This is a genomic window from Dorea acetigenes, from assembly GCF_025567385.1.
Classification (GTDB): Bacteria; Bacillota; Clostridia; order Lachnospirales; family Lachnospiraceae; genus Claveliimonas; species Claveliimonas acetigenes.
Window position 1 is genome coordinate 1 of record NZ_JAOQJU010000001.1, and the last position, 57,671, is coordinate 57,671.

The window sequence follows — 57,671 nt, forward strand, 5'->3', positions numbered from 1 at the left end:
AAGACCCCTTGAAGACGACGAGGTAGATAGGGCAGAGGTGGAAGCATGGCAACATGTGGAGCTGACTGTTACTAATCGGTCGAGGGCATAACCAAAGCAAGGTGGATAGGAAAAAGATGGATTGAAAAGTATTTCTTATATGCAGTTTTGAAGGTACATAAAATTACTTAAACAGACACTTTTTAGCAGGAAGTGTCTTTTTTTGTTTATATGAATTGAATATAATAATGAATATTTTGCGAGACTCCTTGTATTTTTTTCGATTTCTATTTATAATGCAGATGAATCAAGTAAAGAAAGGATTAACTATGAAAAGAAAATTTAACAGAAAATTTTGTGGCATCCTTGCTCTTACGGTCACTCTAGTGGCAATACCGGTGTCGGCCACCGATGTTCAGAGCCTGGAGAATAAGACAAATGATTTACAAGAAGAACTGGAAGGTGTTAATCAAGAACTTCTGGAGATTAGTAACCAGATAGAAGATACGGAAGCCCAGATTGAAAATGTAAATAATGAAATGCTTCGTCTTGAGGATTCTCTTTCGATTTCAAAAGAAAACGAAGAGCGTCAGTATGAGGCCATGAAAGCACGTATTAAGTATATGTATGAAAATGACGGCTTTTCTATGTTGGAATTTTTGTGCTCGGCAGAAAGTATGTCAGATTTTCTGAACAAGGCAGATTTTGTTCAGAATATTAGTAGTTATGACAGAGAGAAATTTGAGCTGTTGAAAGCAATGCGGGAAGGAATCGATGAGCAAGAAGCAAGTTTAGAAGAAGAGCAGGCCTCTTTGGAAGAGCTTGAAAGTCAATTGAAAGCACAGCAAGAATCATTAGAGAAAAAAGCGGAGGAGACTTCGACGGATTTGAAAGCCTTTAATGCGCAGCTTCAGGCTCTGCGAGAGGAAGAACAGCGCAAAGCGGAAGAAGAAGCAGCAGCGGCAGCGGCTGCGGCGGCTGCTGCTGAAGCCGCAAGTCAGAGTGCTTCAGCCTCTTCGTCTTTTGGAAGTTCTAATGAGAATTCGTCTGGAAGCAAGGATACGGGCAGCAGTAATTCTTCGTCAGGTAATTCGGGTTATGTCTATGCTTCTGGCGGAGCGTTGACACCGGAGAAGGGCGTTGTTTATTATGATGGACATCGAGAAACTTACTATTCTCAGCGAGTGTTGCCGGGGGGCGGTCTCAATATTCCGGGACGTCATGTGGCGGAGGATGGAACAATCAGAGATATTGACGGCTATATTTGTGTGGCAAGCAGTGATTATCCCAGAGGAACTATTGTTAATACATCACTGGGATTAGGAAAGGTCTATGACAGTGGGTGTGCAAGCGGTACGATTGATATCTATACAGATTGGTAAAATGAATGATGAAAGGATTTATTTTTTCTTATAAAAGGTGTATGATAAGAGATAGAAAAAATAGATAATGAGAGGAAAGAAAGATGCAGACAGCAGAATGGAAAGATGATTATAAGGAATTTGAGTTTGTAACTAGACAGTTTTATGCAGGAGAGGTTCCGATGCCGAAGTATAAAGGATTTTCGGGTGGATTTGGAAGTTATGCGCAGAGGGGCGGACAAGCAAGTATGCTGAGACTGCGTTTGCCTGGCGGACGAATTACGAAGGAAAAGCTTGGTTTCATTGTGAATAGTATTGAAAAATACCAGATCAACAAATTACATTTTACAACATGTCAGACGGTGCAGCTTCACAATTTGAATGCGGATGCGGTGTGCGAGCTTGCCGTGGAAGCGTTGGATTATGGAATTGTTACGAGGGGCGGAGGTGGAGATTTCCCGAGAAATGTGATGGTATCACCTCTTGCCGGTGTAGAAGAAGGTGAGTATTTTGATGTTTCGCCATATGCACAGGCTGCTGCAGATTATCTTATGGGATTGATTAAAACGGTAAAACTTCCGAGAAAACTGAAAGTATGTTTTTCTAATTCGCCGGCAAATTTGACGCATGCTACTTTCAGAGATCTTGGATTTGCTGCAAGGGAAGATGGCAGATTTGATGTCTACAGCGCCGGAGGCCTTGGAAACAATCCAAAGCTGGGGATTTTGACTGCACAGGCTGTGGAAGGCAGAAAGATCCTTTATTATATTCAGGCGATGGTAAATTTGTTTACCACATATGGAAATTATGAAAATCGTGCAAAAGCAAGAACCAGATATATGCAGGATGTACTTGGTGATAAGTATGTAGAGGAATTTACAAAGAAGCTGGAAGAAGTGATGGAAAGCGGAGTGAATCTGGATATTGATGTTGAGGAAACTCCGGTGACTAAGCAGGGCGATGGCGTGAAGGTTGAAGACAGAAGAGTCAGTCCGCAGAAACAGGAAGGGCTTTATGCTGTAAAATATCATCCGATTGGCGGATGTCCGTCTCCTGAAAAGATGACAGAGATTTATCAGGCAATTCTAGATATGGATCAGGTGGAACTTCGTCTTGTGCCGGATGAGTCTGTGTATATTATTAATTGTAACGGCAGTGAGGCAGAAAGAATCCTGAAGCTTACTGATGATGGCGCAAAGAATGTATTTGAGAATTCTGTTGCATGTATCGGAGCGTCTATCTGCCAGGTGGGAGTAAGAGATTCCCAGAAATTAATGGCAGATTTGTTGGAAGCTTCCAGAGAATGGGGGTATGCGGACGGCGTATTGCCGCAGATTCATATCTCAGGCTGCCCATCATCCTGCGGAACTCACCAGATTGGAAGGATCGGATTTCGGGGCGGTGTCAAGAAAGTAGAAGGAAAGACAGAACCGGCATTTGTCCTTTATGTAAACGGGGAGGAAGAAGAAGGCGGCGAAAGATTCGGCGAACAAATTGGTACGATTCTGGAAAGAGATATTCCAACATTTTTAAAGGCGCTGGGGCAGGAAATATCTGACAGCGGCTGCAAATACGATGAATGGTATGCGGAACATGCGGACAGGTTTAAGGAGATTGCGGCTCCGTATGTAGGATAATAAGATTTGAGAAATGCAAAAGCAGAGTGTTCAGGAAAGTGTTACACTCTGCTTTTCTTTTACAGAAGGGCACTTAAAGGTTTGAAGCTATAGCCCATTTCTTCCCACTTGGTCAGAAGTTCATCCAGAATTTCCGCATTGGTAGAAGAAGTACTGTGAAGCAGAACAATAGCGCCGGGATGGATGCGGCCAAGCAGTTTGTCGAATGCCTCAGTTTTAGTCGGCTGATCATCCTGATACCAATCCACATAGGCGAGACTCCAGAAGAAGGTCTTATAACCCATTTCCTGAGCCATTTTAAGATTACTTTCACTGTATTTACCCTGGGGAGGCCGGTAGTATTTAGTCATAGAGTCCCCGGTAATATTCTGGTAAATGGTTTCAACTTTGTTTAGTTCTTCTGAAAAAGCTTCTTTTGACGATATTTGGGACATGTCGGGATGGGAATAAGTATGATTACCGACGGTGTGTCCTTCTTCCGTCATACGCTTGATTAAATCAGGATTTTCTTCAATAAAAGTTCCTACAACAAAAAAGGTGGCAGGTGCTTTATGAATTTTTAAGGCATCAAGAATCGGCGCTGTATTTCCGTTCTCGTAGCCGGCATCAAAAGTGAGGTACAGTACTTTTTCTTCTGTCTGTTCTGCATAGTAGGCATCGAATTGTTTCAGCTCTTCTGCGGTAGCATTTGCTACGGGCGGCTTCCCATCCTCCTGAAAACTGAGTCCCCAGTTTCCTTCCGCGGAAGTTTCTACTACTTCCGAATCAGCAGCTCCTGAAGATTTCGCATCAAAATGATTGGCAGATGCTATGTTGAAGTGATCGACTGCCTGGGCGGTAAAACGTCCCGTTAAAAATGCTGCTGCAAACAGGAAGAGAGTTTTGGCAATTTTCTTATAATTAGGTCTGTGCTTCATAAAAGCCTCAAAAGATATTTTTACTTTATTCTATTCCACTTGTACTTTCGTTAGTCATTTTATTTACTTATGCGCTTTAAAATCGTACGCTAACCGTTCCTCGGAGATGTTCAGCTTTTCTTCCAGTTTTTCCAATTCGTACTCCTGCGCCTGATAGTCTGTGTAGGAGAGCCCGCCCTGTAGATACTGACTTTCAATATAATCATCATAGTGTTCTATTTTTTCTTCCACATCTTCTAACTCGCTTTTTAGAACAGAAAAACGTCGAAGGTTTTCGGCCGGAATTTCTCCCGGTACGGCACTATTGGAGTGAAGAGTTACGTCATCTACTGCTTGGGAGAGAAATTCCACAGATTCTTCTGCAAAATAGCTGCTTTTGTTATTTGTATTTCTGCATCCTGTAAGAACAGGAAGGCATAATATAATAAAAAATAAGGTTAATAAAAATTTTTTCTTCATGAGTATTTCCTCGCTTTTTGTATTTGTTAAAAGTATTTTATTTTTTTAGTTTTATCATACGTGGAAAAAGAAGCAAATTTAGCGGATGTTTATAAAGTTGGTTGAAATTGGAAAATAGCAGGCGTATAATAAAGTAGATTAAAAACAGGAGGTAATGCTTATGTTAGATAAAAAAGTGGTAGAATTGTTAAACCAGCAAGTGAATAAGGAATTTTATTCCGCTTACTTATATCTTGATTTTTCTAATTTCTATTATGATGAAGGATTGGAAGGATTTGGAAATTGGTATAAGATTCAGGCACAGGAAGAACGGGATCATGCGATGCTTTTTATTCAGTATTTGCAGAATAACGGCGAGAAAGTGACACTGGAAGCAATTGATAAGCCGGCAGTTACACTTGAGAGCGCCAAGGCTGTACTTGCAGAAGGATTAAAGCATGAGCAGTATGTGACAAGTCTGATCCACAACATCTATGATGCGGCATATTCTGTAAAAGACTTCCGTACAATGCAGTTTTTGGACTGGTTTGTAAAAGAGCAGGGCGAAGAAGAGACCAATGCAGAAGGACTGGTAAAGAAGTTTGAGTTATTCGGAGATGATCCGAAGAGCTTGTATATGTTGGATAATGAGCTGGGAGCGAGGGTATATTCCGCGCCATCATTAGTATTATAAAAAAAGTATTGACAAGAAGCGGTCACTTGTGATATAAATAACTAGTGACCGCTTGAGGTTGCAAATTACATATAGGGGATTGGTCAAATGGTATGACAGGAGTCTCCAAAACTCTTAGCGGGAGTTCGATTCTCTCATCCCCTGTTAAAAATCTAGTAAAAGAAAGGCTTTTCGTATGCCTACTAGAAAAAGTTAACACGAAAGTTAACACAGAAGCGATTGAATGAAAGGTGACAATATAAGTACAATGAAAGAGTGTATTTATATTGTCACTTTTTTGTGTTGGGGGAGCCTTTACATTCGATATAGCAAAAAGAATTTTAAGATAGGCGATATGTATTGGATGCACACATATCAAGAAAATAATTTATCGAACCGAACTTGTTTTTTATCTTGAATATCTTCGTAATTACGAAGATAATTAGCGTAAAAGGGAGAAGGAGAGCGATTATGTTTAAAGAAATGGCCGCAGCCATGCCAGATAGAGAAATAGAGCGGTGCATGTCTATCTTGGTGGAAGGTAGTGTTATTTTGAGCATTAAGCGGGATGTTATACAGAATGCAATTGATAAACATTCAAAGTAGAGACGCAAAACAAAAAGAATACTCTTTGTCATTGCTCCCTGATTCGGTTCGAGAAGTATCGGATGGAATAGAGTATAGAAATGATGGAGAATATCTGTACATACAATATATGGTTGCAAAGGGATATAGTGAGTATTGGAAGAGTAATATGTTTATATTAAACTATTCATCTATTTCATCGCAATTGAGAAAAGCAAAAGATAAAAAGAAAGAATTAAAAAGTCAAAATACGGCCTTATTGGAAGAAAATAGCAATTTAAAACTTGAAAATGATGAACTCTCGAATGGCGCGCAAAAACAATTGTCGGATATTAAGAATGCTTATGAAAAGGGTGAGTGGCAGAATGTGATAGATTTATCAAGTGCTCTTCATGAGAAGTATAATGGAAGTGAAGAAGATATAGAAGCACAACAGTTAGCAAAAACAAGTCAGGAGAATATAGATAAACAAAAGGCGGCAGAAGAAGCTGAGAAAGCTAAAGGTTATGAAACGGGTATTACATATGATCAACTTGCAAGAACTCCCGATGATTACGAAGGACAGAAAATTAAGTTCTATGGAAAAGTCATTCAGGTAATGGAATCAGATAGTTCGGTAACAATAAGATTAGCGGTGAATGATGATTATGATACAATATTATATGGACAATATTCTAAATCAATAGTATCATCACGGGTTTTGGAAGATGATTATATTACTGTATATGGAACTTCAGTAGGAACTATTAGTTATCAGTCTACAATGGGTGGAACGATAACTATACCGGGAGTTTATATAGAAAAAATAGAGCAGTAAATGTATAAGTACCTTAAGTCTATTCAAAAATGGGTAAGTAGAAATTGAATGAAGGAATACTTCAATGTTGAAAATTCGACTCAATACATGAGTAAAACACCTGCCACGTTTGGACAAAAATGTTTTGGTTTTGAAATTCTTGCTACTAATACCATATATAGTATGTTAAATTAACGAAAATGGCCTTATTTTTGGCTTGAAGCTGGACACCCTAAGAAGATTACACCCGACATCAGAAAAACCAAATTTAAGCCATAAAACACTTGATAACTATAGAGAATTAAAATAAAGAAATGAGCCTGACGGATTGAAAAATCAATCTTCAAGGCTCTGGGTTCTAAGTTGGAAAGTATTATAATCTGAGAAAGATATGCTTATTAGTTGTAGATTAGGGGTTGTCGGGAAATAGACAGCCCCTTTTTCTTTATTGTATTTTTTTAGAAGTATGATAATATAATAATAGATAAGATATTAGATATTTTGATTAAAAAACGGTATTTTAGATATTATATTATCTGTAAAGGAGAAAAATGGAACAGTTTGTCGGAACTCTGGATATGACTACCAGCCGTAAGGCGGCGTTTCAATACAGTGATGAATGGATGGAAAATGGATTTTCTATCAGTCCGTTTTCCCTGCCGCTAAAAAAGCAGGTGTTTATTCTAACAAAAGATTATTTCAGCGGTTTGTTTGGTGTTTTCCGAAAATATGCAGATAAAAATTGGAAGAGATATTATGAAAACAGAAGAATTATTGACAGGACTGCTTTCTGATTATATTCATGACAGCAGAGGAAAATATATATCAGCAGAACTTTTGAAAACGGAAGTGACAGAAGAGGGCTGGGAAGAACTTTTAATGTTGGCGCGCATACATGGCGTGGGCGGCATGGTGTATCTTGTCCTGAGAGATTTCGGAAGTGATATGAAGGAAATAGCCGGACGGTTTCGGCGGGAGTTTGAGTTGGCTGTTGTGCATGCGCTGAAGCAGGAGTCAGGGATGGAGAGCCTTGAGCTGGCGCTTGAGAAAGCAGAGATACCGCACATTTTTTTCAAGGGATGGGAGCTTAGAAATTATTATCCTGTGCCTGAAGTTAGAATGATGTCGGATGTAGATTTCCTGATACGGGAAAGAGACAGGAAGAAGGCGTGTGAAGCTCTTGAAGCGGTGGGATTTCTGGCGGAAGGCGCGGAGAAAGAGGTATTGTGTTACTATAAGGAAGGACTCCATCTGGAGATGCATTGCCGGATAAGGGCAGTGCTAGACAACGGGGCGGACGGTACGGGATGGTTTAGAGAGGCATTTTCTTATGGCGTATTTGAACCGGGAGAATACAGTGGATATTTTGAACCGGAATATCATTTTGTCTTTCTCTTATTTCATTTGGCGAAGCATATGAATTCTACGGGAGCGGGAGTGAGAATGTTTCTGGATATAGCGGTGTTCTGGAGACGGTTTGGAAGCGGTATGGACAAGGAGAGGATTCGCCGTATGCTGGATGAACTTCATCTGGGATTATTTTCAGAGCAGGTATTCTGGCTATGTGGGGAATGGTTTCATGTAGAGATACCGGGCGGCAGAAAGCCGGAAAAAGAGCTGTATGAGATACTGGCCGATTATGTCTTTTCAGGCGGAACATTCGGAAAGCGTAAGCGTACGATTGCAGATATGTATTCACGGGAAAGTGTGACAGAAGAAAATATAGGAAGTATGAGCCGGCAAAGACGGGAAGGTTTGCTGCGGTATTTTTTCCCATCCCGGGAGCGTATGGCGGGAATCCTTCCTGCCGTAGAGAAATATCCGGTTTTGCTGCCGGCAGCGTGGGTAATTCGGTGGTATCATGGACTCTTTTTGCGGAGAAAGCAATCCGTAAAAGTGCTGAAGGCGATTGGAAAGGGGAATCCTGCTGCAGAGAGAGAGTACCGGATGCTGAAGGGGTTAGGTTTAAAGTAAGAGGAAGAGGCTGTGCAGCCTCTTCATTTTTGGGAATCTTCCTGAAAGTACAGAAATTGCTGTTCGAGGTTTTTTTGTTCTGATTCAGACAGGCTGTCAAGAAGCTGTTCCATGTCTTTTCGGATCTTTGCCGGATTATAGGGAATTTCCAGAGCAAAATCGCTGTAGGCGCGGATTTTTTCAAAATACAGGGATGCCTCCGGCAGTTCGCCTGAAGCCCGGCACATGTGGTACATAACAACACAATCCGATGCATCGGTGTCTGCACATCTTTTGCAAATCCATTTTCCAAGAAAATAATAACTGCCTCCTATTTCATAGAGGAAACCAGAGGAATGTAATAATTGCTCTAACATAATAAAATCCTTTCGTCAGATATATAATTGTTAATCTAAGTATACTAAATTTTACATAAAAATAAAAGGAAATAATTTTTTTTAAAAATATGAAAATAAAGCTTCCCTTTTTCGATATTTTGAGGTAATATAGATAACGGACACACAAGATATTGTGTAGACGGTGGAAGAATGTCAACATTTGGTGCAATAAGAGTGAGGAGAGGACTATGGATATTGTAGTAAAAAATAAAGTAATTAAGAGAAACGGGGAAGAAGTTGAGTTTGATATAACCAAGATCATTAATGCTATCAATGCAGCGAATAATGAAGTTGAAAATATTTATAAGATGAATGAATATCAGATTCGGGCAATTGCGGATGATATTGCACAGCAGGTGCAGAAGATTACGCATGCGGTAAATGTAGAAGATATTCAGGATATGGTAGAAACCAGCATCATGGGAATGCGTGGATATGAAGTAGCTCAGAAGTATGTGCGTTACCGCTATAAGAGAGAGCTCGCCCGTAAGTCTAACACGACAGATAATGGAATACTGGCATTGATTGAGCATTTGAATGAGGAAGTGAATCAGGAGAATTCCAACAAGAATCCTGTGATTAATTCTACGCAGCGCGATTATATGGCGGGTGAGGTGAGCAAGGATCTGTCCAGGCGCGTGCTTTTGCCGGAGGAAATTGTACAGGCACATGAAGAAGGTATTATCCATTTTCATGATTCAGATTATTTTGCACAGAAAGAGCATAACTGCGATTTGATTAATCTGGAGGATATGCTTCAGAATGGAACAGTTATCAGTGAGACGTTGATTGAAAAGCCTCACAGCTTCTTCACTGCATGTAATGTAACGACGCAGATTGTGGCACAGGTCGCAAGCAACCAGTACGGCGGACAGTCGTTTACTCTGGCGCATCTGGCACCGTTTGTGGATATCAGCAGGCAGAAGCTGAAAAAGCTTGTCATTGAAGAGCGCCGGGAGTGCAAAGAGAGCATGGATGAGGAAATCATCGACAGAATTACGGAGAAGCGTCTGAAAGAGGAGATAAAGAGCGGTATCCAGACAATTCAATATCAGTTAATTACGCTGATGACATGTAACGGGCAGGCTCCTTTTGTAACGGTGTTCATGTATCTGGATGAGGTGCCGGAAGGACAGCTCAGGGAAGACCTTGCCATGATTATTGAAGAAGTTCTTAAGCAGAGGATGCAGGGGGTTAAAAATGAGAAGGGCGTGTGGATTACGCCGGCTTTCCCGAAGCTGATTTATGTGTTGGATGAGGACAATATTACAGAGGATGCTCCTTATTGGCACCTGACAGAGCTGGCGGCAAAGTGTACGGCTAAGAGGATGGTTCCGGATTATATTTCTGCCAAGATTATGAAGGAGCTTAAGAGAGGAGAGGTGTATCCGTGTATGGGATGCCGTTCTTTCCTGACGGTAGAGGATTCCCAGATGAAGGAAGACGGGAAGCATAAATTCTACGGAAGGTTTAACCAGGGAGTTGTTACCATTAATCTTGTGGATGTGGCATGTTCTTCGAAAGGAGACATGGACAGATTCTGGGAAATTCTGGATGAAAGGCTGGAGCTGTGCCACAGGGCGCTCCGCTGCCGTCATGAGAGACTTTTGGGAACAATTTCCGATGTGGCTCCGATTCTGTGGCAGTATGGTGCGCTGGCGCGCCTTAAAAAGGGAGAGAAGATAGACAAGCTTTTATATAATGGATATTCTACGATTTCTCTTGGATATGCGGGCCTTTATGAGATGTGTGTGAGAATGCTTGGAAAGTCTCACACAGACCCTGAAGCAAGACCGTTTGCAATGGCGGTAATGCAGCGTTTGAATGATAAGTGTAATGAATGGAAGCAGGCAGAGAACATCAGTTATTCCGTATATGGAACGCCGATGGAATCTACAACTTACAAGTTTGCAAAATGTCTGCAGAAAAGGTTTGGAATTATCGAAGGTGTTACAGATAAGAATTATATTACAAACAGCTATCATGTACATGTATCTGAGATGATTAATGCATTTGATAAACTGGAATTCGAGGCGGAATTCCAGAAGTTGTCTCCGGGCGGGGCAATTAGCTATGTGGAAGTGCCGAATATGCAGGATAACATCCCGGCAGTGTTGTCGGTTATGCGGTTTATTTATGACCATATTATGTATGCAGAATTGAATACAAAGAGTGACTTCTGTGAAGAATGTGGTTATGCTGGAGAAATCCTGATTAAAGAGGATGAGTCAGGGAAATTGATTTGGGAATGCCCCAATTGTGGAAATAGAGACCAAAATAAAATGGCGGTTGCCAGAAGGACTTGCGGTTACATCGGGACACAGTTCTGGAACCAGGGAAGGACACAGGAGATTAAGGACAGGGTACTTCATTTGTAGGTGAAAATATGAATTATGCTAATATTAAAAAATATGATATAGCAGATGGCCCGGGAGTGAGAGTAAGCCTCTTTGTCTCCGGGTGCCGCCATCACTGCAAAGGATGCTTTAATGCAGAGACATGGGATTTCAACTATGGACAGCCTTATACGGCTGAGACGGAGGCAGAGATTATAGACGCTTTGAAGTCTTCTTATATTGCAGGATTTACGCTGTTGGGGGGAGAACCTTTTGAACCTGAGAACCAGGTGGAGATGGTGAAGCTTCTGAAAAAAATCCGTGAAACTTATCCGGAGAAAAGCATCTGGTGTTATACAGGCTATCTGTATGATGTGGACCTGATTCCGAGCGGCAAAGTATTTACGGAAGTGACACAGGAAATGCTTTCCTATATTGATACGTTGGTAGACGGAGAATTTATCGAGGAAGAGAAGGATCTGTCGCTTAAGTTCCGGGGCAGCAGAAACCAGCGGATAATTCATCTGCATGAAGAATAAGAATTTACGGGGATGTTTTCTGGCATCCCCATTTTTAATGGCAGCTTTTCTTTAATATTTGTCTCCAAATAAAATGAAAAATCCCCGCGCCAAGGATCGTGGCGGCTATATAGATGAGAATTCCGGCATTATTTCCCAAGGCATCGGCAATATTTCGAAAGACCTTCTGGGACATACGGTGAGCCGGATTGATGTAAAACATATTGATGGAGCCCAAAGAACCAAAGCATACGTTGAATATGCTGGCAATGCCGCAGCAGGACAGGTAAATATATACACTGTTTTTGAAATCATTCCAGCTCTGCGGGCGGCAGGAAACACCTGCGGTAATTCCGATAATAATGAGAAAGATATGCCACAGGTAGGAGTGGCAGGTAAGCGGGAAAAAGCTGTACTTCATGCCACTGGTATCAAAAAAAGCAAAGATGCCACCCAGCAGCCCAAAATCCATGAGAAATGCTTCCATTGCCCTGTGGATGGATTCCGGTACGGCAAAAGGAAGCAGAAGGCAGACATACATAGGAATGCTGCACAATTGGAATGGGAAGTACCACCAGTCATAGGAGCCTGGGTTTACAATATAAGTAAGGCAGTACTGCTTCCAGATTTCGCTGAGAAGCAGGATGATACCAAAAATAAAAAAAATACGGTTCTGTCTGCGCATAATAAAATCCTCGCTTTCTTCGTATAGTATACCTGATTTTGAAGAATTTGAAAACACATTTGAAATTACGGGAAAATGTGGTAAGATAGACAAGGAAATTTAAAATAGAAGGAAATGAGACAAATGAAAACGAAAAATGCATTGATATTATTTTTGACAGCATTCATATGGGGAACGGCATTTGTGGCACAGAGCCTGGGAATGGATAATATGGAGCCGTTTGCCTTTAATGGGATCCGCAGCATCATAGGAGGAATCGCGCTGCTGCCCTGCATTTTTATATTGGATAAGCTGGGAATGGGAAAAGAGAATAAAGGAACGAGAAAGGATCTGATTCTTGGCGGTATCTGCTGCGGTGTGCTTTTATTTGCAGCAAGCAGTCTGCAGCAGCATGGAATCCGGTATACAACAGCCGGAAAAGCAGGATTTATTACAGCATTTTATATTGTGCTGGTTCCGGTGCTTGGGATTTTCTTCAAGAAAAAGACCGGATGGAAGATATGGACGGCGGTTGCGATTGCGCTGGTTGGGCTGTATTTCCTGTGTATAACGGAATCTTTCCATGTGGGAAAGGGAGATGTTTATATTTTCTTGTGCGCACTATTGTTTTCACTGCATATTCTCACGATTGATTATTTTGCCCCCAGGACGGATGGAGTGAAGATGTCCTGCATTCAGTTCTTTGTGGCAGGGATTCTTTCCATTCCGCCGATGCTTCTGACAGAGACAACCACGATCAGCGCTGTGAGGGCAAGTATGGGACCAATTTTATATGCGGGAGTGCTGTCCTGTGGTGTTGCCTATACGCTGCAGATTATCGGACAGAAGAATATGAATCCGGCGGTTGCGTCTTTGATTTTAAGTCTGGAGTCTTGTATCTCCGTGCTTGCTGGCTGGGCGGTGTTGGGGGAACAGTTGTCCGCGAGAGAATCCCTGGGATGCGTATTGATGTTTGCGGCCATTATTCTGGCTCAGTTACCAGATAAAAAAGAGGAGAGTTATTGTGAAAATACACAATAGCAAGGGGTAGATTATATGTAAAAATAAACAAAAATTTTGAATTGTGTATATATTTACTTACCAAAACAAAAATTTTGTGATAAGATAATAGTGGAATAAGTTTGAAATCCGTGTCGCTGTACCAGTGAGCGGATTTTTTTACAGGGCTATATTATGAAAGAAAGGAGAATCAGAATGTTCGAGACAGGAAACTATGTTGTTTGTGGTCAGCATGGGGTGTGCAGGGTTGAATGCATGGGACCGTTAAAATTGACTGAGGTGTCCGGAGACAGAATTTATTATACCTTGTCACAGGTATATTCACAGAGCGGCGTTATCTATGTACCGGCAGACAGTGATAAGATTATTATGCGCCCGGTTATATCGCGGGAAGAAGCCGGAAGGCTGATTGATGAGATGGAAGATATGGATATGCTCTGGGTGGAGAATGAAAAGAAAAGAGAAGATGTGTTTAAGCAGGCACTGCGAAGCTGTGATATCAGAGAATGGGTGAGGATTATTAAGACGCTGTATGCCAGGAAACAAGAGAGGCTTGCCCGGGGGAAGAAAGTGACTGCAAGCGATGAGCGGTTTCTTCATGCTGCGGAAGAAAACCTGTACGGAGAACTGGCGGTTTCCCTTGGTAAGAAGAAAGAAGAGATAGAGGAATATATTATAAACAGGATTGAAAAAAGAAAAGTAGATGCTGTTTCATAGAGAGAGACGGAGGTATTTGCAGCCTCCGTCTTTCGTTTTATGAGTTTTTGCCAATATGATAATCTTTTTTCAGCGCAAGCATCGTATACCTTGCTATCATGTCTACAATAATAAATCCGAATGCAATGGCAAGGCAGGTGGCAAGCAGAATAATTGTTTCGGAAAATGCCAGTTCTATATTTCTGCTTACGCATCCGTACATCATGTAATATAGATTGGGTCCCGGTATCAGTGGGAACACAGATGCAGTAAGGAAGATGGTGGAGGGGGCTTTATTTATTCGGGACATGATGAATGCATAAAGCGCCACAAAAATGGAGGCCACCAGAGTTGCCAGAAAATTGCTTGGTTCAAGTTCATATACGATCAGATAAATCCCCCAGGTAAAAAATGCTCCCACGCTGGAATACAGTACCTGTCTGCCGCGGATTTTGAACCACAGTGCGAAGCCGGTGCATGCAACGGTACAGGAGATAAGCTGAACCGGAATGCTGTGGTTGAGAATGAATCCCTCAGAGGAAACATCATTCAGAAGGAGCATGGCAAGTGCGATTCCGAATGCAATTCCGGCCGCTCCCAGGAAAGAATTCATAATATTGAGTGCGCCGGATATAAAATCACGCTGCAGAAGATCCCGGATTCCGTTGGTGGTTCCCAGGGCGCTGATTAACAGCATGACGATTCCGATCATAATACGGTCAGGATGGTTTCCGATGCCAAGCCTTACCATTCCGAGGATAATCAGTTCTGACAGGAAGGAGAGAGTCATATTATAGATCAGAAGATTGTTTTCTCTTTTACTCAGCCAGTTACCTACAACAACAATCATCAGAGACACAACAGCTGCAACGACGGCGTCCATAAAGTCGCAGCCGAAGAAAACAGCAAACCCGGTTCCGCCCATAACGCCGGCGAAATATTGTATGGCAGGATGCTGCTTTTTACGATTCATGGTTTCTATAAATTTTTCATGTAATTCTTTTTCATCAGGACTATTCTTGCAGACATAGCGGCATAGATTGTTCAGATAATCCAGCCGGTCAAAATTAATATCTGTTGCTTCAATGTGGCGGATCTGCGTAATAATGTCACCGTCTGGTGTCTCTACGGTTATCTGGATATTGCTTGGGATTACAAATACATCATAATGAATGAATCCGTAACCTTTACACATACGGTAAAGACTGTCCTCCAGCCGGAAATTCTCAGCGCCGCTTTTTAACATAGCTTCTCCAATGTCAAGAATGCCCTGCAAAATTCTTTTGTAGTTCATAAAATCCTCCTGAAAAATCGAAAAAAGTAACAAATGAATCATAGCATGGTTTTGTAAAATGTCAATGTAGTTTTTGCAAAATTTTTGTTGACAAGTCGTCCGGATTCATTGATGATAGAGAATATGGTTAATAGTATTCGAGAAAGACAGGAGGAGACAAAAAGATGCGGTTTGTGATACAGCGTGTGAGCCATGCAGATGTGAAGGTGGATGGCGAGACGTTAGGCGAGATAGGAAAAGGATTTATGGTTCTGATTGGCGTGGCTGATTCTGACACGAAGGAGATTGCCGATAAGATGGTGAAGAAAATGTTGGGGCTGCGCATTTTTGAAGATGAACAGGGGAAGACGAATCTTTCACTGGATACGGTAGGGGGAAGCCTTCTGCTGATTTCGCAGTTTACTTTATATGCGAACTGTAAGAAGGGGAACCGCCCCAGTTTTATTGAAGCCGGTGAGCCGAAGATGGCGGAAGAGATGTATGAATATATTATTGCTAAATGTAAAGAGAGCGTGGGGTCTGTGGAAAAAGGAAGCTTTGGAGCCGATATGAAGGTAAGCCTGACAAATGACGGACCATTTACCATTATACTGGATTCTGAGAAGCTTTAGAATTGAAGTTTACAAAAAGCGGAGGCTGCAGTCCCTGATTTAATAAATTGATTTTCAAAAGACTTCAATGCCTCCGCTTCTATCTGATATAGCTCTAATATAAATATTCTGTAACTTCGTTAGTTTATGAATTTTACGGCAGTTCCGTATGCCATGATCTCAGCGGCTCCCTGTACGACTGTGCTGGAGGCATAGCGGATATTTACTACTGCATCAGCGCCCATAGCGGCAGCGTCCTCTGCCATGCGTTTCGTTGCGGTAGCCCTTGCTTCATTCATCATTTCTGTGTAAGAAGTAAGTTCGCCGCCTACCAGAGTTTTGAAGCTGTTCATAATATCTTTCCCAATATGTACGGACTGAATCATAGTTCCTCTTACCAGTCCGATCATTTCAAATTTTTTCCCTTCAATATAATCTGTGTTTACCAGAATCATAATCTGACCTCCTTTTGTATTATTTAATTAATACAATTATATACCTGTCACTTATAAATTACAAGTTTTTTTTCGTTTATTGTGGGAATGAATAAAAAAGAGAGTTACCATTCACGGCAACCCACCAGCATGCAGATTGTTATCTATACAAGAAGGAGGTTCACTATGGGAAAGAAAATGACGAAAGCACAGATAAAACAGTTTCAAAGCGTACTAATGAATAATGAACAAAGTACCGCTACCATACAAAAATATCTTCGTGATGTGAAAGCTTTTTGGACTTTTGCCGGAGATGAGACTGTAACAAAGGAAACGGTGATTCAGTATAAGCGGTATTTGCAAGAAAATTATAAGCCTTCCAGCGTTAATTCTATGTTGGCCGCTATCAATAGTTTTTTTCGGGTAATGGGCTGGTTTGAGTGCGTGGTAAAGACACTGAAGGTGCAGCGGCAGGCATTTCGTTCCAGAGAACGGGAGCTGACAAGGGAAGAATATTTTCGCCTTTTGAAAGCGGCGAAAGACAAAGAAAATATCCGGTTGTATTTGCTGATGCAAACTCTTTGTTCTACAGGTATCCGTGTCAGTGAGCTGCCATTTATTACGGTGGAAGCGGTCAGGAGCGGAAGGGCAGCAGTTTGCCTGAAAGGAAAAAACCGGATAGTTTTGCTTCCTGCGAATCTGTGTAGGGAGCTGCTCCGTTATGCAAGGAAGAAAGGGATAAAGAAGGGAAGCATCTTTGTAACCAGAAGCGGCAGACCGATGGATCGGAGCAACATTCTGCATGAGATGAAGAATCTGTGTCCGGAAGCAGGTGTGGAACGGAACAAGGTATTTCCCCATAACCTGCGGCATCTGTTTGCCTGTCTCTTTTATAAGGCAGAAAAAGACCTGAGCCGCCTGGCAGATTTGCTGGGTCATTCCAATATCAATACTACAAGAATTTATACTTGTGTTAGTGGTAATGAGCAGGAGCGTCAGATTGAGAACCTGGGGTTGGTGTTGACGGAAAAAAAACCACATAATGTCCGTTATGTGGTGTGGATGAAGAGAAGTGGGGAAATATCTTGAGGAGAGATAAACAATGACAGATAAGGAACTGAAGCGCCTGAGTCGTGCGGAACTTTTAGAACTGCTTTTGACACAGATGGAAGAGAATGAAAAATTAAGAAAGCAGCTTCGGAAGGCACAGGCTGCCCTGAGAGACCGAAGAATTGAGATAGAGAATGCAGGGAGTATGGCAGAAGCGGCTCTTCGGCTTACTTGTATATTTGAAGATGCAGATCGGGCGGCAAGGCTGTATCTGGAAAATATTCAGCGGATGGCCCGCAAGGGTGGTGAAGAGCTATGACTGGCAGGAGGTTCACGGGATGCCTCCGGAAAAAAAGAAAGAAAAACCGGACAAAGATTCCGGAATCTATGCCTACGGCAGATCAGGTCCGGGCAGAGCTTGCACGGGAGCGAGGACGTCTCCGCTATGGACAGATCCTTCGAAGCACGCTGTTTACCTTTGTAGTAGCGGCAGCGGCAGCAGTCCTTGTTGCAGTACTGGTAATGCCGGTTTTGCGGATTTATGGCAGTTCTATGAATCCGACGTTGACGGAAGGGGAAATTGTGGTTTCGGTTAAGGGGGCAGATTTTGAGCAGGGAGACCTGATTGCTTTCTATTTGGGAAATAAAATCCTGGTTAAGAGATATATAGCAGGTTCCGGACAGTGGGTAGACATTGATGAAGAGGGAAATGTCTATGTGGATAAAAAGCCGCTGGAAGAGCCGTATCTGACCCAAAAGGCACTGGGGGAGTGTGATCTAGATCTGCCATATCAGGTTCCGGAGGGAAGAATATTTGTAATGGGAGATCATCGTTCTACTTCGGTGGACTCTCGCAGCAAGACAGTGGGCTGTGTCGCTGACGAACAGATTGTAGGTAAGATCGTATTCCGGGTCTGGCCGTTGAGTGAATTCGGAACGGTGAAATAGAGAGGATGGTGAGAAACAAATGAAAAGAAAATGGCGGATGATTGTGGCTTTTTTGTCGGCTTTCGTGGTATTTTGTACGACATATGCTTTGATTTTGCCGGCCATTACATTGGAAAATCAGGAACTTCATACACATTCAGAGGCTTGCTATGACGAGAATGGCGCGCTGATCTGTGGTTTGTCAGAGACAGATACGAAACGGCTGATGGGGTACGCGTCAGAGACCGGGAACGGAAGAGTTATTATTACGGTTTCAAAAGGAGGTCTGGTTGTACAACCGGATCCTGTTTCGGGGGAGTATGAAATTTTTGCCGGTAAGACATATAATGTGGATGTTGCCTATAACGGTTTAAAGATTGACCCTGGCAAATATTACGTTACTTTTACTTCTGTTGCAAATATTAGCTTGGATCAGAGGGGAACGCTGCTGCTGGAAGCAAATACCGGGGAAATGGCAGATGTGGGAAGCTGGTATTTTCAGGAGAACGAGGATGGGACGGTATGGCTGATATTTGATATTAATGACAGGATACAGTCCTTCTCCCATATCGATTTGGTTGCTGATGTGGTGTGCCAATTTGATTATATAGATAAACCGTTGGAATTTGACGGAATCATCAAAGTTAATTTGAAATATAACGAGAATACTTCAAAAACTGTGGTGAATAAGTGGGCAAGAAGTACACAGGATCAGCCGGGTAAGATTAAGTGGGGTACGGAAATCTACGGGAATTCACAGTCTGAAATTACTGGAAACCTGCTGACGGATACCATTTCGGGCGGAAATCATTATTATACAGAAGATGATATGGAGAGGGGGATTGCATTTGAGGCAACCTGGTATGATGGGAATTTTGATGATCCGAACAATAGAGGGGAAAGTCACACCTGGACGGTAACGAAGGATACGCCGGGATTGACATGGACAGAAGACGGCTGGAATTACATTATGCCGGAAAAAGTCCAATGTACAAAATGTAAGAAAGAGATTACTCTCGGCAATGATAATTGGCTGTATTATTTTGCCTATACAAGCACGATGGGGGAATCAGATAAGGATTATGGGAACAAAGCGTCCATTGACGGCAGTGAAGACACCGGAATCCTGGAGGCTGTTCCCTCAGAGAGCACGGGAGTAATTGTAAAAACTGCCGAATATAAAAATAATGGAACCGACAAATCTGATGATGAAATTGAGTGGACGATCAAGACGACGATTTTCGGTAAACAGAAAGGAGAATATGATTATTATTGGCATCTTTGGGATGCGATGACTGTCGATGTGGCGAAAAGAAGCGATCCCCTGCATAATGGCTTGGATCAGGCAGCCGTAACAGCGGCAATTAACGGAGAATCGTTTCCGGTGCCGGAGATAAGTAAGGCAACTGCTGATGATCGGATTTGCTGGGAATGCAGCTGGACCGAAACATCCGAAGGCGGTGTTGCATCAAAACGGGAAATTGCTTTGTATAGCCGATGTAATTGTACAGAAGATACTTGTTCACGGTGGATGGACGGGAAATGTCAGGATAAAGAGGAGAATGGATTTTGCCACTGCTGGTGTTTTAAGGATGATGTAGAGCTTACTTTTATCTATAGAACAGAGGTTGGGACATTGGTTGAGGACTATACGGATCAAGGTACTCAGGTTTCTAACAATGTCCAATTGAATAATGTGTATTTCCCAAATGGAGTGAAGAAATCGCGAAATATCGATTCGTCCGGAGCAAGAGTTCCTTTGTCCGGTGTTTTCTCCAAAGGATTAACCGATCTTCCGGATGGAGATAATGATTATAAAGCAGAATACACGATTACGGTTAATGAGATGATGGAAGACCTTGCGCCACTTCAGTCGCTTGTTATTGATGATACGATGACCTCAACATTGGCATTCCTGCCGGATACGATGAAAATCTATAAAGAAGATGCCAAAGGCATAAAAGAACAGGTGCCTTCAGAACAATATACATTGAGTTACCGTCCGAATGAGAAAAATGAAGAGACGGGTGAGCTGGAAAACCTTCTTAAGATAACATTGCAGGCAGAGGCGCTGGGACCCTATAAATATACGTTGGTTTATCAGGCCGGAGTCAGTGGGGGAAACGCGCACTATACTTACAGCAATAAAGCTTCAATCAAACTTTCCGGACAGACCTATGATGTTGGTGGTACAGAATACAGAGTCCCGGCTGCGGCAATTAGCGGCCAGAGCTATGGCGCAACGGTGTACAAGTTTGACAGTGATACCGGATTACCGCTTAGAGGAGCTGAATTTGGTTTATATAAAGTGATAGATGGGCAGGAAGACGGCGAGCTATTACATACATATACTACCGACAGCAGCGGTATCGTTCAGGTGGAAACAAATACACAAGAGGGTGTCGGCGTTTTCCTGGAAACGCATGTGTTATATTACCTGAAGGAGGAAAAAGCACCGGATGGATATCAGCTGGACGATACCAAGCATTATTTTTGGTTCTGCGATAATGAAGATTCTGATTCGTGCAGTAAGTCGGCTGAATTTGGAGGTTCGCAGTATAATGGGCAATGTATTTATACATTTGAAACAAATCCTACAATATACGATATCCGGATTTCAAACAAATCAATTTCAAATGCATATGAACTTCCGGAGACCGGAGGCCCGGGTACAACAATATTATATATTGGTGCCTTGCTGATTATGATATCAGCAGCCATTATATTATATAAAAATCAAAAAAGAAAGGAATGAAAAGATGATGAAATATGGGAAGAAATGGATTAGTTGTTTATTAGTTCTGGTTCTGGCTTTTGCCATGGGCAGTACAGCATTTGCAACAACGGTTGAAGTGAGCGGTGATAAGGATAATTTGTTGGCAGATCACACTTTTGAAGCTTATCAGGTTTTTAAAGGGGATGAATCAGATGGTGTGCTGTCTAATGTTGAATGGGGAACCGGTATCAATTCTAATGCTTTTTTAACTGCCTTGAAAGAAAATGGGGACTATGGCTTCCGGTTTTCTGATGATCCGAGTACTGGTCAGGTAAACGAGGAGTGTAAAACGGCCGCGGATGTAGCAGATGTATTGAGTAAAAATTCGACAGATGATGCATTAGTCCGAGCTGTCGCAGAAATTGCTTTTGAAAATAAGAGTGAGATTAAGACGCCCTTGAGTGTTGGCGAGAATACGTTGGAAGCTGGTTATTATCTTATTGTAGATACGACAGATGTGAGTGGAGAGAATAAGGTTCAAAATGCAGCATTGCTTCAGGTTGTGGGAGATGTTGTCCAAATCAATGTCAAGACAGATCGGCCTACGTTAGACAAACAGATTAAACATAATGAAACAGGTAGCTGGGGTGTTGTGGGAGATAATCAGATCGGTGATACAGTAGAGTTCCGTACAATTACTACGGTGCCTGATACGACCTATTATACGGCCTATACTTATACTATTACGGATACTATGTCCGAGGGTCTGACTTCCAATGTAAAAACGGCTGGTGATCTTAAGATTTTAGTAAATGATACGACAAAACTGGATGCAGAATATTACAGCGTCGAAGCCGATGGGAATACTTTCAATCTGACAATCGACATTAAATCTGCGGTTGCAGCTAATGTTATGAGAGCCGGAGACAGTCTTTATACTTACTATTCTGGTGTTTTGAATGAAAATGCTAAGATTTATGATAATGGTAAAGAGGAGAATACCGCATACTTGACCTACAGCAACGAGCCAAATGGCAGCGGCACTGGTAAAACACCGGAGGAGAAGGTCTATGACTGGACTTTTAAAATGGGGATTCATAAAGTGACAAAAAATGCAGACGGTACGGATAAATCTTTGACAGGAGCAAAGTTTGTACTTTCAGAAAATAGTGGATTAGAAGTGAAAAATATGGGTCTTCAAGATGGTGTTCCTCAAAATACGGATGGATTAATCGCTTTGATTGCTAACAGTGATGGTACTTATACAGTTCCACCTGCTGGTTATGTGGGAGAGCTTACTTATGTGATTGAAGCTGGCAGCGCCACAATTAACGGACTGGATGATGCGACAGATTATTATTTATATGAGACGAAAGCACCGGACGGTTATAATTTGCTGTCAGAGCCTGTTAAGTTCACGATTACCGCTGCGTATACCGAAGATGGAAGCGCTCTATCAGACGGGAAGCCGACTGTAGTAGTTGGAACGGAAGCTTCATCTGCAACGCTTTCTGCAAGTATAGTAAATAAAGCCGGTTCGAATTTGCCTGAAACTGGAGGTACGGGAACAACTCTGTTTTACATAGTCGGTGGCATTCTGGTGATTGGCGCTGCAGTTTTGCTGATTACCAGGAAACGCATGAACTCTGAGAAGTAGATTCTATGGTTTATGGAATGTTTTTCGCTGCGGCTTGAAGACCGCAGCGGCAAGGAGAACCCTGCATGAAGAAAAGAAGACTTTCTACTATTATTTTAATACTGCTTTTTCTCGCAGGGCTGTCTTTGCTGCTGTATCCTACCGTCAGCAATTATTGGAATTCCCTGCATCAGACCGAAGCGATTGCTGAGTATACCGGACAAGTGGAGGATCTGGATAGTGACAGGTGTGAGCAGCTTTGGGCTGAGGCTGAAAGCTATAACCAATCTCTGCGGCAGAAAGAAGACCGCTATCATCTGTCTGAGAAAGAACAGGAAGAATACGAAAGACTGTTGAATGTTTCAGATAATGGGATCATTGGTTATATAGAGATTCCTGTGATAGACTGTTTGCTCCCTGTCTATCATGGAACTGATGAAGCGGTGCTGCAGATTGCTTTGGGGCATATTGCGGGGACGTCCCTCCCGACAGGCGGCAGGGGAACTCACTGTGTTATCTCCGGGCATCGGGGTCTGCCGTCTGCCAGGTTGCTTACCGATTTGGACAAACTGGTGGAGGGAGATGAGTTTATCTTACATGTGCTGGATAAGATATTGACTTATGAGGTGGATCAGATTCTGATTGTGGAGCCTCAGGAACTGGATGCCTTGGAAATTGAGGAGGATAAAGATTATTGTACGCTGGTGACCTGTACACCCTATGGAGTTAACACACATCGGCTGTTGGTGCGGGGACACCGGGTGGCGAACCGGGAAGAGTCCAGTGCCGTTCGGGTAACGGCCGATGCCATGCAGATTGAATCGGTAGTTGTGGCTTCTCTGGCAGCAGTACCTATATTATTGATCTTATTAATTATTCTGCTGCTGTCGGGGCGGCGCAGGAAGAAATCATGAGGTGATGCAAATGAAAACAAGAAAATCTGTTGTAATCCTGCTGCTCAGTATTTTGGCGGCGCTGCGATTCTTTCCGACGCAGGCTATGGCAGCGGACAGAATGGATCCGGGACAGGAGGTGAGCCTGACCTTGTCTTATCTGGATGAAGGAATTCCCCTGGCAGGGGCGGAATTTGACCTGCATTTGATAGCGACAGTGGATGACTATGGTGAACTTACAATTTCGGAAACATTCCGGCAGTTCAATGTGGATATCCGTGGTGAAAATGATGATGCATGGAAGGCGTTAGCTTCCACTCTGGAAGGATTCGTTCTTCGGGACAAAATTACGCCTGTGGACAGCGGAAGCACCAATGAACAGGGAACGCTGGTATTTCCCCGGCAGGGTGGCCGGTTGGCGTGGGGACTCTATCTGGTGCAGGGACATCGCCATATTCAGGGAGGCTATGTCTATGATGCTGCGCCTTTCGTGGTAATGCTTCCATCCTGGGACAGGGAGGTAAATGAATGGGTTTATGATGTAACAGTAAATCCTAAGTATAGTTCCCAGCCGGAGTCTGATGATAGGATTACCCGCAAGGTGCTGAAAGTATGGAAGGACGAGGGAAATGAGAAGAGTCGGCCGGAAGAGGTCATTGTACAGCTGCTGCAAGATGGTGCGGTCTATGATACCGTGGCGTTGAACGCTGCAAATAACTGGCGGTATACCTGGGAGAACCTGGATGGCAATTCCAGGTGGACTATGGTGGAAAAAGAGATGGACGATTATACCGTTACTGTGACAAGAGAGGGTGTTACTTTTGTTGTAACAAATACGTATACCGGGGATACACCTGCGGCGCCGCCCGGCAAACCTGCCGAACCGAAGCTGCCTCAGACCGGGCAGCTTTGGTGGCCGGTTCCGTTTCTGCTGGCAGTTGGCATCTTGCTGGTGCTGATTGGTCTGATTTGCCGCAGAGGTATCGAAAATGAAGAAAGGTAAATCTTTGATTTTTCTAGGACTGCTGCTGATTGTGGCTGCCCTTTCCCTTGTTGTTTACAATCTGTATGATGAGAGGCGGGCAGCAGATGCTGTAGACCAGGCAATGCAGGAGCTCCCTGCTAAAATGCAGGATATTATCTCTGGCGAAGATGCTACAGAGGTTCCGGATTATCTACTCAATCCTAACATGGATATGCCGGTGAAAACTGTTCATGGAGTGGACATTGTGGGGATTCTGAACATTCCGGGCCTGGAACTGGAACTGCCGGTTATCAGCCGGTGGAGTTATTCCAATCTGAAATCTGCGCCTTGTCGGTATGCCGGGAGCGTCTATCTGAACAATCTGATCCTCTGCGGACATAATTACCGCTCCCATTTCGGCAGCCTGAAAAACTTGCAGGAGGGTGATATTGTTATCTTTACAGACATGGATGGCAATGAGTTTGTTTATGAAATTACACTTCTGGAAACGCTGTCTTCTTCCGACGTGGAAGGTATGGAGAACGGTGATTGGGATCTGACCTTATTTACCTGTACCATTGGAGGGTCTTACCGGATAACGGTGCGCTGTGAATTGATACCGGAATAGAAAGTGGTACGGAACTTCTGAAATTGAAAAAATTGCATTGCAAAATTAAGAAAAGGCATGGATTCCGCTTTCAGGAGTCCATGCCTTTTCGAATCGGGGTAACAGGATTCGAACCTGCGACCTCACGGCCCCCAGCCGTGCGCTCTAACCAAACTGAGCCATACCCCGATGTATTTATTCTATCGAATTGTATCGAAGAATGCAAGCCCTATTTTTCTTTTTTTAAATATGATAGACTGTAGATAGTAATCTGTTTATAGAAAATCCATATCTGCAGGGAATGGCAGGAGATGAGGAAAGGAGTACGGATATGAAGGTAATTGTTGTAGGACCGAGAGGGAAGATGGGGAAATTAATTACGCAGATTGCAGCGTCGAGGGAAGATATGCAGCTGGTTGCAGGAGTGGCGCCGGAGGGAAGAGATTATATTGGTATGGATCTGGGACAGGCAGCGCTGGTAGGCTATGATTTGGGCGTACCGGTGGTGGACAATCTGGAGTCTGTGATTGATGGCTGTGATGTGATTATTGATTTTTCTACGAAGGAAATGGCGATGGTGGTATTGGAACTTGCCAGAAAATACAAGAAGGCGCTGGTATGTGGGACAACCGGTTTCTCAGAAGAAGAAATGGAACGGTTCCGGGCAGCAGCGTCAGAGATTCCTATGCTGTATGCTGCCAATACTTCTAAACTGGTGAATGTAATGAATAAACTGTTGGAGATTGTGGCAGAGAAAATAGGAGAAGAAGCAGATATAGAGATTCTCGAAATGCATGATCAATGGAAAAAGGATGCTCCAAGCGGTACGTCTAAGGAGATGGGGGAGATTATGGCACATGCTATGGGGAAGGAGATTTCGGATCTTGCTGTATATGGCCGCCATGGCGAATGCCCCAGGGAGAAAGGGACGATTGGCTACCATTCTCTGCGCGCGGGAAATATACCAAGCAGCCATAGTGTATATTTTGGATTTATGGGTGAGCGGCTGGAAATCACGCATCATTCCTATAACTGGGAATGTTTTGCGAGGGGAGCCTGTGACTGCGCGGCCTATCTTGCAGATAAAGCCCCGGGATTTTATACAATTCAGGATGTATTGAATCTGTAGCATTGCATTTTAGGCAGAAAAATACTATAATCTCTTTATATCAGCTGCCCATTTGCCGGGCAACTTATATGATGTTGGGGTCAAAAGAAGAGCATTCAGAATAAGACAGAATAGGAGATAGATATATGAAAAAAAGAGTTGTAGTTGCATTGGGACATCGTGCGCTTGGCACGACACTGCCGGAACAGAAGGAAGCGGTAAAGCACACTGCAAAATCGATTGCGGATTTGATTGAAGCAGGGTATCAGGTTGTGATTACCCACAGCAATGCGCCGCAGGTGGGGATGATTCACACCGCTATGAATGAATTTGGGAAAGCGCATCAGGATTATACACCGGCGCCGATGTCCGTATGTTCTGCCATGAGCCAGGGATATATTGGCTATGACCTGCAGAACGGTATCCGGGAAGAACTGCTGGACAGGGGGATTTTCCGCACGGTCAGCACGATTCTTACGCAGGTTACGGTGGATCCTTATGATGAAGCTTTCTATACGCCGACAAAGGTTCTGGGACGTTATATGACGGTGGAGGAAGCGAATCAGGAACGAAAAAAGGGCAATTATGTGGTGGAAGAGCCGGGAAAAGGATTCCGGAGAGTGGTTTCTGCACCGAACCCGGTTGAAATTGTAGAAATTGAAGCGATTCGTACATTGGTTGATGCAGACCAGATTGTAATTGCCTGCGGCGGCGGCGGTATTCCGGTGCTGAAGCAGGATCACCGCCTGAAGGGAGCCAGCGCGGTGATCGAGAAGGATCTTGTGGCGGGCAGGCTTGCAGAGGAAATTAATGCAGATGAATTGATTATTCTTACCAGCGTGGAAAAGGTTCGGATCAATCTGGGGACTCCTGAGGAAGAGGAACTGGGAGAAATTACTGTTTCTCAGGCAAAACAGTACATGGAAGAAGGACATTTTGGTGTATACAATATGCTGCCTAAATTCCAGGCATCGGTTGAATTTATTGAAAAGAGAGAAGGGCGTCAGGCGCTGATTACTTCTTTTGACAAGTTGAAGGAAGGAATTAAGGGAAAAACAGGGACAATTATTAAATAGCGAACGGTTTATTTTCTGCTGTACCGGGAATACTTATGGATGGATAACGCCAGAAAGCGTTCTCTGAGAAAAGGAGGAAATAAGCTATGAAAGCAAGAGTGAATGATGGATGCATTTCCTGCGGGGCATGTGTAGCAGCGTGTCCGGAGGTGTTCCGTTTTAATGACGACGGAGTTGCCGAAGCATATACGGATGTGGCTTCTGAAGATGAAGAGGCAGCGGTTGAGGCAAGAGATAACTGTCCGGTAGCTGTAATTGATATAGAGGAATAAGTACAGAAGGCTTCCTTTCCGCATATACTATCTTAGAGGTGATAGATATGAGGCTTTGCGAATTTGAAAAAAAGGAAGTAATTAATGCATGTGATTGTAAGAAGCTGGGCTGTGTGTCGGATTTGATTTTTGACGAATGTAAAGGCTGTATAGAGGCAATTATTGTTCCCAAAAGTGGGAAATGGGGCTGCCTGTTTGGGGACGGCGGTGAATATATCATACCTTTTTCCTGTATTAAAAAGATTGGGCCGGACATTATTATCGTGGAGATACACGAAGAGAAAAACCGTCAGAAGTGAGACATAAAATGTTTTGACAATGCACTTTTCCGGTTTTATACTATAGATGAATACTTTGCAAATAACCGGAAGGCGTACCATGGACGGAGTGCGGTCGGTTCCTGCCCGGAGGGAGAAAGGACAAAAGAAGATGAAATGCCCATATTGCAATCACCCGGATACAAGAGTTATTGATTCCAGACCCGCTGATGACGGGAATTCTATCCGCAGAAGACGTTCCTGCGATGTATGTGGGAAACGGTTTACCACCTATGAGAAGGTGGAGACAATCCCTTTGATTATTATAAAGAAGGATAATAACAGAGAGCAGTACAGCAGGAACAAGATTGAAGCAGGGGTTCTGCGGGCATGTTATAAGCGGCCGGTATCTGCGGATGATATACAGAAGACGATTGACTGTGTGGAAACGAAAATATTCAGCCTGGAGGAAAAGGAAATTCCCAGCAGTACAATCGGAGAGCTGGTTATGGAAGAACTAAAGAGTCTGGATGAAGTGGCTTATGTCAGGTTTGCATCGGTGTACCGGGAATTTAAGGATGTGAATACGTTTATGGCTGAGATTAAGAAAATTCTGGACAAGTAATAATTGCAGATAGAAATGGAACGTGATAAGATTAAGGAGAAGCAAGTGCTGCTTCTTCTTTTTTAATCAATACGTACCCCTTGTTCATGAAGGGGAACATTTTTAAATAAATCGGGTGATGAATATGAAAAATTATAAATTGACGATATCCTATGACGGCAGCCGCTACAGTGGATGGCAGCGCCAGGCAACTACGGATAATACGATTCAATATATTATAGAGCGAAGCCTGGGAAGGCTGGTGGGCTGCCGGGTACAGGTAGAAGGATCGGGACGCACGGACAGCGGTGTGCATGCGCGCGGGCAGGTGGCGAGCGTAAAGCTTGGCAAGCTGTATGACCCGCAGGAACTAAAGAATGCTTTGAACCGGTATCTTCCGGAAGATATTCGGATTCAGAAGGTAGAGCTTGCGGGGAATAATTTTCATGCCAGGAAGAGCGCGCGAGGGAAAAAGTATGAATATTATATTGACTGCAGGGAGAAACCGGATGTGTTTTCCAGAAGATACTGTTATCATTATCCGGAAAAGCTGGATGTGGAAGCGATGCGTGCGGCTGTACCTTATCTGATTGGGACGAAGAACTTTAGCAGTTTTACAGACAACAGGGAATGTAAAGACCCTGTGCGCCGCATTTACAATATAAAAATCGTACAGTCCGGTGAGAAGGTGCGGATTACTTATTATGGATCCGGGTTTTTGTACCATATGGTGCGGATACTTACGGGAACGCTGATTGAGATTGGCGCAGGCAGGAGGGAGGCTTCGAAGCTTCCGGTGGTAATCGCCGCAGAAGATAGGGAACTGGCGGGATTTCTGGCGCCTGCGAGAGGTTTGTTTTTAAGAAAAGTATATTATTAGGTGTGAAATATATTTTGGAGGGTATTTATGAAGTTTATTTCTTGGAATGTGAATGGAATCCGCGCCTGTGTGCAGAAGGGGTTTATGGATTTTTTTCAGGAGGCGGATGCAGATATTTTCTGTATTCAGGAGACGAAGATGCAGGAGGGGCAGTTGACGCTTGATACGCCGGGGTATCATCAGTATTGGAATTATGCGGTGAAGAAAGGGTATTCGGGGACTGCTGTCTTTACGAAGGAAGAGCCGGTTTCTGTGAAGTATGGAATCGGGATAGAAGAACATGATCAGGAAGGACGTGTGATTACGCTGGAATTTCCGGAATATTACTTTGTCACAGTGTATACGCCCAATTCTCAGAGTGAGCTTGCAAGGCTTCCTTACCGTATGCAGTGGGAGGAGGATTTTCTGGCGTATCTGAAGAAGCTGGAAGAGAAGAAGCCGGTAGTGTTCTGCGGGGACCTGAATGTTGCCCATAAGGAGATTGACCTTAAGAATCCGAAGACCAACAGGAAGAATGCCGGATTTACTGACGAAGAACGCCAGAAGTTCACGGAGCTTCTGGAGGCGGGATTTATCGATACGTTCCGGTATTTTTATCCGGAGAAAGAGGGGATTTACTCTTGGTGGTCCTACCGTTTCAGCGCCCGTGCTAAGAATGCCGGATGGCGTATTGACTATTTCTGTGTGTCAGAATGTCTGAAGGACAGGCTTAAGGATGCTGAGATTCTGACGGATGTCATGGGATCGGATCATTGCCCGGTAGTATTAGAGATAGAATAGAAGAGAGAATGGGACGGAGGGTATATCGAATCAGATATACCCTCCGTCTATTCCTATGATTTGTCCGGTCAGATAGGAAGGAGCATGGGCGATGCCCCAAACAAGAGCGGCAGCTTCTTCCGTTTCTCCGAAACGTCCGGCAGGAATCTCATATTCCAGTGCTGCACGTTCGTCGTCAGAAAGCTGACTGTTCATATCTGTATCAATTACTCCGCAGGCAATGGCGTTCACCTGAATATTACTTGGCGCCAGTTCTTTGGCCAGTGCCTTTGTGAAGCCGTGTACCCCGGACTTTGCCGCTGAGTAGGCAACTTCGCAGGAAGCGCCTGCAGTACCCCACATAGAAGAAATGTTGATAATCCGTCCGGCTTTTCTGGACACCATAGGAGGAACTGCGGCTCTGCAGCAGTAAAAGACGGAGGAGAGATTGGTGTGAATTATTTGTTCCCACTCTCTGTCGGACATATCTGTCAACAATCCGATATGGGAAATCCCGGCATTGTTTACCAGTACATCCAGGCAGCCGCAGGATGCGTGGATCTTGCGGAAGATATGCGCTACGTCTGCGGGGCTGCTAACGTCGCCGGGAAGCAGTTCGCAGGAACCAGGGGTGGAAGCTTCGATTTCTTCCTTTACATTTTGCAGCGCATCCATACGGTATCGGCAGTTCAGGAAGACATGCCATCCTTCGGAAGCGAATTTCAAAGCAATGCTTTTTCCGATTCCTCTGGAGGAACCGGTGACAAGAACATATTTTTGAGGCATAAGAAACTCCTTTCATTTTACGAAAATTGTTACTGTTTATTATACATGGGAATTGTTGATATTTGAATCCCCAAGTGGTATTATTTATGTAATAATGCAAAGAACGGAGGAAGCGGATGTTTTCTAAATTCAGCGTAAAGAGGCCTTATACGGTTATTGTGGGAGTGGTTTTGATTTTTATTCTCGGTGTGGTGACGTTTACCAATATGACGGTTGACCTGCTGCCGGATATGAACCTCCCTTATGCTATGGTTATGACGGTTTATCCGGGAGCCAGCCCGGAAGAGGTGGAGACAACCGTTACCAGACCGGTTGAACAGGCGATGGCTACCGTAAGTAATATCAATAATATTCAGTCTTCATCCAGTGAGAATACGTCCACTGTGATTCTGGAATTTGACCAGACTGCCAACATGGATTCTGTTACCATTGAGATGCGCGAAAATCTGGATCAAATCAGCGGTTACTGGCCGGAAGAAATAGCAAGTCCCATTATTATGAAATTGAATCCCAGTATGATGCCGGTGCTGATTGCAGCAATCAGCGCAGGAGGGGAGGATGCTGCTCGCACCAGCAAGGTAATTGAAGAGCAGGTAATCCCGGAACTGGAAAGTATTGAGGGCGTGGCGTCTGTTACTTCTGTGGGAAGTATCGAAGAGTCTGTTGAGATTACTGTAAACGAGAAAGAGATTGAGAATCTGAATGATGAAGTGTCTGCAAAGCTGAATCAACAGTTCCGGGAAGCGCAGAATGCATTGGAAGAGGCAAAAGCACAGGCAGAGCAAGGCAGGGCAGCTCTGGAGGCAGGACAGGCACAGGCAGCGGCCCAGATGGGTGATGCGGAGGCGCAGATTTCCGTAAAAGCAGAAGAACTGAAACAGGCACAATTTGAGATTACGGAGAAGAAAGCAGAGCTTCAGATGGGCGAAGCGCAGATTAGCCAGGGACTTTTGGCGGTACAGGCGGCGAAGGCGGGATTGCAGGCGCAGCTTGGACAGCTTGAAGCTCTGCTGCAAAGTGAGAAAGAGCTGCAGGCAGCATATGACGCGCTTCTTATGAAAGCCCCGGAGGATATGACAGAAGAAGAAACGGCGCAGCTGGCAGAAATTGAAGCACAGCTTGCGGAGATTCAGGGACAGCTTGCGGGAATGGGCGGCTACGATGCGGCGCAGGCACAGCTTGCAAAAGCCCTGGAGGAGGCAGAACAGCAGGAAGCAGAGTATCAGGAGCAGAAAGAACAGCTTACCGCAGGAATGGAACAGCTGGAATTGGTGCAGGCGCAGCTGAATGAGGGAGCGCTTACACTTGCGCAGGCAAGAGGCCAGCTTAGTTCCGGCCAGATTCAGGCAGCAGCAGGCATCAGTCAGGGAACTGCGCAGATGGCGGCAGGCGAGACGGCTCTTGCCCAGCAGGAAACCCAGTTAGAGACCGCGAAGGAAGAGGCCTATGAGAAGGCGGACATGGCTGGGGTACTGAGTGCGGATATGGTAAAGACATTCCTGACAACCCAGAATTTCCGTATGCCTGCAGGGTATGTGAATGAAGATGGAATGGATTATCTGATCCGTGTGGGAGATAAATTTGACAGTATTGCGGATATTGAGAATCTGGTTCTGCTGGAACTGGAAGGAATGGGACCGGTGAAATTATCGGACATTGCTACAGTAAAGCTGGTGGATAATGCAGACGAGACTTATGCGAAGATTAACGGAGAATCCGGAGTTATGCTCAGTATCCAGAAACAGACAGGTTATTCTACCGGAGATGTAAGCGATCGGATACTGGAGAAGTTGGACAGCCTGGAGAAAGAGGAAGGAATCGGAGTAAAGGCAGTTACTTTGATGGATCAGGGAATCTATATCGATCTGATTGTCAATTCCGTGCTGCAGAATCTGGTATACGGGGCAATCCTGGCGATTATCATTCTGTTTGTTTTCCTGAAGAGTGTAAGACCGACTTTTGTGATTGCATGTTCAATCCCGATCAGTATTCTGACGGCGCTGGTGGCAATGTATTTTTCGGGGGTTACGCTGAACATCATCTCTCTTTCCGGTCTGGCGCTGGGCGTAGGTATGCTGGTGGATAATTCAATTGTGGTGATTGAGAATATTTACCGTATGCGAAATGAAGAGGGGGCTTCGGCGAAGGAAGCGGCGGTGGAAGGCGCAAGGCAGGTGTCAGGGGCGATTGCGGCTTCTACGCTTACGACGGTTTGTGTATTTGTTCCGATTGTATTTACAAAAGGGATTACCAGGCAGCTGTTTGTAGATATGGGGCTTACAATTGCGTATTCTTTATTGGCAAGCCTTCTGGTAGCGCTGACGGTGGTTCCTATGATGTCCGCAGGCATCCTGAAGAAGGCGCGGCAGCAGGGGGAGTCGGCGTTTTATGGCAGGATTAAGGAAGGTTATGGGAAAATACTAGGGAAGGTGCTTACGTTCCGGCTTCCGGTGCTGCTTGGAGCACTTGTGTTATTCGTTGCCAGCGGGGCGCTGTCTCTGTCCAGAGGAACGGAATTTATACCGCAGATGGAGAGCACGGAGCTGTCAATGACTCTTCAGATGCCTCAGGACAGTACGCTTGAGGAGACGGCGGCAGTGGCAGATGAAGTGATGGAGCGGGTAGGCAAGATACCGGATATACAGGATATTGGAAGCATGGTTGGAAGCACAGGACTTTTGGGAGGCAGTTCTGTAAATGAAGCAGAGTTCTATGCCATTACGAAGGAGAAGGCGGAACTTAACAATGCGCAGCTAAAGGATCGGATTGAAGAAGTGACGGAAGGGCTGGACGGGGAGCTTACGGTAAATACTTCGTCCATGGATTTGAGCGCCCTCGGAAGTTCAGGAATTGTCGTGCAGATTAAAGGAAAGGACCTGGACAGGCTTCGTGAGATAGCCGGAGATATCAAAGAAATTGTTGAGGGAGTAGAGGGAACGCAGAATGTACTGGACGGAACGGAGGACAGTACACAGGAGTTCCGTGTGACCGTGGATAAGGAAAAGGCAATTGCCCATGGGCTGACAGTGGCGCAGGTATACCAGGAACTAGCCGGGAAGCTTTCTGAAGCGTCTGCGGCCACGGCGCTTTCATCCGATACGGAAGAATATGATGTTTATGTAAAGGATGACGTGAATGAGAGCATGACCAGGGAAGATGTCCGTAACATGACGCTTGAGGTTACGAAGCAGGATGGAACGACGGAAACGGTGAAGCTTTCGGATGTGGCGGAGTTTGAAGATGCAAAGGGACTGCAGGCGATTAGCAGGAAGGAGCAGAGCCGTTATATGGCAGTAACGGCAGAGATTGCAGAGGGAGACAATATTGGTCTTGTCAGCGGCAGAGTGAAGGAGGCGCTGGAGGACTATCAGCCTCCGGAAGGATACAGTATTGAGATGGCCGGGGAGGATGAGACGATTAATGAGGCAATGACGGAGCTTCTCAAGATGTTAGGGCTTGCGATTGTATTTATGTATTTGATTATGGTTGCACAGTTCCAGTCTCTGCTTTCGCCGTTTATTGTCATGTTTACCGTACCGCTTGCGTTTACCGGCGGTTTTTTGGGACTCTGGCTGACCGGAAAGCCGGTTAGTGTGATTGCTATGATAGGGTTCGTGATGTTGTCCGGAATTATTGTAAATAACGGAATCGTGTTTGTGGATTATACGAATCAACTGATAGAAAGCGGGCTCCCGCAGAAGGAGGCGCTGATCGAAGCAGGCAGGACAAGGCTCCGTCCGATTATTATGACGGCGCTCACAACGATTCTTGGACTGTCCACCATGGCGGCTGGCGTGGGGATGGGTTCAGATATGGTTCAGCCAATGGCGATTGTGACGATAGGAGGGCTTTTGTATGGCACGGTTCTCACATTGTTTGTAGTGCCGTGTGTGTTTAGCCTGTTTCACCGAGAGAAGCACTCCCGGTCGGAAAATCCGCCGGCAAATAATGGATTTTCTGCATAAGAAAGGGAGGAAACCGATGATTAACAAAGCGATTGAATTTGCAACGAAGGCTCATGAAGGTCAGTACCGGAAAGGAACGAAGCGTCCCTATATTGTTCACCCGATTGAGGTGGGGGATATTGTGGCTGCCATGACGAAGGACGAAGAGGTTATCAGTGCCGCCGTCCTCCATGATACGATTGAGGATTGCGCGGGGGTTACACAGGAAATTCTTGCCAAGGAATTTACTCCCAGGGTTGCGGATATGGTGGCCCAGGAGAGTGAGGATAAAAGCAAAACCTGGATGGAGCGCAAAGAGGCGACGATCCGTCGCATAAAAGAGGCACCCAGGGAGGTACAGATGATTGGCCTTGCGGATAAGCTTTCGAATATGCGGGATATTGATAGGGATTATCCGGTGCTGGGCGATGAATTATGGAACCGGTTCCGTATGAAGGATAAAAACATGATTGGATGGTATTATAAGGGAATCCGTGATGCTTTAAAGGAAGAATTTGAAGGAATTCCGGCTTTTGAAGAGTATTGCAGGCTAATTAATAAGAATTTTGGTTAGAGGAGAAAATAAATGATAATCAGCGCAAGCAGGAGAACCGATATTCCGGCTCTGTATCCACAGTGGTTCGTGAACAGGCTGCTGGCGGGAGAGGTGTTGGTTCCCAATCCATATAACAGGAAAAAGGTGGCGCGCATCCGGCTTTCACCGGATGTGGTGGATTGCTTTGTGTTTTGGACGAAGAATCCGGAACCTATGCTTCCCTATTTAAAAATGATTGATATGCTGGATTATCAGTATTATTTTGAGATGACCATTACGGATTATGGCAAAGATGTGGAACCGAACCTGCCGTCAACGGAAGATTCTATCGCAAGTTTTATCCTGCTCAGTGAGCGGCTGGGGAAGGAACGGATTGATTTTCGGTTTGACCCGATTATTTTAAATGAGAAATATTCGCTTTCTTATCATCTGGAGAAATTCGATATGATGTGTTCCTGGCTCCACAAGTACACTACCAGGTGCATTATCAGTTTTGTGGATGCTTATAAAGGTTGCCCTTTTCAGGAACCGGAGGAAGAAGATATGCGTATGGCGGCAAAGGGGCTGGCACAGATCGCGGCAAAATACGGACTGCCCCTTTATACCTGTGCGGAAAGAGTGAATCTGGAAGAATGCGGAATCCGGCATGGAGCGTGTATTGATAAGAATAAAATCCGGCAGCTTGTGGGATACAAGCTGGATGTGAAGAAAGACCGCGGGCAAAGGAAGGAATGCGGCTGCTGTGAAAGTATTGATATCGGTATGTATGATACCTGTATCCACGGATGCAGGTACTGTTATGCTACGGCCGGTTGCGAGAGCGCCAGGAAGAAGCAGAAGCTTCACGATCCGGAATCTCCCATCCTGATTGGGCGGTTAAAGGGAGACGAGGTTATTACGGATAAAAAAATACAGTCGGCAAGAGATAATCAGTTGTCTTTATTTGACTTTATGTAGCAAAAGAAAGGGTGAAGGAATCAGTTATGGAGAATCTTGCATTTAGCTTAAATGCTGCAGTACCAGTATTTTTGATGATGGTGCTGGGGCTTTTTTTTCGGAAAATAGGATGGATTGATGAGGATTTTGCGGCAAAGATGAATAAGTTTGTATTCATGGTTCCGCTCCCGACGCTGGTATTCAAAGATCTGGCAACGGTGGATTTCAGGGAAGTGTGGGACGTGAAATTCGTGCTATACTGTTTTGGCATCACCTTACTCAGTATTGCATTGGCAGCGCTGCTATCCTGTCTGTGGAAAGACCGTTCTATCCGGGGAGAATTTATTCAGGCGTCCTATCGGAGCAGTGCGGCGCTTCTGGGAATTGCATTTATCCAGAATATCTATGGGACTGCAGGGATGGCGCCCCTTATGATTATTGGGAGCGTTCCCCTTTATAATATCATGGCAGTGCTGGTGTTGTCATTATTCCGGCCGGATCAAGGCGGGCTGGACAGAAAGGTTATCAAGAGGACTTTGAAAGGGATTGTGACGAATCCGATTATCCTGGGTATTGGGGCAGGTCTTTTGTGGTCGGCGCTGCGGATTCCTATGCCGGTTATTGTGGAAAAGACGGTAAGCAGTGTAGCGGCAATGGCTACTCCTATGGGATTGATGGCCATGGGAGCTTCCTTTGACATCAAGAAAGCATTTGCCACCGGGAAGCCAGCTTTGGCGGCTGCGTTTATCAAGCTGGTGGGATTTTGTATCCTGTTTCTCCCGATCGCAGTTGGGATGGGATTCCGGCAGGAGAAGCTGGTTGCTATTTTAGTAATGCTTGGATCGGCGACCACAGTTAGCAGCTTTGTGATGGCGAAGAATATGGGGCATAAGGGAACCCTCACCTCCAGTGTGGTAATGCTGACTACGCTGTGCAGTGCATTTACGCTGACAGGGTGGCTTTGGATTTTGAAAAGCCTTAGTCTTATATAGAGCTTATCTATATTAAAATAGAGATAATCGATTAGACGGAGCTTACACAGAATGTTAGAATGAAAAAGGAATTAGATGAAAAATGGGAGGTCATAATGGAACAAAAGAAAAAAAAGAATCTAATTGGGAAAATTATTGTTGTTGTATGCATTCTTGCGGCGGTTGCGGCATACTTCTTTATCCCCTCTGTAAACAGTCTGATGAAAAGAATTACGAAGATGTTTGCCAGCGGTGATTTTACAGTGGTGAAGGATTTTGTCGCTTCCTATGGCGGTTATGCGGCGGCGGTATCCTTTGCATTGATGATTCTGCAGTCTATCGCGGCGCCGCTTCCGGCATTCTTGATTACCTTTGCGAATGCGAATCTGTTCGGCTGGTGGCAGGGAGCCATCCTGTCCTGGTCCAGCGCTATGGCAGGGGCGGTGGTCTGCTTCTATATCGCAAGAATTCTGGGCAGAGATGTAGTCGAGAAGCTTACCAGTAAGGCCGGGCTGAAGCAGATTGACGAGTTTTTTGAAAAACATGGAAGACTCAGTATCCTGATTGCCAGGCTGCTTCCTTTTATATCCTTCGATATTGTAAGTTATGCGGCTGGCCTTACGTCTATGTCTTTTGGAAGCTTTTTCATTGCAACAGGAATCGGCCAGCTTCCGGCGACTATCGTATACTCCTATGTAGGTGGTATGCTGACTGGAGGGGCAAAACTGTTTGTGACAGGATTGTTGATTTTATTTGCATTGTCAGCTTTAATCGTACTGCTCAGACAGCTTTATATGGAGAAACAGAAGAAGAAAAATGAAGACTAAATATGGAAAGATTATTGCCTTTGCGGTAATTGTGATTCTACTGTTTGCGGCAAACCATATTTTCGGATGGTCAGAGTATCTCGGAGATACGAAAAATCTGAGTTTTCTGCAGGATATGGTAGAAGAGAATATCTGGATGGCAGGATTGATTTATGTGGTGATTACCATAGTAGGGTGCGTGGTACTTGCGCTTCCGGGGATAACCTTTGCCGTATTTGCAGGATTGATTTTCGGACCGGTGCTGGGGACGGTGCTGTGCTCCCTTGCCACGACCATAGGAGCGGCACTTGCTTTTCTTGTGGGAAGGTTTTTCCTGAAAGACAGTGTGAAACCGATGGTGGAGAAAAATAAATATTTGAAGAAGCTTCTGTTTGATGAGACAGGGAAAAATGAGATTATCGTGCTGATGATTACCAGGCTGGTGCCTCTTTTCCCTTACAATCTCCAGAACTTTGCCTATGGGATTACAGACATTCATTTCTGGCCATATACGGTGTATTCCCTGATTTTTATGCTCCCGGGAACCGCTCTTTTTACGGTGGGTACAGCGGGGCTTACTTCAGATGGGAATAAGTGGATCTATCTGGCGGTTGTTGTTGTTTTGGCGGTATTTGTGTTTGGTACAGGATACTGGCTGAAGAAAAAATACATTAAGGGAGAGTAATTGTGGCTGAAGAGAAAAAACAGTGCATCCATTGTGGGGCGTGTACCGGGAATTGTGATTTTCTGCGCAAATATCAGATGGATATTGGCAATGAAGAGAAAGTGAAGGAACTTGCCTACCATTGTTTCTTATGTGGAAAATGTGGGTCTGTGTGTCCGGCAGGGATTGATGGAAGAGAAGTGTTCCTGCAGGCAAGACGCAGCCTTACGGCAGAAAACGGCGGTAAAGTGGCGGCGGACGGATATGATATGCTGGTGAAAGAGAAACAGAATTACATTTTTCGGAATTATAAAAATGTTACAGCAGGAACCGTGCTTTTTCCGGGATGTAATTTTCCCTCTTTTTATCCGAAGACGACGAAGATGCTGGCAGCACTTTTAAAAAAGAAAGGAATTGGTACCGTCTATGACTGTTGTGGGAAGCCGATTGCAGAGTTGGGACTTGCCGTGCAGGAAGAGCGGATTATCCGGCAGATCGATGAGCGGCTTAAGAAAGCCGGAGTGGAAGAGGTGATTATGCTCTGCCCCAACTGCTATTATTTTCTGAAAGGCAAACTGAGTGTGCGGGTAACCGGAATTTATGAAGCACTTGAACGGCTTGGGATTGGCAGGAGAATAGAGGAAGATAGGATGTATCTTTTTACGCCGTGTCCGGACAAAGAAAGCAGGCTTTGGCAGCAGCAGATGAGAAGCTTCCTGCCGGAGAATGTGCGGGTGATTGATGAAATCCAGTGCTGTGGCCTGGGAGGCTGTGCGCGGGGGAAAGAACCGGAGATTTCTGCGGGATTTACCGAAAAGTTAAGAGAGAAAAATTATAAGAATATTTATACTTATTGTGGTTCTTGCGCGGGGAAATTCGCAAGAGACGGTATGAAGAATGTTCATCATATGCTGGTGGATATTCTTGAGACAGGCGAACTGCCGGACACAGCTAAGTCTATGATAAACCGGACGATGAGCAAGTTTTGGTAAGAATGTGGGCAGAAGCCTGAATAGATAGAAAAGAAAGAGGAGAAAGAAGATGAAAAAGAGAGTAGTATCCGTGTTGTTAGCGGCAACTATGGTGTTGTCACTTACTGCATGCGGAAGCCGAAATGACGAGTCTTCTTCTGAAAAAAAGGAAGCAAAAGAAGAGGTAAATATTGAGGATATGAGCTTTGATGAGCTGAAAGAAGAAGCCAAAGGAAGTACGGTAACCTTCTATGGCTGGGGCGGCGACGAGAAGCTGAATGCGTGGCTGGACGATGTGTTTGCACCGGCTATGAAGGAAAAATATGATATTACCATGGAGCGCGTGCCTATGGATATCGAGCAGGTTTTAAGTCAGCTTTCCGGCGAGATTGAGGCCGGGACGGAAGACGGAAGTATCGACATGATCTGGATTAACGGAGAAAATTTCCAGTCTGCAAAAGAGAACAATATGCTGTATGGACCGTTTGTGGACAAGCTTCCGAATTTTGAAGAATACATTGACACAGAGTCAGAGGATGTTACCATGGATTTTGCTTATCCGATAGAAGGATATGAGGCACCTTATGGAAAAGCACAGGTGGTTATGATGGTAGATACGGCTGTGACACCGGAGATGCCGGCGAATGCAGAGGAATTCATGGAATTTGTGAAAAAATATCCGGGCAAAGTAACCTATCCGGCACTTCCGGATTTTACAGGGAGCGTATTTGTAAGAAATATTATCAGTGAAATCTGCGGATGGGAGCAGTTTATGGATATGGAGCCGGATAAAGAGACGGTAAAGGCTGCCATTGAACCGGCGCTTGCATATCTGAGAGAGTTGAATCCATATCTTTGGAATGAAGGCAAGACATTTCCGGATTCTTCTGTGACACAGGATAATATGTTTGCAGATGGTGAACTGGTATTTAACGTAACTTATGGTGCATATGATGTCCCGGTTGCCATTGAAGATGGAAAATATACAGAGACTACCCAGTCTTTCCAATTTGACAAAGGTACCATCGGCAACACGAATTTCATGGCGATTGCAGCAAATTCAGGAAATAAAGCGGGAGCCATGGTTGCCATCAATGAAATGATGTCTCCGGAAATCCAGGCGGACAGATTCGCAACGATGAAGACGCTTCCGGTTGTTGATTATGACAAATTAAATGACGAACAGAAGGCGGCATTTGATGAAGTAGAGCTTGGCAAAGGGGCAATCCCGCAGGATGAACTGTTATCTAAACGTATTCCTGAGATGCCGGCAGAACTGGTGCCGATTATTGAAGAAATCTGGCAGGAAGAGGTTGTAGGAAAATAATGCGAAAGAAATGGACGCCTTATGCGCTGCTGGTTCCGCAGCTTGTCCTGAGCGTTATATTTTTGATTGGACTTATTACTGGAATCACTCAGAGTTTAGGGGTGGTTCCAGCTTTTGGATTAACGGAACCGACGCTTACATATTACAAAGAAGTGCTGACAAGGCCGGACATGCTGCAGTCAGTGTTGTACAGTCTCCATATTGCATTTGCCTCGGCTTTTTTTGCGACGGTTATCGGCGTGATTCTTTGTGCGGTGATTGTGATGCAGGGGAAGACGAAGGGAGGCTTTATGAGAATCGTACAACTGCCGATTGTTGTCCCCCATGTAGTTGTGGCTCTTTTTATTGTGAATATTTTTTCTCAAAATGGTCTGCTTGCAAGGATGGCTTTTGCGCTGGGAATTATCGGAGACCAGCAGGATTCTCCTGTGATTGTTTATAATGCAAATGGAATGGGGGTTATTCTGGCGTATTTGTGGAAGGAGATTCCCTTCATTATTTATTTTGTGATTGCGTTGATGGCAAATATCAATGGCAATCTGGGAGAAGCAGCAGTGAATCTTGGCGCAGGCAGGATACAGTCCTTCTGCAGGGTGACGCTTCCGCTTTGTGCCCATACGATTCTAAGTGGCTTCCTGATTATTTTTGTATTTGCGCTGGGAGCTTATGAGCTGCCGGTCTTGTTAGGGGCAACGGCGCCGAAAGCATTGCCGGTTCTTGCGTATATCCAGTATACGCATCCGGATTTACGAAACAGGCCGTATGCAATGGCGTTAAATGGGATTATTATTGTGATTTCTCTGATAAGTGCGGCTGTTTATTTTGTATTGATGAAAAAGAATATAAAGAATTTGGCGAATAAGAGATAAACTATGAAATCGAAAACAAGTATAAGTTCTAAGATTATATTGACTATATTTATGCTGGTAATCATTCTGCCGGTACTTACTCTTCTCGTGTGGACATTTACAGAGCGGTGGGCATGGCCGGATTTGTGGCCGCAGGTATTTTCCATGCGTGCAGTGGATGAAATCCTGAGGAGAAAGGAAGAGCTTATAAAGCTTTTTGCATCCAGTATCCTGATTTCCCTTGTGGTTGCTGTCTTGTCTATTGTGATAGGAACCATGACAGCAAGGGCGTTGGTGCTTTATGATTTTCCGGGAAAGGATGGGGCGTATTTCCTGAGTATTCTTCCCTTTATGGTTCCCGGGACGGTTTTTGCCATGGGTGTGCAGGTGACTTTCATTAAATTGGGACTGAATAACAATGTTTTGGGAGTTATTATCGCTCACCTGGTCTGCTCCCTTCCCTATGCAGTAAGGCTTTTGATGGATGGCACGATGGCGGTGGGAAATGGATTGGAAGAGCAGGCACGTGTTCTGGGAGCGACACCATGGAAAGCATTTTACAAAGTGACGCTTCCCATGCTGGCTCCGGTCATGTTGTCGTCTTTTAGTATGGCATATATTGTGTCCTTCAGTCAGTACTTTCTGACGCTTTTGATTGGCGGCGGGCAGGTAAAGACATTTACGATTGTAATGGTGCCGCTGCTGCAGGGAGGAAACCGCAATATTGCCAGCGTTTACAGTACAGTTTTTCTGGGCGTTACTCTGATTATTTTTGGCGTGTTCGAGTGGGCGGCGGGGCGTCTTGGCAAGAATTACGGCAGCGAGTATTATACGTAGATAAAGGAGCAGACAGATGGGACTTACAGTGGACAGACTAAGTGTAAAACTGCAGAAGGAAGAAGTTCTCCATCAGGTGAGCCTGGACATCCGGGATGGAGAATTTATCTCTTTGCTTGGTGCTTCCGGGTGCGGAAAGACGACGCTGTTAAAGAGTATTGCAGGACTGCTTGAAATAGAATCCGGAGAAATCCGTATGGGCGGGCGAGACATCAGCCGTGTGGCGCCGGAGCGCAGAGGGACGGTGATTGTATTCCAGGATCTCCGTCTGTTCCCGCATATGACGGTGGAGAAAAATATTGCATTTGCTATGGAGGTTAAGAAGATTCCGAAAGCGGAGCGCAAAGAGACAGTGAGAAGGCTGCTGAACGAGGTACAGCTTCCGGGCTACGAGAATCGTCGGATAAAAGAGATGTCGGGGGGACAGATGCAGAGGGTGGCGCTTGCCAGAGCGCTGGCGGCGAACCCGAGGATTCTGCTTTTGGATGAGCCTTTTTCCGGGCTGGATGAGAGATTGAGGCTGGAGATGGGGGCATTGGTGAAGAAGCTCCACAATGAAAGGAAACTTACGACCATCCTGGTGACTCACGACAAGCGGGAAGCTCTTCAGATGTCTGACCGCATTGTACTGATGGATCAGGGGCATATCCTTCAATATGCGTCGCCGGAGGATATTTTTTATCATCCCGCGTCCAGGAAGGTTGCAGATTATTTTGGGAAAGCAAATTATATCAGCGGCCGCGTGGAGGAACACTGTTTTTCCTGTGAATTCTTTGAGATGGCGGCAGAAAAGGAAGACGGAGAGTATGAGGTAATGCTCCGGCCTTTCGATATTCTGCCGGAGCCGGAAGGAAGCGGCTGCCTGGTGGAAGAGATTGTCTTTATGGGAGAAACGGTGCAGCTGATGTTAAAGACGCAGAAGGGCCGGATCTTCTGCCAGATGGTGAGCACAGAATTCAGAAGAATGCATATCTGTGAAGGGGATGAGATTGGAATCCGGATCAACGAAGCAGAGGCTGCGGGGAGACAGAATCTGTTTAAGAAGGAGACAGCAAATGAAGCATATTGTATATGATTGTGATAATACCTTTGGGGTGCCGCGATGTGACGTGGATGACGGACTGGCGCTTCTGTATCTGCTGGGCTGTGAAGAAGCATGGGTACACGGAATTACAGCCGCTTACGGGAACAATAAAATAGATGTGGTCTATGAGACTATCCGAAAGATGCTGCGGGAGATTGGGAGAGAAGACCTGACTCTGAAAAAAGGCGGAGCAGGAGCGGGAGATTATGAGAGTGAGGCGGCAGATTACCTGGTGGAGATGGCAGACAAATATCTGGGCGAACTGTCTATACTTGCCACAGGTTCCCTTACGAATCTGGGCGGAGCATATAAGAAGGATTCGCATTTTTTTGAAAAGGTAAAAGAGATTGTGCTGATGGGCGGCATTACAGAGACGCTGACATTTGAAAAGAAGACTATGAAAGAGCTTAATTTTTCCTGTGATCCGGAGGCTTCCTTCGCGGTGCTGCGGTATGGGAAAAATGTGTCGGTTGCCAGTGCCAACAACTGCATGAAAGTATTATTTACGAAAGAAGATTATAGACGGGAGCTTTATAGGACGGATAAGCAAATTGCAGTATATATCCGGGAAAATACAGACTATTGGTTTGGGTTTAATGAAGAGGATTACGGAATACAGGGGTTTTATAACTGGGATGTGACGGCAGCGGCATATCTGATGCATCCGGAGCTTTTTGAGGATAGAAAGAAAAGGTATGCGTTTTCTGTAAAAGATTTGGAGATAGGTTTTTTACGGGAGGATGATAAAGGAGAGACCGTGTGCAACCTTCCGGTTATCCGTGACGGCGAGAAGTTTAAGCGGAATATTTACGATACATGGATGCGGGTGGAGATGCCGGAGAGGAGGGAGAAGTTTTGCGGAAAGCATTGATTGTTTTCAGCCGGGTTCCGGTACCGGGAGCGACGAAGACCAGACTTCAGAAAAACTTTACCGGAGAAGAGTGCGCCGAACTTCACCGGGCAATTCTGATGGATCTTAAGCCCCTTACAGACGGTGAAGACTGGGACAGCTTCGTGTATTATACCCCTGCCGGAGGCGAAGCGGTGATGCGGAAACTGCTGCCGGGGGCGGCAGGGTATGAACCACAGCCGGAGAAGGAATTCGGTGCCAGAATGAGCGGCTGTATCGGACAAATATTAGAAAAGGGTTATGATGCCTGCGTGCTGGTTGGGACAGATATACCGGCGTTGGATACGAAGATTATCGGGCAGGCATTTGCAGTGATGGAAGAGAAGGATATGGTGATTGGCGCTACGGAGGATGCAGGATATTATTTGATTGGAATGAAAAAACTCCGGGATGAAGTATTCCGGGATCAGGCGTATGGTACGGGAAGCGTGTTCGCAGATACGCTGGAGAAGATCAAAGGCTGCGGCTGTACTTATGGAGTGCTTCCTGTGCTGCGGGATATCGACGAACCGGAAGATGTGTCTGCCTATCTGGAAATGTATGAGGCAGGCAGATTGGACAAGAAAATGCATACATGGGAATGTATTTTAAGGCTGAACGAAAAGTATCAGCTTCATAACGATTAGGAGGAGGAAAGAAAGATGAAGGACATGAAAAGAGTAAGAAGAGCAGGAGCGGCGCTGTTTCTGGCGCTGGCTATGGCGGCAGGAACCGTGGGATGCGGATCCAATGAGACGGCATCGGAGACGGACGCGGCGGATGATGGAGAAAGATTTCAAGGGGAATACATTATCACTGCCGATGAAGCAAAGGAGCTGGTAGGAGACGATAACGTGGTATTCGTAGATGCCAGAGGAAGCAAGCAGGCGATCCTCGGTACGATTGACGGGGCGATTGCTACCACATGGCAGGAGCTTTGTACCTGCGAAGAAGGGAAGGCCGGAGATGAGAACTGGGGCAAAATCCCGGAGGCAGACGATCTGGCAGAACGTCTTGGTGAGCTGGGACTTTCAAAAGAGAAAGAAATTGTTTTTGTGGGAGAAACGAAAGATGGTTGGGGAGATGACGCAAGGCTTCTCTGGGAGCTGGCTGCGGCAGGCTATGAGAATGTGAAGATGATTGACGGCGGTTATGCGGCTGCAAAAGCGGCTGGTGTGAAAACGCAGCATCTTGCGTCTAAACCGGAAAAGACAGAAGTGGAAATCGATGAGATTGATAATACCCATGTAATGACGACGGAAGAACTGCAGGCAAATTACGATGATTATACGATCGTGGATGTCAGAACAGACGAAGAGTACGACGGCGCTGTTCTTTACGACGAGGCACAGGGTGGCCATATGCCGGGAGCCATCCATGTAAGGTACACCGATATGTTCAAGGATGACGGCACTCTTAAGCCGAACGATGAGATCGTGGAGATGTTTGAAGCGGCAGGAGTGGAAAAGGATGATAAGGTTGTGGCATACTGTACAGGCGGAATCCGTTCTGCGTATGTACAGCTTGTTCTTGAGATGTGCGGATATGAGAACACCTGGAATTATGATCAGTCATACTGGCGCTGGTGTGTCGTAGGTGAGGTAGAGTAAATACATGGTTTCAATCATTATTCCCATATTGAATGAAGAAAAAGGAATCAGGCGGATTCAGGAGAATTTAAAAACCCTGGAAGGTGAATTTGAAGTGATTTTCAGCGATGGTGGAAGTACGGATCGGACTCTGGAGAGAATTGATCCGGACTTCCGTGTAGTCCATAGCCCCAGGGGAAGGGGAATTCAGATGAATACCGGAGCAAAAGAGGCGCAGGGGGACGTGCTGTTCTTTGTGCATAGTGATGTGCTTCTGAAAAAGGACGTCCTGCTTCAGATTCCTGATAAAATCAAGAGGGGAGAAGCGGCGGGCTGTCTTAAGATTGTCTTTGATTCGTCCCATATCCTGATGCGGATCTGTGGGTTTATGTCTAATCTGCGGGTAAAGCTGCGCAGGATTGTTTTTGCTGACCAAGGTATCCTTATACAGAAGAAATTATTTGAAAAAATGGGTGGGATGCCGCAGATGCCTCTGATGGAGGATTATGAATTTTCCCTGCGGATGAAAAAGAAGAAAATCCCCATCATAAGGATCGACAGCAGTATTCTGGTGTCTTCCCGGAGGTTCCAGAAATATGGTATGCTCTGGACTATGTGGCAGATGCAGAAATTCCAGCTGCGTTACCGGCTGGGAGGAGATGTGGAGAAGATTGCAAAAGAATATGAGAATATAAGATAGGCGGGAGAAGAACAATGGTTAGTGTATTGATGAGCACTTACAACAGAAAAGATTTGCTTCCTGAAGCGATAGAAAGTGTGTTGAATCAATCCTATACAGATTTTGAGTTTATCATTATAGACGACGGCTCGACGGATGGTTCTGAGAAAGTAATCCGTTCCTACAAGGATGAAAGAATCCGGTATATCCGTATGCCGGATAATTATTATTACTGTTATTCTGCAAATTATGGGATACAAAAGTGTTCTGGAAAATATGTTGCGATTATTAACAGTGACGATCAATGGAAGAAGGACAAGTTGGAAAAACAGGTTGCATTTATGGAATCCCATGCGGAATATGGAGCCTGTTTTACGGAAGTAAGGCTAATTGACGACGGCGGGAATCCGGCAGAGGAAGCTTTCTGTATCAGGCTGGATTCTCAGGAAGCGTATCTGCGGTACTTTTTCAGGCACAAGAATATGTTGTGCCATCCATCGGCATTGCTCCGCAGGACAATCCTTGATAAGGTAGGAGGCTTTAACCTGATGTATGGCCAGCTCGCGGATTTTGACCTGTGGATACGGATTGTGACAGAAACACCTATCTATGTGCTGCCGGAGAAGCTGACTCTTTTCAGATGGCATGAAGACGGGCAGGGACAGGTGAGCAGCGTTACCAGAGAGCATGTGGCGCAGAATTATAATGAGCAGCTTTTTGTCAGAAGAGATCTGGTTGAGCGGCTATCGGACGAACAGTTTTTGCGGACATTCCGGGAAGATTTCCGGAACCCTCTGTCCGCATCCCATGAAGAGCTGGAATTTGAAAAGGCATTTCTGATGATTGATTATTCCGGGGAAGCGGCGAGTATGAAGCTGATGGGGATGCAGAAGCTGGATCTGCTGCTCAGAAAGCCCGGTGCGGCTGATTTGCTGCGGGAGCATTTCCAGATGAAATTGCAGGATGTTTACCGGATGAACCAGGAGTGGATGTATTTGGCGCCGGATGTGCTGAGCAAGCTGGGTGAGCTTAAGATTGTGAATGCGGATCTGGAAAATCACCGGAAAGTGCTGGCCCAGGAGAGGGGGCGGCTGACAGAAGCCCAAAGTCTGGCTGAAAGACTGGAGCAGGAGAAAGAAATTTTATATCAGAAAAGAGAGAAACTTTTGCAGGAAAAGGAACTGCTGGTTCAGATAAATGCACAGCAGGAAAAGAAGCTTCAACGGGCAAATGAGAAGATAGCGGATCTGGAGGCGCGTGCAGCGAAGGCAGAGGCGGAAATCAGAGTCTATGCGGATTCTACAAGCTGGAGAATTACAGCACCTTTCCGGAAGATTATGGAGAAGGTAAAAAGAAATGGATAGGATTGAAGGATTAAGAGAATATATAAAGATGCCGGAATACCGGGAAGCGCTGGGGATTCCGGCGGGCGCAGGAGAGTTGTATCAGCCGCTTGCACAGGGAGAATATAATATTAATTATTGGTTTGTGCATCCGGTGACGGCAAAGAAGCTGGTGCTCCGGGTGAATACAGGAAGCCAGATGCACCTTGACCGTCAAATTGAATATGAACATAATGCCCTGAAAATCCTGGAGCCATCCGGGAGGACACCGAAGCCCCTTTATGTGGATGGCAGCAGGAAACACCTGAATTATGGCGTTATGGTGATGGAATATCTGGAAGGCCATGCCCTTGATTACCGAAAGGATCTGACATTGGCGGCACATTGCCTTGCGGACATCCACAGTACGCCGGTTCCGGATACGTACATTGGGTCGGGTGAAAGAATTTCGGGGACAAAAGAGAGCGGTCTTTTGCAGCCGGAGAATCCGCTGCAGGCGATTCTTGACGAGTGCAGGGAGATGGTTCAGACTTATTATCAGTCGGATCTGGGAGAAATTCAGAAAAAGAAACAGATAGAAAGACTGCTTCTCGCAGGGCAGAAAAGGGTGGATGCAGTGGGAGATTATACGGGATACCGCTGCTGTATCAATACGGAGTTAAACTCCGGCAATTTTCTCATTAATGGAGCGGGGAAGCCGAATTATCTGGTGGACTGGGAGAAGCCGCTGTACGGCGATCCGGTTCAGGATCTGGGGCATTTTCTGGCACCTACCACTACATTCTGGAAGACAGATGTCATCTTAAGCGAAGAAGAAATGTCAGATTTCGTTATGCAGTATAAAAAGGCGGCGGACGGCAGGTTTGATGTGGCGGGAATCGAAGAACGTCTGCGTCTGTTCGTGCCAATTACCTGTCTGCGTGGAATAACCTGGTGTGCCATGGCGTGGGTACAGTACCAGGAACCGGGGAGATTAATCCGAAATGAAGAAACCTTCCGGAAAATGGAAGATTATTTAAGCCGGGAATTTCTGGATATGATAGAAACAAGGTACTATTAATTTCTTTTGAATAGTGCCTTAAGACTTTCTGAAAATTCTCGAAACTCCTTGACAAATCAGGAGTCGATGGCTATCATATTCAATGTGCAAAGGCGTTGAAGAAGAGGAGTACGCATAGATTCGTCCTGAAAGAGAGAACTGCTCGAGGGCTGAAAGGCGGTTTCGGGAAAGAGGTGCGGAAGGTAGCTTTGGAGCCGGATGGCTGAACCTGAACAGACGGATCGTAGACAGAATCCCGGAGGCAAGGTCATCCCGTAGTCGTTCACGTTACAGAACAAGATGAGATATGTAGAAGATTTTCTTTCTATATATAAATAAAGGTGGTACCGCGATATAGTCGCCCTTTAGTTTTTAAAGGGCGATTTTTTTAAAATGTGAAGAAAATATACAGATAGAGGAGAGAGTTATGAGCCAGAATATGGAAACCACTTACAATCCGAAAGCGATTGAACCGAAGCTTTATGAAAAATGGTGTAAGAATAAGTATTTTCATGCGGAAGTAGACAGAGACAGGAAGCCATTTACTATTGTGATGCCGCCGCCGAATATTACCGGTAAGCTCCATATGGGGCATGCGCTGGACAATACATTGCAGGATATTCTAATCCGTTACAAAAGGATGCAGGGATACAATGCCCTTTGGGTTCCGGGGACTGACCATGCGGCAATTTCTACAGAGGTCAAGGTTACGAACCAGTTAAAAGAAGAAGGGATTGACAAGAAAGAGATCGGCAGGGAGAAATTCCTTGAGAGAACCTGGCAGTGGAAGGAAGAGTACGGCGGAACCATTAAATCTCAGCTTAAGAAGCTGGGAATATCCTGTGACTGGGACAGAGAGCGTTTCACCATGGACGAGGGATGCTCAAAAGCAGTAGAAGAAGTATTCATTAAATTGTACGAAGAAGGATATATTTACAAGGGTTCCAGAATCATCAACTGGTGTCCGGTATGTAAGACGTCTCTCTCTGACGCGGAAGTTGAACATGAAGAACAGGACGGATATTTCTGGCATATTAAGTACCCGATTGTTGGGACGGATGATTATCTGGAGATCGCGACGACCCGTCCGGAAACCATGCTTGGAGATACGGCAATCGCCGTACACCCGGATGACGAGAGATATAAAGCGATTGTAGGAAAGACCTGTAAGCTGCCGCTGACAGACAGGGAGATTCCGATTGTCGCAGATTACTATGTAGACAAGGAATTTGGAACCGGAGCGGTTAAGATTACACCGGCGCACGATCCCAATGACTTTGAGGTAGGAAAGCGGCATAATCTTCCTGAAATCAATATTATGAATGATGATGCGACGATTAACGCACAGTATGGCGGTAAATATGCGGGAATGGACCGCTATGAGGCAAGAGAGGCCATGGTGAAAGATCTAAAGGAGCAGGGATATCTGGTAAAGGTAGTTCCCCATTCCCACAATGTGGGTACACATGACCGCTGCCACACGACAGTTGAACCGCTGGTTAAGCAGCAGTGGTTTGTGAAGATGGAAGAGCTTGCGAAGCCTGCAATCAATGCCATTAAGACGGGAGAGCTGAAATTTGTCCCGGAGCGTTTTGACAAGATTTATCTTCATTGGTTAGAGAATATCCGCGACTGGTGTATTTCCAGGCAGATCTGGTGGGGACACAGGATTCCGGCGTACTATTGTGATGCGTGCGGCGAGGTAGTTGTGGCAAGACAGATGCCGGAGGTATGTCCGAAGTGCGGCTGTAAACATTTTACACAGGATGAGGATACTCTGGATACATGGTTCAGTTCAGCACTGTGGCCGTTCTCTACACTGGGATGGCCGGAGAAGACGGAAGATTTGGATTATTTCTATCCGACGGATGTGCTGGTAACCGGATATGATATTATTTTCTTCTGGGTAATCCGTATGGTATTCTCCGGATATGCCCATACAGGAAAATCACCGTTCCATACCGTATTTATCCATGGACTGGTGAGAGATTCTCAGGGACGCAAGATGAGCAAGTCTCTTGGAAATGGAATCGATCCGCTGGAGATTATTGACAAATACGGCGCAGACGCCCTGCGTATGACGCTGGTAACAGGAAACGCGCCGGGAAATGACATGCGGTTTTATAATGAACGAGTTGAGGCAAGCCGGAATTTTGCTAATAAGGTATGGAATGCTTCCCGCTTCATTATGATGAATATAGAAGGCAGGGAAATCACAGAGCCGAAGGATGTAAACGCTCGTCCGGGGGATTGCTGGATCATGTCCAGATGCAACAATCTGGTGAAAGACGTAACGGAGAACATGGACAAGTTTGAACTTGGAATTGCGCTTCAGAAGGTATATGACTTTATTTGGGATGAATTCTGTGACTGGTATATTGAGCTGGCGAAGTACCGTATCTATCACGCTGAGGAAGACGCAGAGGCGGCGAATGATGCTATGTGGACGTTGCGGGAAGTTCTGAAAAAGGCGCTGAAGCTTTTGCATCCTTTCATGCCGTTTGTGTCCGAGGAGATTTACAGTAACCTTTGTCCGGAAGAAGCGTCGCTTATGATGTCGGAATGGCCGGTATATGATGAGAGCTGGAGCTTTCCGGAGGCAGAAAATATTGCGGAGCATTTCAAGGCAATTGTAAAGGGCGTCCGCAATGTCCGCGCAGAGATGAATGTGCCGAATTCCAGAAAGGCAAAGGTCTACGTGGTATGTGAAGACCAGACACTGTGTGCTGGATTTGAAGCTTTAAAGCAGTCTGCGATTATGATGGCTGCGGCAAATGACTTCTTAATCCAGCAGGATAAGACAGGAATTGCTGATGATGCGGTGTCTGTTGTAGTTCCGGATGCTACGGTATATGTACCGTTAGAGGAACTGATTGATTTTGAGCAGGAAATGGAACGGCTTCGTAAAGAAGAGAGCAGGCTTACAAAGGAAATTGCCCGTTCCAATGGAATGCTGAATAATGAGAAGTTTGTAAGCAAAGCACCGGCGGCTAAGGTGCAGGAAGAAAAAGATAAACTGGAGAAATACCAGCAGATGATGGATCAGGTTAAAGAGAGGCTTGAGGGATTAAAAGCAAAGATGTCATAGAAAACACAGGGGACGCATTTGTCCCCTCATGTGGAAACAAGGGGATGCTATGAAGAAGATTCATTTCAAAAAGCCGGATGTTAAAGGAACTGTAAAAAAAATAAAGCATTTGAAGCGAGAAGATATAAAGGCGTGGTGGAAGGCAAAAGGCGAGAGACGGGAGCGGATACTGAATGAGCGGCGCAACAGTGCGTTTGCGAAGAAGATGAAGCCTGTCTATGCATTTATGAACCGTTTTTCCCTCCTGTTTCATGCCTTGCTTGCCTGCATGATTAACTTCGCCATAGAAGGTATTTCCAGGCGTTCTCTGTTTGAGGCATGGGATTACATGACAGAGACGCCGCTGGTATTTTTATACAATGCGTTCATGATATTTATGACGTTTTCTATTGTATATCTGTTCAGAAGGCGAGTTTTTGTCAGGATTATCATCAGTGTGCTCTGGATGGTTCTTGGCGTATGCAACGGCTATATGCTGTTGAAGCGTGTCACGCCCTTTAATGCACAGGATTTGAAGGTGGCGACGGATGCAGTTTCTTTGATTAACAATTATTTCAATCCCTTTGAGCTGGTGATACTTTCTGTGGGGATTGTGGCAGTCGTGGTCTGGGTAATCTCCATGTGGCGGCGGGGAGGACAGTATGAAGGCAAACTTCACAGAGTTGTGGCACTGATTGGTGTTTTTGTATGCTTCGGTATCTATTCTGTTCTAACAACCGCGGCGCTGGACAAACGGGTGATTTCCAATTATTTTGGAAATATTGCCTTTGCTTATGAGGATTATGGGCTTCCCTATTGTTTCATGGCAAGCCTGTTCAATACAGGGATTGATGAGCCGAATGATTACAGTGAGGAAACCATGGCTGAAATCAGTAACAATGGCGAGATTACCAAGACGGAAACCAGTCTTACCCAGGAGGAAATGCCGAACATTATTTTTATTCAGCTGGAATCTTATTTTGATGTGGAAGAGGCAGAATTTTTTACCACTTCGGAAGATGCATGCCCGAATCTTCACAAGATGTATGAGAATTTTTCCAGTGGTTACTTTAAAGTACCATCGGTAGGAGCCGGAACGGCCAATACAGAATTTGAAGTGCTGACAGGGATGAATCTGCGGTACTTCGGACCGGGTGAGTATCCTTTTAAAACTTATGTGAAGGAGAAACCGTGCGAGAGTGTGGCGACGGCGCTGTCTGCGCTGGGCTACGGCACCCATGGGCTGCACAACAACGGCGGTAATTTCTACAGCCGTGCCAGGGTCTATAACAATATGGGCTTTGATACATTTACAAGCAAAGAATTTATGAATATCCTTCAGACTACGGAGAATGGATGGGCGAAGGACGATATTCTGATAGAGCATATTCTGGAGGCGATGGACACCACAGAGCAGCAGGATCTGGTAGTGGGAATCAGTGTCCAGGGACACGGAGATTATCCGGAGGAACAGGTGATTGAGAATCCGAAAATCAAAGTGCAGGGAATTGAAGATGAAGCGTTGAAAAATAAATGGGAGTATTACGTAAATCAAGTGTATGAGATGGACGCATTTGCCGGAAAGCTTGTACAGGCGATTGAGGACAGGGGAGAGCCGACTGTCATCGTGTTCTATGGCGATCACCTTCCTACGATGGGGCTGAAGGCAGAGGATCTTAAGAGCCGCTATCTCTATAATACCAATTATGTGATCTGGGATAATATCGGACTGCCTAAGGAAGACGGCAATATTCCGGCCTATCAGATTGTGGCAGAGGTGTTTGACCGTCTGGGTATTCATTCCGGTACGGTATTTAATTATCATCAGGAAAGGAATCAGACGAAGAATTATCTGTCGGATCTGGAGCTTCTGCAGTATGATATTCTCTACGGTGAGCAGTATGTATATGACGGGGAGCCGCCGATTACAGAGGGGCATATGCAGATGGGGGTTAAGGATGTTACTTTGTCGGAAATTGTTTCTCATCTGGATGGAGGGTATAGCCTTTATGGAGAGAATTTTACAAAATCCAGTAAAGTGTATGTAAATGGCGAGAAGCAAAAGGGAATAAAGTTCCTGAATAATACCAGGATTGAGCTGCCGGAGACAACGCTGGAGGATGGAGACGTGATTACCGTCAGTCAGGTAGGCTCAAGCAACACCATATTCAGGACTTCATCGGAGTATATTTATGAAGACGGGAAGCTTACGGAAGTTCCCGGCACAGGAACCGGAAAGGAAGGGGTATCCTGGGTAGAAGCAACGAAAGAGGATGAAGAATAGCAGCGATGAATTATCAGGAAGCAGTTGATTATATAGAAGAGATTCCAAAGTTTACGAAAAAGCATACTCTTTCACATACAGCAGAATTCTTAAGAAGACTGGGAAATCCACAGACAGGGCAGAAAATCATCCATGTGGCGGGAACCAATGGAAAAGGCTCTGTCTGTGCCTATATGCAGGCGATTTTGCTGGCGGAAGGGAAACACGTGGGATTTTTTACATCTCCCCATCTGGTTTCTATTAATGAGCGGATAAGGATAGATAATAAGCAGATAGATGATGAGACATTTCTGAAAGCATTTCTGCGCGTGAAAGCAGTGACAGATCAGATGGAAGCGGAGGAAATCGCCCATCCGTCTTATTTTGAATTTCTGTTTGGTATGGGGATGACGGTATTTGCCGGAAAGAAACCGGATTATATTATTCTTGAAACCGGACTTGGCGGAAGGCTGGATGCTACGAATGCCGTCGAAAATCCGGCGCTTACCATTATTACTTCTATCAGTCTGGATCATACCAGGTATCTGGGCAATACAATCAGAGAAATTGCAGCGGAGAAGGCGGGAATCCTGAAAAAAGGGATTCCTGTTATCTGTGACGCGGGAAATGAAGAGGCGCTTGCAGTAATCAGAAACCGGGCGGAATCACTTTCGTCGGAGTGTAGAGAAATCTCGAAAAATGCGTTCAAAATCATTGAAATTACGGACAAACATATTGCTTTTTTCAGAAGAAGTGCGTATGATGATAGTATTCCGTGGAGGCTTAGGGGCTGCGGTTTGTATCAGGCGATGAATGCGTCTATTGCCATTGCGGCGATGGAATATTTATTGTTAGAAGGAGAGAGGGCAGCCGGAGACACAGATAGGGAGAGCTATTATTCCAGATGGCGGGCAGCACTTTCGGCTGTCACCTGGGAATGCCGTATGGAAGAGGTCCTTCCGGGTGTTTTTATTGATGGAGCTCATAATCCCGGGGCAGTCGAAGCTTTTGTGGAAAGCGTGCGTGCGGTGGAGACAGCTGCATGCCCGAAGAGCGAAAAGGGAGAACTTCCGGTAATCCTTTTTTCGGCGGTGGAAGATAAAGAATATGAGCAGATGATTGCATATCTGTGCAGGCATTTGAAAGTAAAGACATTTGTAATTACGGAAGTAGAAGACAGAAGGAAGGTTCCGGCGGACAAGCTGGGACGGATTTTCAGAAAATATACAGAAGAAAGCGTCTTGGTGAGAGCGGACAGAAAGGAAGCTTTCCGGGAGGCGTTAAGCCGGAAGGAACCTGGTGGGAAGGTGTACTGCCTGGGGTCGCTTTATCTGGCGGGAGCAATAAAAGAAGAATTGGACGGGAGGAAGACCGTATGTTAGATTATGAAGAAGAACTGAAGAAATTCCAGCCAAGCCTGGAAGTGCAGGACATAGAGGAAGCCGTATATCAGGAAGATCTGACGGATATGTCAGATATCCTGCGGGAAATGATTGAACAGACGAACAAGTAGATTTTAAGGAAAGATACGAGGAGCATATGGAGTATACACAAAAACTGGTGTACCAGTCGAATTACTGGTATAATGACGGGCTTAAACGGGCAAAGATAAGAGACATGTCCGGAGCGGCAGCCTCCTTGAAGAAAAGTCTGCAATATAACAGAGAAAATACTGCGGCAAGGAATCTTCTTGGTCTGGTATATTATGGGCGGGGAGAGATAGGAGAAGCTCTGGTGGAGTGGATTCTCAGCAAGAATTTTCAGTCTCATGATAATATTGCCAATTATTATATACAGAAGGTACAGGGAGATCCGGAAGGGCTGGCAGCGGTAAACCAGGCAATCCGTAAGTATAATCAGAGCCTGGAATATTGTGGGCAGGAAGGGGAAGACCTTGCCATTATCCAACTGAAGAAAGCGATTCAGTCTCATCCGTCTTTTTTGAAGGCATATCAGCTGCTGGCGCTGCTTTATATGAAGACGGAGCAGTATTCAAAGGCGAGACAGACTCTAAGGAGCGCCCACAAGCTGGACACAACCAATGATATCACGCTCCGTTATATGCATGAGATGAAGCAACTGCGCAAGAAGGGAAATGCGCATCCAAGAAAAGAGGAGAAGTCCCAGGCAGTATCCTATCAGGTGGGCAATGATACTGTGATTCAGCCGGTGGCTGCAGGGATTAAGGGTCATGCGGGGCTGATGACGATTGTGAATATCTTGATTGGTCTTGTGGTTGGAATTGCGGTTATGTGGTTTATGGTAATGCCTGCTGTTACCAGATCCAATAATGAAAAGACAAATCAGCAGGTAGTGGAATTTAGCGACCGGATTGCTACCCAGGAGGCGCAGATCAGTGCCTTGAAGAAAGAATTGGAAGAATACCGTTCTAACGGGGAGGCGGCAGAGGCGGCACAGCAGACGGCGGAATCCACTCAGGAGAGCTATGAGATTGTTATGAGCATTTATAACAGTTACACGGAAGGGGATATGACGGATGAGGCGATGGTAACGGAGCTTTTGAAGGTAAATCCTGATGCACTGGGAATTGCGGGAAGGGAACAGTATGATTCCATGACCGGAGAACTGTATGACCGCTATGGCTCGGTGTTGTATGAGAGTGCCAGAGAGAATTATGATCTGGCTAATTATACGGAGGCGATTACCAGCCTGACTACTTTGATGCAGATGAATTCCGGTTATCAGAACGGCTATGCGATGCTTCTTCTGGCACAGTGCTATGAGGCAAGCGGAGACAGTGAGAATGCTAATGTCTGGTATACAAACCTTGACCAGAATTTCCCGGGAGTGAAGGAAGAGGCAGCGCAGAACGCGCAGGAGAGTGCAGATTACAGCGAAGATGACGGTTATTATGATGAATATTCGGAAGACTATGAATAGAAAGACAGATACGAAAGAAGAGATATGCAGGTAACTGCATATCTTTTGTTTTATAATAAGGGGAAACGAGGAGGAGTTTTATGAAATATGAAGTGCAGGAGAACTGTCTGACTATTTTTCTGCCCAGCGATCT

At 45.1% G+C, this 57,671-nt stretch carries 57 protein-coding genes, 2 tRNA genes, 1 rRNA gene and 1 other annotated feature (1 of these 61 running past the window's edge); of the genes, 52 read left to right on the top strand and 8 right to left on the bottom strand.

Features of this window, described 5'->3' with window-relative positions; translation table 11 throughout:
• The 3 genes from OCV99_RS00005 to OCV99_RS00015 form a co-directional block, all read left to right on the top strand.
• Positions 1-95, top strand: a 23S ribosomal RNA gene (locus OCV99_RS00005); the annotation flags it as partial.
• Between the two features lie 213 nt (positions 96-308).
• Positions 309-1,361 (top strand): coiled-coil domain-containing protein, encoded by a 1,053-nt coding sequence (locus OCV99_RS00010; protein ID WP_158367083.1) that lies wholly within the window; start codon positions 309-311, stop codon positions 1,359-1,361.
• Between the two features lie 83 nt (positions 1,362-1,444).
• Positions 1,445-2,977, top strand: coding sequence for a nitrite/sulfite reductase (locus OCV99_RS00015; protein ID WP_158367086.1), 1,533 nt, complete (start codon positions 1,445-1,447; stop codon positions 2,975-2,977).
• A 59-nt stretch (positions 2,978-3,036) separates the two neighbouring features.
• Here OCV99_RS00015 and OCV99_RS00020 read toward each other — a convergent pair whose 3' ends face one another.
• On the bottom strand, positions 3,037-3,894 hold the full coding sequence (locus OCV99_RS00020) for a polysaccharide deacetylase family protein (RefSeq protein ID WP_158367089.1): 858 nt from the start codon (positions 3,892-3,894) through the stop codon (positions 3,037-3,039).
• 63 nt (positions 3,895-3,957) lie between these two features.
• Positions 3,958-4,353 (bottom strand): hypothetical protein, encoded by a 396-nt coding sequence (locus tag OCV99_RS00025; protein WP_158367092.1) that lies wholly within the window; start codon positions 4,351-4,353, stop codon positions 3,958-3,960.
• A 160-nt stretch (positions 4,354-4,513) separates the two neighbouring features.
• Between OCV99_RS00025 and OCV99_RS00030 the strand changes: the two genes are divergently transcribed.
• From OCV99_RS00030 to OCV99_RS00055, 6 genes are all read left to right on the top strand, one after another.
• Complete coding sequence (locus OCV99_RS00030) at positions 4,514-5,026, top strand: ferritin (RefSeq protein WP_158367095.1); 513 nt, start codon at positions 4,514-4,516, stop codon at positions 5,024-5,026.
• A 73-nt stretch (positions 5,027-5,099) separates the two neighbouring features.
• A tRNA-Trp gene (locus OCV99_RS00035) sits at positions 5,100-5,170 on the top strand.
• A gap of 306 nt (positions 5,171-5,476) precedes the next feature.
• Positions 5,477-5,611 carry a hypothetical protein gene (locus OCV99_RS00040; RefSeq protein ID WP_262574388.1) on the top strand — a complete coding sequence of 45 codons (135 nt, stop codon included), beginning with the start codon at positions 5,477-5,479 and terminating at the stop codon, positions 5,609-5,611.
• Positions 5,586-6,407: a toxin regulator gene (locus OCV99_RS18000; RefSeq protein ID WP_317247439.1), complete on the top strand. Its 822-nt coding sequence runs from the start codon at positions 5,586-5,588 to the stop codon at positions 6,405-6,407. Before OCV99_RS00040 ends, OCV99_RS18000 begins: the two co-directional genes overlap by 26 nt.
• Before the next feature lie 530 nt (positions 6,408-6,937).
• Positions 6,938-7,180, top strand: coding sequence for a HipA N-terminal domain-containing protein (locus OCV99_RS00050; protein ID WP_331490590.1), 243 nt, complete (start codon positions 6,938-6,940; stop codon positions 7,178-7,180).
• Positions 7,143-8,360 (top strand): nucleotidyltransferase domain-containing protein, encoded by a 1,218-nt coding sequence (locus OCV99_RS00055; RefSeq protein ID WP_227192709.1) that lies wholly within the window; start codon positions 7,143-7,145, stop codon positions 8,358-8,360. The genes OCV99_RS00050 and OCV99_RS00055 overlap by 38 nt, the downstream gene beginning before the upstream one ends.
• Positions 8,361-8,383: 23 nt before the next feature.
• Here OCV99_RS00055 and OCV99_RS00060 read toward each other — a convergent pair whose 3' ends face one another.
• Positions 8,384-8,716 carry a hypothetical protein gene (locus tag OCV99_RS00060; RefSeq protein ID WP_227192710.1) on the bottom strand — a complete coding sequence of 111 codons (333 nt, stop codon included), beginning with the start codon at positions 8,714-8,716 and terminating at the stop codon, positions 8,384-8,386.
• 209 nt (positions 8,717-8,925) lie between these two features.
• Here OCV99_RS00060 and nrdD point away from each other — a divergent pair, with 209 nt between their 5' ends.
• Positions 8,926-11,115 carry an anaerobic ribonucleoside-triphosphate reductase gene (gene nrdD / locus OCV99_RS00065; RefSeq protein WP_158367103.1) on the top strand — a complete coding sequence of 730 codons (2,190 nt, stop codon included), beginning with the start codon at positions 8,926-8,928 and terminating at the stop codon, positions 11,113-11,115.
• 8 nt (positions 11,116-11,123) lie between these two features.
• Positions 11,124-11,612: an anaerobic ribonucleoside-triphosphate reductase activating protein gene (nrdG, locus tag OCV99_RS00070; RefSeq protein ID WP_158367106.1), complete on the top strand. Its 489-nt coding sequence runs from the start codon at positions 11,124-11,126 to the stop codon at positions 11,610-11,612.
• A gap of 34 nt (positions 11,613-11,646) precedes the next feature.
• Here nrdG and OCV99_RS00075 read toward each other — a convergent pair whose 3' ends face one another.
• Positions 11,647-12,276 (bottom strand): TMEM164 family acyltransferase, encoded by a 630-nt coding sequence (locus OCV99_RS00075; RefSeq protein WP_158367109.1) that lies wholly within the window; start codon positions 12,274-12,276, stop codon positions 11,647-11,649.
• Positions 12,277-12,399: 123 nt separating this feature from the next.
• Between OCV99_RS00075 and OCV99_RS00080 the strand changes: the two genes are divergently transcribed.
• Complete coding sequence (locus OCV99_RS00080; protein WP_158367112.1) at positions 12,400-13,296, top strand: DMT family transporter; 897 nt, start codon at positions 12,400-12,402, stop codon at positions 13,294-13,296.
• Between the two features lie 174 nt (positions 13,297-13,470).
• Positions 13,471-13,992 carry a CarD family transcriptional regulator gene (locus OCV99_RS00085; RefSeq protein WP_158367115.1) on the top strand — a complete coding sequence of 174 codons (522 nt, stop codon included), beginning with the start codon at positions 13,471-13,473 and terminating at the stop codon, positions 13,990-13,992.
• 37 nt (positions 13,993-14,029) lie between these two features.
• On the opposite strand, the gene OCV99_RS00090 is transcribed toward OCV99_RS00085, so the two are convergent.
• Complete coding sequence (locus tag OCV99_RS00090; protein WP_158367117.1) at positions 14,030-15,265, bottom strand: threonine/serine exporter family protein; 1,236 nt, start codon at positions 15,263-15,265, stop codon at positions 14,030-14,032.
• A gap of 164 nt (positions 15,266-15,429) precedes the next feature.
• Between OCV99_RS00090 and dtd the strand changes: the two genes are divergently transcribed.
• A complete protein-coding gene (gene dtd, locus OCV99_RS00095) occupies positions 15,430-15,876 on the top strand; it encodes a D-aminoacyl-tRNA deacylase (RefSeq protein ID WP_158367120.1) in 447 nt (148 codons plus the stop codon).
• A gap of 119 nt (positions 15,877-15,995) precedes the next feature.
• Here the strand turns inward: dtd and OCV99_RS00100 are convergent, their stop codons facing one another.
• A complete protein-coding gene (locus OCV99_RS00100) occupies positions 15,996-16,310 on the bottom strand; it encodes a YbjQ family protein (RefSeq protein ID WP_158367123.1) in 315 nt (104 codons plus the stop codon).
• Positions 16,311-16,475: 165 nt separating this feature from the next.
• Between OCV99_RS00100 and OCV99_RS00105 the strand changes: the two genes are divergently transcribed.
• From OCV99_RS00105 to OCV99_RS00140, 8 genes are all read left to right on the top strand, one after another.
• A complete protein-coding gene (locus tag OCV99_RS00105; protein ID WP_227192715.1) occupies positions 16,476-17,378 on the top strand; it encodes a tyrosine-type recombinase/integrase in 903 nt (300 codons plus the stop codon).
• Positions 17,379-17,391: 13 nt separating this feature from the next.
• A complete protein-coding gene (locus OCV99_RS00110; protein ID WP_158367126.1) occupies positions 17,392-17,658 on the top strand; it encodes a DNA repair protein in 267 nt (88 codons plus the stop codon).
• Positions 17,655-18,287 (top strand): signal peptidase I, encoded by a 633-nt coding sequence (gene lepB, locus OCV99_RS00115; RefSeq protein ID WP_227192716.1) that lies wholly within the window; start codon positions 17,655-17,657, stop codon positions 18,285-18,287. The genes OCV99_RS00110 and lepB overlap by 4 nt, the downstream gene beginning before the upstream one ends.
• A 19-nt stretch (positions 18,288-18,306) precedes the next feature.
• Positions 18,307-21,021, top strand: a complete 2,715-nt coding sequence (locus OCV99_RS00120) for a SpaA isopeptide-forming pilin-related protein (RefSeq protein ID WP_158367131.1) — start codon at positions 18,307-18,309, stop codon at positions 21,019-21,021.
• A 4-nt stretch (positions 21,022-21,025) separates the two neighbouring features.
• Positions 21,026-22,639, top strand: a complete 1,614-nt coding sequence (locus tag OCV99_RS00125; protein WP_158367134.1) for a SpaH/EbpB family LPXTG-anchored major pilin — start codon at positions 21,026-21,028, stop codon at positions 22,637-22,639.
• A gap of 65 nt (positions 22,640-22,704) precedes the next feature.
• The gene (locus OCV99_RS00130) at positions 22,705-23,532 is read left to right on the top strand and encodes a class C sortase (protein WP_158367137.1); all 828 of its coding nucleotides are present in this window, start codon (positions 22,705-22,707) and stop codon (positions 23,530-23,532) included.
• A 10-nt stretch (positions 23,533-23,542) separates the two neighbouring features.
• On the top strand, positions 23,543-24,514 hold the full coding sequence (locus OCV99_RS00135) for a Cna B-type domain-containing protein (RefSeq protein WP_262574403.1): 972 nt from the start codon (positions 23,543-23,545) through the stop codon (positions 24,512-24,514).
• A complete protein-coding gene (locus OCV99_RS00140; RefSeq protein ID WP_158367143.1) occupies positions 24,501-25,103 on the top strand; it encodes a sortase in 603 nt (200 codons plus the stop codon). Before OCV99_RS00135 ends, OCV99_RS00140 begins: the two co-directional genes overlap by 14 nt.
• Before the next feature lie 93 nt (positions 25,104-25,196).
• Here the strand turns inward: OCV99_RS00140 and OCV99_RS00145 are convergent.
• Positions 25,197-25,271, bottom strand: a tRNA-Pro gene (locus OCV99_RS00145).
• 142 nt (positions 25,272-25,413) lie between these two features.
• Here OCV99_RS00145 and dapB point away from each other — a divergent pair.
• From dapB to xth, 7 genes are all read left to right on the top strand, one after another.
• A complete protein-coding gene (gene dapB, locus OCV99_RS00150) occupies positions 25,414-26,211 on the top strand; it encodes a 4-hydroxy-tetrahydrodipicolinate reductase (protein WP_158367146.1) in 798 nt (265 codons plus the stop codon).
• A gap of 125 nt (positions 26,212-26,336) precedes the next feature.
• The gene (arcC, locus tag OCV99_RS00155; protein ID WP_158367149.1) at positions 26,337-27,266 is read left to right on the top strand and encodes a carbamate kinase; all 930 of its coding nucleotides are present in this window, start codon (positions 26,337-26,339) and stop codon (positions 27,264-27,266) included.
• 86 nt (positions 27,267-27,352) lie between these two features.
• Positions 27,353-27,538, top strand: a complete 186-nt coding sequence (locus OCV99_RS00160) for a ferredoxin (protein ID WP_158367152.1) — start codon at positions 27,353-27,355, stop codon at positions 27,536-27,538.
• A 47-nt stretch (positions 27,539-27,585) separates the two neighbouring features.
• Positions 27,586-27,837 (top strand): PRC-barrel domain-containing protein, encoded by a 252-nt coding sequence (locus OCV99_RS00165; protein WP_158367155.1) that lies wholly within the window; start codon positions 27,586-27,588, stop codon positions 27,835-27,837.
• A 130-nt stretch (positions 27,838-27,967) separates the two neighbouring features.
• On the top strand, positions 27,968-28,420 hold the full coding sequence (gene nrdR / locus OCV99_RS00170) for a transcriptional regulator NrdR (protein WP_158367751.1): 453 nt from the start codon (positions 27,968-27,970) through the stop codon (positions 28,418-28,420).
• A 124-nt stretch (positions 28,421-28,544) separates the two neighbouring features.
• A complete protein-coding gene (gene truA / locus OCV99_RS00175) occupies positions 28,545-29,279 on the top strand; it encodes a tRNA pseudouridine(38-40) synthase TruA (RefSeq protein ID WP_158367158.1) in 735 nt (244 codons plus the stop codon).
• 27 nt (positions 29,280-29,306) lie between these two features.
• On the top strand, positions 29,307-30,059 hold the full coding sequence (xth, locus tag OCV99_RS00180; protein WP_158367161.1) for an exodeoxyribonuclease III: 753 nt from the start codon (positions 29,307-29,309) through the stop codon (positions 30,057-30,059).
• 30 nt (positions 30,060-30,089) lie between these two features.
• On the opposite strand, the gene ymfI is transcribed toward xth, so the two are convergent.
• Complete coding sequence (gene ymfI / locus OCV99_RS00185) at positions 30,090-30,824, bottom strand: elongation factor P 5-aminopentanone reductase (RefSeq protein ID WP_158367164.1); 735 nt, start codon at positions 30,822-30,824, stop codon at positions 30,090-30,092.
• 116 nt (positions 30,825-30,940) lie between these two features.
• On the opposite strand from ymfI, the gene OCV99_RS00190 reads away from it, so the two are divergent.
• The 23 genes from OCV99_RS00190 to OCV99_RS00300 all read left to right on the top strand — a co-directional run.
• On the top strand, positions 30,941-34,789 hold the full coding sequence (locus OCV99_RS00190) for an efflux RND transporter permease subunit (protein WP_158367167.1): 3,849 nt from the start codon (positions 30,941-30,943) through the stop codon (positions 34,787-34,789).
• Between the two features lie 16 nt (positions 34,790-34,805).
• Entirely contained in the window at positions 34,806-35,342 is a 537-nt protein-coding gene (locus tag OCV99_RS00195) for an HD domain-containing protein (protein ID WP_158367170.1), read from the top strand.
• A 12-nt stretch (positions 35,343-35,354) separates the two neighbouring features.
• Entirely contained in the window at positions 35,355-36,281 is a 927-nt protein-coding gene (locus tag OCV99_RS00200) for a DUF1848 domain-containing protein (protein WP_158367173.1), read from the top strand.
• 26 nt (positions 36,282-36,307) lie between these two features.
• On the top strand, positions 36,308-37,252 hold the full coding sequence (locus OCV99_RS00205; RefSeq protein WP_158367176.1) for an AEC family transporter: 945 nt from the start codon (positions 36,308-36,310) through the stop codon (positions 37,250-37,252).
• 95 nt (positions 37,253-37,347) lie between these two features.
• Complete coding sequence (locus OCV99_RS00210; RefSeq protein ID WP_158367179.1) at positions 37,348-38,058, top strand: TVP38/TMEM64 family protein; 711 nt, start codon at positions 37,348-37,350, stop codon at positions 38,056-38,058.
• Positions 38,048-38,722, top strand: coding sequence for a TVP38/TMEM64 family protein (locus tag OCV99_RS00215; protein WP_158367182.1), 675 nt, complete (start codon positions 38,048-38,050; stop codon positions 38,720-38,722). Before OCV99_RS00210 ends, OCV99_RS00215 begins: the two co-directional genes overlap by 11 nt.
• A gap of 2 nt (positions 38,723-38,724) precedes the next feature.
• A complete protein-coding gene (locus OCV99_RS00220) occupies positions 38,725-39,693 on the top strand; it encodes a (Fe-S)-binding protein (protein WP_227192732.1) in 969 nt (322 codons plus the stop codon).
• A 49-nt stretch (positions 39,694-39,742) separates the two neighbouring features.
• On the top strand, positions 39,743-40,999 hold the full coding sequence (locus tag OCV99_RS00225; protein ID WP_158367185.1) for an ABC transporter substrate-binding protein: 1,257 nt from the start codon (positions 39,743-39,745) through the stop codon (positions 40,997-40,999).
• A complete protein-coding gene (locus OCV99_RS00230) occupies positions 40,999-41,868 on the top strand; it encodes an ABC transporter permease (protein ID WP_158367188.1) in 870 nt (289 codons plus the stop codon). Before OCV99_RS00225 ends, OCV99_RS00230 begins: the two co-directional genes overlap by 1 nt.
• A gap of 3 nt (positions 41,869-41,871) precedes the next feature.
• Positions 41,872-42,684 (top strand): ABC transporter permease, encoded by an 813-nt coding sequence (locus OCV99_RS00235; RefSeq protein WP_158367190.1) that lies wholly within the window; start codon positions 41,872-41,874, stop codon positions 42,682-42,684.
• A gap of 16 nt (positions 42,685-42,700) precedes the next feature.
• Positions 42,701-43,759, top strand: a complete 1,059-nt coding sequence (locus OCV99_RS00240; RefSeq protein ID WP_158367193.1) for an ABC transporter ATP-binding protein — start codon at positions 42,701-42,703, stop codon at positions 43,757-43,759.
• Complete coding sequence (locus OCV99_RS00245; RefSeq protein ID WP_158367196.1) at positions 43,740-44,639, top strand: nucleoside hydrolase; 900 nt, start codon at positions 43,740-43,742, stop codon at positions 44,637-44,639. Before OCV99_RS00240 ends, OCV99_RS00245 begins: the two co-directional genes overlap by 20 nt.
• Entirely contained in the window at positions 44,624-45,304 is a 681-nt protein-coding gene (locus tag OCV99_RS00250) for a TIGR04282 family arsenosugar biosynthesis glycosyltransferase (RefSeq protein WP_262574414.1), read from the top strand. The genes OCV99_RS00245 and OCV99_RS00250 overlap by 16 nt, the downstream gene beginning before the upstream one ends.
• 15 nt (positions 45,305-45,319) lie before the next feature.
• Positions 45,320-46,267 (top strand): sulfurtransferase, encoded by a 948-nt coding sequence (locus OCV99_RS00255; RefSeq protein WP_158367201.1) that lies wholly within the window; start codon positions 45,320-45,322, stop codon positions 46,265-46,267.
• A 4-nt stretch (positions 46,268-46,271) separates the two neighbouring features.
• Positions 46,272-46,946: a TIGR04283 family arsenosugar biosynthesis glycosyltransferase gene (locus OCV99_RS00260; RefSeq protein ID WP_158367204.1), complete on the top strand. Its 675-nt coding sequence runs from the start codon at positions 46,272-46,274 to the stop codon at positions 46,944-46,946.
• Positions 46,947-46,960: 14 nt separating this feature from the next.
• Entirely contained in the window at positions 46,961-48,289 is a 1,329-nt protein-coding gene (locus OCV99_RS00265) for a glycosyltransferase (RefSeq protein ID WP_158367207.1), read from the top strand.
• Positions 48,282-49,328 carry an aminoglycoside phosphotransferase family protein gene (locus OCV99_RS00270; protein ID WP_158367210.1) on the top strand — a complete coding sequence of 349 codons (1,047 nt, stop codon included), beginning with the start codon at positions 48,282-48,284 and terminating at the stop codon, positions 49,326-49,328. The genes OCV99_RS00265 and OCV99_RS00270 overlap by 8 nt, the downstream gene beginning before the upstream one ends.
• An 86-nt stretch (positions 49,329-49,414) precedes the next feature.
• Positions 49,415-49,676: a binding site (T-box leader), on the top strand.
• A 58-nt stretch (positions 49,677-49,734) separates the two neighbouring features.
• Complete coding sequence (locus tag OCV99_RS00275; protein WP_158367213.1) at positions 49,735-52,395, top strand: valine--tRNA ligase; 2,661 nt, start codon at positions 49,735-49,737, stop codon at positions 52,393-52,395.
• A 49-nt stretch (positions 52,396-52,444) separates the two neighbouring features.
• Positions 52,445-54,658, top strand: a complete 2,214-nt coding sequence (locus OCV99_RS00280) for an LTA synthase family protein (protein WP_158367216.1) — start codon at positions 52,445-52,447, stop codon at positions 54,656-54,658.
• Between the two features lie 5 nt (positions 54,659-54,663).
• Positions 54,664-56,019, top strand: coding sequence for a bifunctional folylpolyglutamate synthase/dihydrofolate synthase (locus tag OCV99_RS00285; protein WP_158367219.1), 1,356 nt, complete (start codon positions 54,664-54,666; stop codon positions 56,017-56,019).
• Entirely contained in the window at positions 56,013-56,150 is a 138-nt protein-coding gene (locus OCV99_RS00290; RefSeq protein WP_227192743.1) for a hypothetical protein, read from the top strand. Before OCV99_RS00285 ends, OCV99_RS00290 begins: the two co-directional genes overlap by 7 nt.
• A gap of 26 nt (positions 56,151-56,176) precedes the next feature.
• A complete protein-coding gene (locus tag OCV99_RS00295) occupies positions 56,177-57,538 on the top strand; it encodes a tetratricopeptide repeat protein (protein ID WP_158367222.1) in 1,362 nt (453 codons plus the stop codon).
• 80 nt (positions 57,539-57,618) lie between these two features.
• On the top strand, positions 57,619-57,671 hold the beginning of the coding sequence (locus OCV99_RS00300; protein ID WP_158367225.1) for an STAS domain-containing protein. It continues 259 nt past the right edge of the window; only the first 53 of its 312 coding nucleotides appear in the window; it begins with the start codon at positions 57,619-57,621; the stop codon falls past the right edge of the window.

Excerpts from the sequence above, each read along its gene's own strand:
- OCV99_RS00205 (WP_158367176.1), top strand. The coding sequence starts at position 36,308 with ATGGAGAATCTTGCATTTAGCTTAAATGCTGCAGTACCAGTATTTTTG.
- ymfI (WP_158367164.1), bottom strand. The coding sequence starts at position 30,824 with ATGCCTCAAAAATATGTTCTTGTCACCGGTTCCTCCAGAGGAATCGGA.
- OCV99_RS00285 (WP_158367219.1), top strand. The coding sequence starts at position 54,664 with ATGAATTATCAGGAAGCAGTTGATTATATAGAAGAGATTCCAAAGTTT.
- OCV99_RS00280 (WP_158367216.1), top strand. The coding sequence starts at position 52,445 with ATGAAGAAGATTCATTTCAAAAAGCCGGATGTTAAAGGAACTGTAAAA.
- OCV99_RS00235 (WP_158367190.1), top strand. The coding sequence starts at position 41,872 with ATGAAATCGAAAACAAGTATAAGTTCTAAGATTATATTGACTATATTT.
- OCV99_RS00015 (WP_158367086.1), top strand. The coding sequence starts at position 1,445 with ATGCAGACAGCAGAATGGAAAGATGATTATAAGGAATTTGAGTTTGTA.
- nrdR (WP_158367751.1), top strand. The coding sequence starts at position 27,968 with ATGAAATGCCCATATTGCAATCACCCGGATACAAGAGTTATTGATTCC.
- OCV99_RS00025 (WP_158367092.1), bottom strand. The coding sequence starts at position 4,353 with ATGAAGAAAAAATTTTTATTAACCTTATTTTTTATTATATTATGCCTT.
- OCV99_RS00080 (WP_158367112.1), top strand. The coding sequence starts at position 12,400 with ATGAAAACGAAAAATGCATTGATATTATTTTTGACAGCATTCATATGG.
- OCV99_RS00105 (WP_227192715.1), top strand. The coding sequence starts at position 16,476 with ATGGGAAAGAAAATGACGAAAGCACAGATAAAACAGTTTCAAAGCGTA.
- OCV99_RS00230 (WP_158367188.1), top strand. The coding sequence starts at position 40,999 with ATGCGAAAGAAATGGACGCCTTATGCGCTGCTGGTTCCGCAGCTTGTC.
- OCV99_RS00055 (WP_227192709.1), top strand. The coding sequence starts at position 7,143 with ATGAAAACAGAAGAATTATTGACAGGACTGCTTTCTGATTATATTCAT.
- dapB (WP_158367146.1), top strand. The coding sequence starts at position 25,414 with ATGAAGGTAATTGTTGTAGGACCGAGAGGGAAGATGGGGAAATTAATT.
- xth (WP_158367161.1), top strand. The coding sequence starts at position 29,307 with ATGAAGTTTATTTCTTGGAATGTGAATGGAATCCGCGCCTGTGTGCAG.
- OCV99_RS00030 (WP_158367095.1), top strand. The coding sequence starts at position 4,514 with ATGTTAGATAAAAAAGTGGTAGAATTGTTAAACCAGCAAGTGAATAAG.
- OCV99_RS00120 (WP_158367131.1), top strand. The coding sequence starts at position 18,307 with ATGAAAAGAAAATGGCGGATGATTGTGGCTTTTTTGTCGGCTTTCGTG.
- dtd (WP_158367120.1), top strand. The coding sequence starts at position 15,430 with ATGCGGTTTGTGATACAGCGTGTGAGCCATGCAGATGTGAAGGTGGAT.
- OCV99_RS00225 (WP_158367185.1), top strand. The coding sequence starts at position 39,743 with ATGAAAAAGAGAGTAGTATCCGTGTTGTTAGCGGCAACTATGGTGTTG.
- OCV99_RS00135 (WP_262574403.1), top strand. The coding sequence starts at position 23,543 with ATGAAAACAAGAAAATCTGTTGTAATCCTGCTGCTCAGTATTTTGGCG.
- OCV99_RS00190 (WP_158367167.1), top strand. The coding sequence starts at position 30,941 with ATGTTTTCTAAATTCAGCGTAAAGAGGCCTTATACGGTTATTGTGGGA.
- arcC (WP_158367149.1), top strand. The coding sequence starts at position 26,337 with ATGAAAAAAAGAGTTGTAGTTGCATTGGGACATCGTGCGCTTGGCACG.
- OCV99_RS00265 (WP_158367207.1), top strand. The coding sequence starts at position 46,961 with ATGGTTAGTGTATTGATGAGCACTTACAACAGAAAAGATTTGCTTCCT.
- OCV99_RS00140 (WP_158367143.1), top strand. The coding sequence starts at position 24,501 with ATGAAGAAAGGTAAATCTTTGATTTTTCTAGGACTGCTGCTGATTGTG.
- OCV99_RS00255 (WP_158367201.1), top strand. The coding sequence starts at position 45,320 with ATGAAGGACATGAAAAGAGTAAGAAGAGCAGGAGCGGCGCTGTTTCTG.
- OCV99_RS00060 (WP_227192710.1), bottom strand. The coding sequence starts at position 8,716 with ATGTTAGAGCAATTATTACATTCCTCTGGTTTCCTCTATGAAATAGGA.
- OCV99_RS00020 (WP_158367089.1), bottom strand. The coding sequence starts at position 3,894 with ATGAAGCACAGACCTAATTATAAGAAAATTGCCAAAACTCTCTTCCTG.
- OCV99_RS00160 (WP_158367152.1), top strand. The coding sequence starts at position 27,353 with ATGAAAGCAAGAGTGAATGATGGATGCATTTCCTGCGGGGCATGTGTA.
- OCV99_RS00195 (WP_158367170.1), top strand. The coding sequence starts at position 34,806 with ATGATTAACAAAGCGATTGAATTTGCAACGAAGGCTCATGAAGGTCAG.
- OCV99_RS18000 (WP_317247439.1), top strand. The coding sequence starts at position 5,586 with ATGCAATTGATAAACATTCAAAGTAGAGACGCAAAACAAAAAGAATAC.
- OCV99_RS00240 (WP_158367193.1), top strand. The coding sequence starts at position 42,701 with ATGGGACTTACAGTGGACAGACTAAGTGTAAAACTGCAGAAGGAAGAA.
- OCV99_RS00290 (WP_227192743.1), top strand. The coding sequence starts at position 56,013 with ATGTTAGATTATGAAGAAGAACTGAAGAAATTCCAGCCAAGCCTGGAA.
- OCV99_RS00110 (WP_158367126.1), top strand. The coding sequence starts at position 17,392 with ATGACAGATAAGGAACTGAAGCGCCTGAGTCGTGCGGAACTTTTAGAA.
- OCV99_RS00260 (WP_158367204.1), top strand. The coding sequence starts at position 46,272 with ATGGTTTCAATCATTATTCCCATATTGAATGAAGAAAAAGGAATCAGG.
- OCV99_RS00010 (WP_158367083.1), top strand. The coding sequence starts at position 309 with ATGAAAAGAAAATTTAACAGAAAATTTTGTGGCATCCTTGCTCTTACG.
- OCV99_RS00085 (WP_158367115.1), top strand. The coding sequence starts at position 13,471 with ATGTTCGAGACAGGAAACTATGTTGTTTGTGGTCAGCATGGGGTGTGC.
- OCV99_RS00090 (WP_158367117.1), bottom strand. The coding sequence starts at position 15,265 with ATGAACTACAAAAGAATTTTGCAGGGCATTCTTGACATTGGAGAAGCT.
- OCV99_RS00295 (WP_158367222.1), top strand. The coding sequence starts at position 56,177 with ATGGAGTATACACAAAAACTGGTGTACCAGTCGAATTACTGGTATAAT.
- OCV99_RS00130 (WP_158367137.1), top strand. The coding sequence starts at position 22,705 with ATGAAGAAAAGAAGACTTTCTACTATTATTTTAATACTGCTTTTTCTC.
- OCV99_RS00200 (WP_158367173.1), top strand. The coding sequence starts at position 35,355 with ATGATAATCAGCGCAAGCAGGAGAACCGATATTCCGGCTCTGTATCCA.
- truA (WP_158367158.1), top strand. The coding sequence starts at position 28,545 with ATGAAAAATTATAAATTGACGATATCCTATGACGGCAGCCGCTACAGT.
- OCV99_RS00040 (WP_262574388.1), top strand. The coding sequence starts at position 5,477 with ATGTTTAAAGAAATGGCCGCAGCCATGCCAGATAGAGAAATAGAGCGG.
- lepB (WP_227192716.1), top strand. The coding sequence starts at position 17,655 with ATGACTGGCAGGAGGTTCACGGGATGCCTCCGGAAAAAAAGAAAGAAA.
- OCV99_RS00165 (WP_158367155.1), top strand. The coding sequence starts at position 27,586 with ATGAGGCTTTGCGAATTTGAAAAAAAGGAAGTAATTAATGCATGTGAT.
- OCV99_RS00215 (WP_158367182.1), top strand. The coding sequence starts at position 38,048 with ATGAAGACTAAATATGGAAAGATTATTGCCTTTGCGGTAATTGTGATT.
- OCV99_RS00050 (WP_331490590.1), top strand. The coding sequence starts at position 6,938 with ATGGAACAGTTTGTCGGAACTCTGGATATGACTACCAGCCGTAAGGCG.
- OCV99_RS00075 (WP_158367109.1), bottom strand. The coding sequence starts at position 12,276 with ATGCGCAGACAGAACCGTATTTTTTTTATTTTTGGTATCATCCTGCTT.
- nrdG (WP_158367106.1), top strand. The coding sequence starts at position 11,124 with ATGAATTATGCTAATATTAAAAAATATGATATAGCAGATGGCCCGGGA.
- OCV99_RS00270 (WP_158367210.1), top strand. The coding sequence starts at position 48,282 with ATGGATAGGATTGAAGGATTAAGAGAATATATAAAGATGCCGGAATAC.
- OCV99_RS00245 (WP_158367196.1), top strand. The coding sequence starts at position 43,740 with ATGAAGCATATTGTATATGATTGTGATAATACCTTTGGGGTGCCGCGA.
- OCV99_RS00125 (WP_158367134.1), top strand. The coding sequence starts at position 21,026 with ATGATGAAATATGGGAAGAAATGGATTAGTTGTTTATTAGTTCTGGTT.
- OCV99_RS00100 (WP_158367123.1), bottom strand. The coding sequence starts at position 16,310 with ATGATTCTGGTAAACACAGATTATATTGAAGGGAAAAAATTTGAAATG.
- nrdD (WP_158367103.1), top strand. The coding sequence starts at position 8,926 with ATGGATATTGTAGTAAAAAATAAAGTAATTAAGAGAAACGGGGAAGAA.
- OCV99_RS00275 (WP_158367213.1), top strand. The coding sequence starts at position 49,735 with ATGAGCCAGAATATGGAAACCACTTACAATCCGAAAGCGATTGAACCG.
- OCV99_RS00210 (WP_158367179.1), top strand. The coding sequence starts at position 37,348 with ATGGAACAAAAGAAAAAAAAGAATCTAATTGGGAAAATTATTGTTGTT.